Annotated in this window: 53 protein-coding genes and 1 tRNA gene (2 of these 54 only partly in view); 26 read left to right on the top strand and 28 right to left on the bottom strand. The window is 64.1% G+C overall.

Translation table 11 applies throughout. The annotated features are described in order from the left end of the window. The 3 genes in view from H587_RS0101460 to H587_RS0101450 are tightly spaced (at most 17 nt apart) and all read right to left on the bottom strand, a layout consistent with a single transcriptional unit that may run on beyond the window. A protein-coding gene (locus H587_RS0101460) for an aminopeptidase (protein WP_027174739.1) crosses the window boundary here: on the bottom strand, positions 1-455 show its 5' portion. It extends 928 nt beyond the left edge of the window; 455 of the gene's 1,383 nt are visible here — the first part of the coding sequence; it begins with the start codon at positions 453-455; its stop codon lies off the left edge, out of view. Positions 456-468: 13 nt separating this feature from the next. Continuing rightward, a complete protein-coding gene (gene selA, locus H587_RS0101455; RefSeq protein WP_027174738.1) occupies positions 469-1,869 on the bottom strand; it encodes an L-seryl-tRNA(Sec) selenium transferase in 1,401 nt (466 codons plus the stop codon). A gap of 17 nt (positions 1,870-1,886) precedes the next feature. Then, a complete protein-coding gene (locus H587_RS0101450) occupies positions 1,887-3,116 on the bottom strand; it encodes a bifunctional folylpolyglutamate synthase/dihydrofolate synthase (RefSeq protein WP_027174737.1) in 1,230 nt (409 codons plus the stop codon). A gap of 64 nt (positions 3,117-3,180) precedes the next feature. Here H587_RS0101450 and H587_RS0101445 point away from each other — a divergent pair. Continuing rightward, a tRNA-Arg gene (locus H587_RS0101445) sits at positions 3,181-3,257 on the top strand. Between the two features lie 107 nt (positions 3,258-3,364). Here H587_RS0101445 and H587_RS20455 read toward each other — a convergent pair. Continuing rightward, positions 3,365-4,306 carry a hypothetical protein gene (locus H587_RS20455; protein ID WP_156904416.1) on the bottom strand — a complete coding sequence of 314 codons (942 nt, stop codon included), beginning with the start codon at positions 4,304-4,306 and terminating at the stop codon, positions 3,365-3,367. Between the two features lie 130 nt (positions 4,307-4,436). On the opposite strand from H587_RS20455, the gene H587_RS21350 reads away from it, so the two are divergent. After that, the gene (locus H587_RS21350; RefSeq protein ID WP_156904415.1) at positions 4,437-4,688 is read left to right on the top strand and encodes a helix-turn-helix transcriptional regulator; all 252 of its coding nucleotides are present in this window, start codon (positions 4,437-4,439) and stop codon (positions 4,686-4,688) included. Positions 4,689-4,691: 3 nt separating this feature from the next. Further along, positions 4,692-5,600, top strand: coding sequence for a hypothetical protein (locus H587_RS0101435; protein WP_027174735.1), 909 nt, complete (start codon positions 4,692-4,694; stop codon positions 5,598-5,600). A 9-nt stretch (positions 5,601-5,609) separates the two neighbouring features. Here the strand turns inward: H587_RS0101435 and H587_RS0101430 are convergent, their stop codons facing one another. Continuing rightward, positions 5,610-6,026: a type II toxin-antitoxin system HicB family antitoxin gene (locus H587_RS0101430; RefSeq protein WP_027174734.1), complete on the bottom strand. Its 417-nt coding sequence runs from the start codon at positions 6,024-6,026 to the stop codon at positions 5,610-5,612. Between the two features lie 597 nt (positions 6,027-6,623). Here H587_RS0101430 and H587_RS0101420 point away from each other — a divergent pair. The 13 genes from H587_RS0101420 (at position 6,624) to H587_RS20445 (ending at position 20,435) form a co-directional block, all read left to right on the top strand. Beyond that, positions 6,624-6,962 (top strand): hypothetical protein, encoded by a 339-nt coding sequence (locus H587_RS0101420; protein ID WP_027174733.1) that lies wholly within the window; start codon positions 6,624-6,626, stop codon positions 6,960-6,962. After that, positions 6,955-9,033, top strand: coding sequence for a type IV secretion system DNA-binding domain-containing protein (locus tag H587_RS0101415; protein ID WP_027174732.1), 2,079 nt, complete (start codon positions 6,955-6,957; stop codon positions 9,031-9,033). Before H587_RS0101420 ends, H587_RS0101415 begins: the two co-directional genes overlap by 8 nt. Further along, the gene (locus tag H587_RS0101410) at positions 9,026-9,532 is read left to right on the top strand and encodes a hypothetical protein (protein ID WP_027174731.1); all 507 of its coding nucleotides are present in this window, start codon (positions 9,026-9,028) and stop codon (positions 9,530-9,532) included. Before H587_RS0101415 ends, H587_RS0101410 begins: the two co-directional genes overlap by 8 nt. A 3-nt stretch (positions 9,533-9,535) precedes the next feature. Continuing rightward, on the top strand, positions 9,536-12,190 hold the full coding sequence (gene mobF / locus H587_RS21345; RefSeq protein WP_051202359.1) for a MobF family relaxase: 2,655 nt from the start codon (positions 9,536-9,538) through the stop codon (positions 12,188-12,190). A gap of 230 nt (positions 12,191-12,420) precedes the next feature. Then, positions 12,421-14,607, top strand: a complete 2,187-nt coding sequence (locus tag H587_RS0101400) for a DotA/TraY family protein (RefSeq protein ID WP_425387174.1) — start codon at positions 12,421-12,423, stop codon at positions 14,605-14,607. Between the two features lie 36 nt (positions 14,608-14,643). Beyond that, the gene (locus H587_RS0101395) at positions 14,644-14,880 is read left to right on the top strand and encodes a hypothetical protein (RefSeq protein ID WP_027174729.1); all 237 of its coding nucleotides are present in this window, start codon (positions 14,644-14,646) and stop codon (positions 14,878-14,880) included. 46 nt (positions 14,881-14,926) lie between these two features. After that, a complete protein-coding gene (locus tag H587_RS0101390) occupies positions 14,927-15,424 on the top strand; it encodes a hypothetical protein (protein ID WP_027174728.1) in 498 nt (165 codons plus the stop codon). Between the two features lie 17 nt (positions 15,425-15,441). Beyond that, complete coding sequence (locus tag H587_RS0101385) at positions 15,442-16,533, top strand: hypothetical protein (protein ID WP_156904414.1); 1,092 nt, start codon at positions 15,442-15,444, stop codon at positions 16,531-16,533. Positions 16,534-17,511: 978 nt separating this feature from the next. Then, positions 17,512-18,252, top strand: a complete 741-nt coding sequence (locus tag H587_RS0101375; protein WP_027174726.1) for a hypothetical protein — start codon at positions 17,512-17,514, stop codon at positions 18,250-18,252. 52 nt (positions 18,253-18,304) lie between these two features. Then, on the top strand, positions 18,305-18,694 hold the full coding sequence (locus H587_RS0101370; RefSeq protein ID WP_027174725.1) for a hypothetical protein: 390 nt from the start codon (positions 18,305-18,307) through the stop codon (positions 18,692-18,694). 234 nt (positions 18,695-18,928) lie between these two features. Further along, positions 18,929-19,879 (top strand): hypothetical protein, encoded by a 951-nt coding sequence (locus H587_RS0101365; RefSeq protein WP_027174724.1) that lies wholly within the window; start codon positions 18,929-18,931, stop codon positions 19,877-19,879. Positions 19,880-19,899: 20 nt separating this feature from the next. After that, positions 19,900-20,175, top strand: coding sequence for a MerR family transcriptional regulator (locus H587_RS0101360; protein ID WP_156904413.1), 276 nt, complete (start codon positions 19,900-19,902; stop codon positions 20,173-20,175). Between the two features lie 104 nt (positions 20,176-20,279). Continuing rightward, a complete protein-coding gene (locus H587_RS20445; RefSeq protein WP_156904412.1) occupies positions 20,280-20,435 on the top strand; it encodes a hypothetical protein in 156 nt (51 codons plus the stop codon). 209 nt (positions 20,436-20,644) lie between these two features. Here H587_RS20445 and H587_RS0101350 read toward each other — a convergent pair whose 3' ends face one another. From H587_RS0101350 to H587_RS0101345, 3 genes are read right to left on the bottom strand one after another with little or no spacing between them, the layout of a single operon-like run. After that, a complete protein-coding gene (locus H587_RS0101350) occupies positions 20,645-21,001 on the bottom strand; it encodes a helix-turn-helix domain-containing protein (RefSeq protein ID WP_027174722.1) in 357 nt (118 codons plus the stop codon). After that, on the bottom strand, positions 20,970-21,251 hold the full coding sequence (locus H587_RS20095; RefSeq protein ID WP_084630315.1) for a cytotoxic translational repressor of toxin-antitoxin stability system: 282 nt from the start codon (positions 21,249-21,251) through the stop codon (positions 20,970-20,972). Before H587_RS20095 ends, H587_RS0101350 begins: the two co-directional genes overlap by 32 nt. Positions 21,252-21,290: 39 nt before the next feature. After that, on the bottom strand, positions 21,291-22,268 hold the full coding sequence (locus H587_RS0101345; protein WP_027174721.1) for an integrase: 978 nt from the start codon (positions 22,266-22,268) through the stop codon (positions 21,291-21,293). A 667-nt stretch (positions 22,269-22,935) separates the two neighbouring features. Between H587_RS0101345 and H587_RS0101340 the strand changes: the two genes are divergently transcribed. From H587_RS0101340 to H587_RS19465, 3 genes are read left to right on the top strand one after another with little or no spacing between them, the layout of a single operon-like run. Continuing rightward, a complete protein-coding gene (locus tag H587_RS0101340; protein ID WP_027174720.1) occupies positions 22,936-24,846 on the top strand; it encodes a PAS domain S-box protein in 1,911 nt (636 codons plus the stop codon). 9 nt (positions 24,847-24,855) lie between these two features. After that, positions 24,856-25,197, top strand: coding sequence for an STAS domain-containing protein (locus tag H587_RS0101335; RefSeq protein ID WP_027174719.1), 342 nt, complete (start codon positions 24,856-24,858; stop codon positions 25,195-25,197). Between the two features lie 3 nt (positions 25,198-25,200). Then, positions 25,201-25,647, top strand: a complete 447-nt coding sequence (locus tag H587_RS19465; protein WP_051202358.1) for an ATP-binding protein — start codon at positions 25,201-25,203, stop codon at positions 25,645-25,647. Here the strand turns inward: H587_RS19465 and H587_RS16855 are convergent. The 7 genes from H587_RS16855 to H587_RS0101295 form a co-directional block, all read right to left on the bottom strand. After that, complete coding sequence (locus H587_RS16855; RefSeq protein ID WP_051202357.1) at positions 25,601-26,425, bottom strand: PilZ domain-containing protein; 825 nt, start codon at positions 26,423-26,425, stop codon at positions 25,601-25,603. The genes H587_RS19465 and H587_RS16855 overlap by 47 nt on opposite strands. A 2-nt stretch (positions 26,426-26,427) precedes the next feature. Beyond that, positions 26,428-27,429, bottom strand: coding sequence for a glycoside hydrolase family 26 protein (locus H587_RS16850; RefSeq protein WP_034608389.1), 1,002 nt, complete (start codon positions 27,427-27,429; stop codon positions 26,428-26,430). Further along, positions 27,426-29,051 carry a glycosyltransferase family 2 protein gene (locus H587_RS0101315; protein ID WP_027174718.1) on the bottom strand — a complete coding sequence of 542 codons (1,626 nt, stop codon included), beginning with the start codon at positions 29,049-29,051 and terminating at the stop codon, positions 27,426-27,428. The genes H587_RS16850 and H587_RS0101315 overlap by 4 nt, the downstream gene beginning before the upstream one ends. Continuing rightward, a complete protein-coding gene (locus H587_RS0101310; protein ID WP_156904411.1) occupies positions 29,048-31,546 on the bottom strand; it encodes a tetratricopeptide repeat protein in 2,499 nt (832 codons plus the stop codon). The genes H587_RS0101315 and H587_RS0101310 overlap by 4 nt, the downstream gene beginning before the upstream one ends. Then, the gene (locus H587_RS0101305) at positions 31,509-32,117 is read right to left on the bottom strand and encodes a tetratricopeptide repeat protein (protein ID WP_027174716.1); all 609 of its coding nucleotides are present in this window, start codon (positions 32,115-32,117) and stop codon (positions 31,509-31,511) included. The genes H587_RS0101310 and H587_RS0101305 overlap by 38 nt, the downstream gene beginning before the upstream one ends. Continuing rightward, the gene (locus H587_RS0101300; RefSeq protein ID WP_169432736.1) at positions 32,114-32,587 is read right to left on the bottom strand and encodes a tetratricopeptide repeat protein; all 474 of its coding nucleotides are present in this window, start codon (positions 32,585-32,587) and stop codon (positions 32,114-32,116) included. The genes H587_RS0101305 and H587_RS0101300 overlap by 4 nt, the downstream gene beginning before the upstream one ends. A 248-nt stretch (positions 32,588-32,835) precedes the next feature. Beyond that, on the bottom strand, positions 32,836-33,825 hold the full coding sequence (locus H587_RS0101295; protein WP_027174714.1) for a metallophosphoesterase family protein: 990 nt from the start codon (positions 33,823-33,825) through the stop codon (positions 32,836-32,838). Between the two features lie 268 nt (positions 33,826-34,093). On the opposite strand from H587_RS0101295, the gene H587_RS0101290 reads away from it, so the two are divergent. The 3 genes from H587_RS0101290 to H587_RS0101280 all read left to right on the top strand — a co-directional run bounded on the left by H587_RS0101290 (position 34,094) and on the right by H587_RS0101280 (position 40,261). Next, positions 34,094-35,512 (top strand): ATP-binding protein, encoded by a 1,419-nt coding sequence (locus H587_RS0101290; RefSeq protein ID WP_027174713.1) that lies wholly within the window; start codon positions 34,094-34,096, stop codon positions 35,510-35,512. Positions 35,513-35,540: 28 nt separating this feature from the next. Next, a complete protein-coding gene (locus tag H587_RS0101285; RefSeq protein ID WP_027174712.1) occupies positions 35,541-37,790 on the top strand; it encodes an acetyl-CoA carboxylase in 2,250 nt (749 codons plus the stop codon). A gap of 173 nt (positions 37,791-37,963) precedes the next feature. Next, positions 37,964-40,261 (top strand): GGDEF domain-containing protein, encoded by a 2,298-nt coding sequence (locus tag H587_RS0101280; protein ID WP_084630311.1) that lies wholly within the window; start codon positions 37,964-37,966, stop codon positions 40,259-40,261. 50 nt (positions 40,262-40,311) lie between these two features. On the opposite strand, the gene H587_RS0101275 is transcribed toward H587_RS0101280, so the two are convergent. The 12 genes from H587_RS0101275 to H587_RS0101220 all read right to left on the bottom strand — a co-directional run bounded on the left by H587_RS0101275 (position 40,312) and on the right by H587_RS0101220 (position 52,304). Then, complete coding sequence (locus tag H587_RS0101275; protein ID WP_027174710.1) at positions 40,312-41,517, bottom strand: hypothetical protein; 1,206 nt, start codon at positions 41,515-41,517, stop codon at positions 40,312-40,314. A 124-nt stretch (positions 41,518-41,641) separates the two neighbouring features. Beyond that, positions 41,642-41,989: a hypothetical protein gene (locus H587_RS0101270; protein ID WP_027174709.1), complete on the bottom strand. Its 348-nt coding sequence runs from the start codon at positions 41,987-41,989 to the stop codon at positions 41,642-41,644. Positions 41,990-42,002: 13 nt separating this feature from the next. Further along, positions 42,003-42,854, bottom strand: a complete 852-nt coding sequence (locus H587_RS0101265; protein WP_027174708.1) for a 2-oxoacid:ferredoxin oxidoreductase subunit beta — start codon at positions 42,852-42,854, stop codon at positions 42,003-42,005. Between the two features lie 10 nt (positions 42,855-42,864). Then, positions 42,865-44,562, bottom strand: coding sequence for a 2-oxoacid:acceptor oxidoreductase subunit alpha (locus H587_RS0101260; protein WP_027174707.1), 1,698 nt, complete (start codon positions 44,560-44,562; stop codon positions 42,865-42,867). Positions 44,563-44,575: 13 nt separating this feature from the next. Next, the gene (locus H587_RS16845) at positions 44,576-45,097 is read right to left on the bottom strand and encodes a ferritin family protein (RefSeq protein WP_051202356.1); all 522 of its coding nucleotides are present in this window, start codon (positions 45,095-45,097) and stop codon (positions 44,576-44,578) included. A gap of 34 nt (positions 45,098-45,131) precedes the next feature. After that, a complete protein-coding gene (locus H587_RS0101250; RefSeq protein ID WP_027174706.1) occupies positions 45,132-45,638 on the bottom strand; it encodes a ferritin in 507 nt (168 codons plus the stop codon). Between the two features lie 88 nt (positions 45,639-45,726). After that, on the bottom strand, positions 45,727-47,922 hold the full coding sequence (recD2, locus tag H587_RS0101245) for an SF1B family DNA helicase RecD2 (RefSeq protein ID WP_027174705.1): 2,196 nt from the start codon (positions 47,920-47,922) through the stop codon (positions 45,727-45,729). Positions 47,923-47,989: 67 nt separating this feature from the next. Then, a complete protein-coding gene (locus H587_RS0101240; RefSeq protein WP_027174704.1) occupies positions 47,990-48,535 on the bottom strand; it encodes a pyruvate ferredoxin oxidoreductase subunit gamma in 546 nt (181 codons plus the stop codon). Positions 48,536-48,577: 42 nt separating this feature from the next. After that, a complete protein-coding gene (gene recR / locus H587_RS0101235) occupies positions 48,578-49,183 on the bottom strand; it encodes a recombination mediator RecR (protein ID WP_027174703.1) in 606 nt (201 codons plus the stop codon). A gap of 8 nt (positions 49,184-49,191) precedes the next feature. Then, the gene (locus tag H587_RS0101230) at positions 49,192-49,503 is read right to left on the bottom strand and encodes a YbaB/EbfC family nucleoid-associated protein (protein ID WP_027174702.1); all 312 of its coding nucleotides are present in this window, start codon (positions 49,501-49,503) and stop codon (positions 49,192-49,194) included. Positions 49,504-49,571: 68 nt separating this feature from the next. Further along, entirely contained in the window at positions 49,572-51,278 is a 1,707-nt protein-coding gene (gene dnaX / locus H587_RS0101225; protein WP_027174701.1) for a DNA polymerase III subunit gamma/tau, read from the bottom strand. A 102-nt stretch (positions 51,279-51,380) separates the two neighbouring features. After that, on the bottom strand, positions 51,381-52,304 hold the full coding sequence (locus H587_RS0101220) for a branched-chain amino acid transaminase (protein ID WP_027174700.1): 924 nt from the start codon (positions 52,302-52,304) through the stop codon (positions 51,381-51,383). A gap of 185 nt (positions 52,305-52,489) precedes the next feature. On the opposite strand from H587_RS0101220, the gene H587_RS0101215 reads away from it, so the two are divergent. Beyond that, positions 52,490-52,876, top strand: coding sequence for a PilZ domain-containing protein (locus H587_RS0101215; protein WP_027174699.1), 387 nt, complete (start codon positions 52,490-52,492; stop codon positions 52,874-52,876). Between the two features lie 28 nt (positions 52,877-52,904). On the opposite strand, the gene H587_RS0101210 is transcribed toward H587_RS0101215, so the two are convergent. Then, the gene (locus tag H587_RS0101210; RefSeq protein WP_027174698.1) at positions 52,905-53,357 is read right to left on the bottom strand and encodes a nucleoside deaminase; all 453 of its coding nucleotides are present in this window, start codon (positions 53,355-53,357) and stop codon (positions 52,905-52,907) included. A gap of 195 nt (positions 53,358-53,552) precedes the next feature. Between H587_RS0101210 and H587_RS0101205 the strand changes: the two genes are divergently transcribed. The 3 genes in view from H587_RS0101205 to H587_RS0101195 are tightly spaced (at most 13 nt apart) and all read left to right on the top strand, a layout consistent with a single transcriptional unit that may run on beyond the window. Further along, the gene (locus H587_RS0101205) at positions 53,553-54,731 is read left to right on the top strand and encodes an aminotransferase class I/II-fold pyridoxal phosphate-dependent enzyme (RefSeq protein ID WP_027174697.1); all 1,179 of its coding nucleotides are present in this window, start codon (positions 53,553-53,555) and stop codon (positions 54,729-54,731) included. A gap of 8 nt (positions 54,732-54,739) precedes the next feature. After that, positions 54,740-56,026 (top strand): homoserine dehydrogenase, encoded by a 1,287-nt coding sequence (locus tag H587_RS0101200; protein WP_027174696.1) that lies wholly within the window; start codon positions 54,740-54,742, stop codon positions 56,024-56,026. A gap of 13 nt (positions 56,027-56,039) precedes the next feature. Beyond that, positions 56,040-56,311 carry the 5' end (the start) of a cofactor-independent phosphoglycerate mutase gene (locus H587_RS0101195; RefSeq protein ID WP_027174695.1) on the top strand. The gene runs 916 nt beyond the window's last position, so only the first 272 of its 1,188 coding nucleotides appear in the window; the start codon lies at positions 56,040-56,042; the stop codon falls past the right edge of the window.

Genomic DNA, 56,311 nt, shown 5'->3' with positions numbered 1-56,311 from the left:
ACCCGACCGTCGGCCTTGACCACGACCCCGTGCAGGGCCAGGGGCCGGGCCAGCCACTGGTGCTTGCGGATGCCGCCATAGTAGTGGGTCTTGGCCAGACCCACCTGAACCTCTTCGTAGAGGGGGTGTTGCTTGAAGTCCAGACGCGGCGTGTCGCCGTGGGCCCCCACGAGCCGGAAACCAGCCGACAGCGGCCGCTTGCCCTTGCGGGCCAGGAACAGGCTCTTGCCGCGCATGATCCGGTACACGGCCTTGCCCTTGAACTCCTCGCGGAATCCGGCCTTGACGGCCCGGGCCACGGCGTAGTCCACGGTCTCGCGTTCGGTCTTGCACCGGGACAGAAAGTCCACGTAGCGTCCGGCCACCTCGTCCATCGCCTCCCGCTGGGCCTTGGAGGCGTAGACATCCCAGCAGCTTCGCGGCTTCAACTCCAGTTCCGGGGTCTTCTTGGTCATGATGCGCTCCTCGTCATGCCCCGAGCGCCTGGGCCAGGGCCCGGGCCGCCAGGGCGAACTCCTTGGTTTCCAACGTGCGCGGGTCCAGGCAGAAGGCGTCTCCCTCCACCCGGCCCACCAGCGGAGGGTCGGTGTGCAGCAGGGCCTCGCGCAAGGCCTCCACGCCGCGCCCGTCGCGGGGCGTCAGGGCCACCAGGACCGTGGGCAGATCCTGTTCCGGGAAGGCGCCTCCGCCCACGCGGGACACGCCCGCGCGCGTGGACACCTCCAGATGATGCGAAAGATCGGACTTGAGCAGCCGGGCCAGCCGTCCGGCCTGGGTCTTGAGCGTGGCCGGGGGCGTGGCCACCATGCGCAGGGTCGGCACCTCGCGCCGGGCCAGCTCCGGGTCCAGATAGAGCCGCAAGGTGGCCTCCAGGGCCGCCAGGGTCATCTTGTCGATGCGCAAGGCCCGATTCAATGGGTTGCGCTTGATGGCCTCCACAGCCTCGGTCCGGCCGACGATGACCCCCGCCTGGGGCCCGCCCAGGACCTTGTCCCCAGAAAAGGTGACCACGTCCACCCCGGCGGCCACCACCGCGCGCACCGTGGGCTCACCGGGCAGGCCGAACTCGGAGAAATCGAGCAGGCTGCCGCTGCCCAGATCCTCGATGAGCATCAAGCCGTAGCGGTCAGCCAGGATACGCAGATCCTCGCGGCCCACCTCGCTGGTGAAGCCCTGGATGCGGTAGTTGGAGGCGTGTACGCGCATGAGGGCGGCGGTCTGGGAGCCCACAGCCTGCTCATAGTCGCGGGGATGGGTGCGGTTGGTGGCCCCCACCTCGCGCAGGATCGCGCCGCTACGGGCCATGACTTCGGGGATGCGGAACGAACCCCCGATCTCCACCAGCTGGCCGCGCGAAACGACCACCTCACGGCCCTTGGCCAGGGTTTCCAGGACAAGGAGCACGGCTGCGGCGTTGTTGTTGACCACCAGGGCGGCCTCGGCCCCGGTAAGACGGCGGAGCATATCCTCCACATGAGAGTAGCGGCTGCCGCGACGCCCGGTGTCCAGGTCGAACTCCAGGTTGGAATAATGGCGGCAGGCCTCGGTCACTGCCTGAACCGCGCTTTCGGCCAACAGGGAACGCCCGAGGTTGGTGTGGGCCACCACGCCCGTGGCGTTGAGAACACGCCGGAAGCGCGACCGGGAATGGCTGCGGGCATAAGCCTCCAGACGCGGCAGGAGCGCGTCCAGTTTCAAGGCCTTGGCCTCGCTGAGCGCGCCGGAGCGGATTTCCTCGCGGCAAAGGTCCAGGAATCGGTTCACCAGTTCCTTGAGCAGGGGCCGGGGAAGGCCGGCGAACTCCTGGTCGCGATTCAGGGCCGCCAAGCAATGATCCACGGGGGGCAGATGCCGGTACAGACTGGCCACGGAAAACTCCTCGTATGTCAGGCGGCCTGGGGCCGCGTGAGGGACCAAGGGTTTTGTTTATAGAACTCGGCCAGCAAATACAAGGAACCACAGACCAGGACAGGGCCGGATGAACCCGTCAACGGGTTCAATGCGGCGCACAAATCCACGCATGGCCAGGCGCGCGGCCCCAGGCGCGCGGCAAGCTTATCGGGTGGCATGGCCCGCTCATTGCCCGGGATGCCCGGCACCAGAATTGGACCGTCACCCAAACTCAAGATCAACGGGATCATGGATTCCAGGTTCTTGTCCGTCAGGCAGGCGAAGATCGTCGTGGCCGGGCGAACCCCGCCCTCGCGCAGCGCGGCGGCCAGGGCGGCCAGGGCGTGGGCGTTGTGCGCTCCGTCCAGGATGAGCGGCGGGTCGTAGGCCACACTCTGCATCCGGCCGGGGATGAATGCTCGCGATAGTCCCTTGGCTTGTGCCGCTGCATCTCGTTTCCAGTCCTGCCCTTCCGCCAGCAACCGCCAGGCCGCCAGGGCCAGACGGGCGTTCTCGCGCTGGTGCGGACCGGCCAACCCCAGGCTTCCGGCGGGCGGCAGATCCTCCAGGTCGGCGGAGCGCAGCAGGGTCGCGCCCAGCTCCTCGGCCCGCCGACACAGGACGTCCATCACCAATGGCTCCTGCGGGCCGGTAATGGCCAGACCGCCGGGCCGCATGGCCCCGGCCTTGTCCCAGGCGATGCGCTCCAGACCCGGGCCAAGGATCGCCTCATGATCCAGACCGATGGGAGTGAAGAGCACGATGTCCGCGGGCAGGGCACGGGTGGCGTCCCAGGTTCCGCCCAGCCCCGCCTCCCAGATCACGGCTTGGACCTCGGCGCGCCGAAATCCGAGTACGGCCATGGCGGTCAGCATCTCGAAATAGGTCAGGTCCAGACCTTCGGAGCAAACGGCCGCCTCATTCGCCAACTCGACCCACTCGTTTTCGGAAAGCATGGCGTCATCCACGAGCAGGCGCTCACGCACGTTCACGAAATGCGGTGAGGTGTACACTCCGACACGCAGGCCGTGAGTCGAGAGCAGCGTCCCCAGGAACGTGGACGTGGAGCCCTTACCGTTGGTTCCCACCACCTGGACCGCTGGATAATCCGGATCGCTCGCGGCCCGCAAAAAGGCCGCCATGCGGCCCAATGTCAGGTCCATGCGGAACAGGCCGAGGGTGTCCAGATGCGCTTCGAATTCCGGGAAATCCTTGAATCGTCTCATGCCGCTCCATATCGACGGGCCTTGACCCGCGCCGTCCGCTTGATTAGAAATATCCTCCCCGCGCGCGCCCGTAGCTCAGGTGGATAGAGCAGGAGCCTTCTAAGCTCTTGGCCGGGGGTTCGAGTCCTCCCGGGCGCGCCAATTTTCCCAACAAATCCAATGGTTATATGAATCATAAATCTTTATTTGAAAGCCTATTTTCCCCTCTTTTTTTGTCCTGACTGTCCTAGAATTGTCCTGGAATTGTCCTACGACTTTCTTCCGCCGCCCTCCCGCTTTCCACTAGATTTGTCCCAGGAGGTTCCCTTCATCTTCTCAAAAGAGGCTGCAGCGAACTCCGCCTCCAATTCCTTAAAAAGAATTTCCATTTCCTCATCGGCGGCCGAGGGTGGCGGGGGAGGAGGGATGACAGCGAGGATTCTTTCAGCGGTCAAGCCGTAATGTTTAAGCTCCTCGTTTACGGAGGCCAACAATTCAACGGAGACGGTCTTTTTGAAAAGTATCATGGCGAAGAACGTCACGAGCGGGAATCCATAATTCAATCCTGTGACTGTATGTGGTCTAAATAGTTCATATAAATCATTTTTGTCATAAAACAAGATTTCCATTTGTGCTTTTTCTACCGAACATAAAGGAGGCAAAGAGCGTTTATCCTCGAGTATCTGCCGCGCGACGATATTCATGGCCCTTTCAATATGACCGTTCAGGTCTTTTTCAAAATCTTTTTTTGGGTATTTTTTTTCAAAAGAAGGCTTGCTGATGTGCTTCTCGGTGTATTCGTCCAAGATCGCCCAGAATGGAAGGATGAATTTTTTGTAAGGCGAGGATGGATCAGTCGTTACTGGAATACCTTTGTCGTAGATGGACCTGAAATCTGTTCCAAGACATTTATCAACGGCGTTTCGCCGACTCTCGCCAACGTTCGGCTTCCCGACGTTTAAGTACTTGTGCCACGCAGCTTTGTCTATAGCATGTTTGAAGTGTTTCTGGAGGAAGTAAGGCGACTCAATATTAATGTACTTGTCAGCATCATCCTTCCTTTCGGATCGCGACAGTTTTTTTTCTTTACGAACAGATGACACATACCGCGCAACACAATGCGCCCAGGCAGTCGTTCTCAAGTAATCTACGTCAGTATTTTTCTTCCTGCCGCGTTTTTCAACGTCTTTTGTGCCTTTTTCTTTTTCCATAACTTGATTACTAATATAAAATAATAGTGCTGTCAAGAATTACCTACCGGCCTACTCAAACTATGAAGAAGAAATAGCAGTGAAAAAAAGATGAAAAGGAGGTGACAGCAAAAAGACAAGGGGTTCTGTCATGGAAAAGATTTTTGATATCAGGGAGTTAGCCGCCTACCTACGAACTTCCGTCCGGGGAATTGAAATCCGCCGCTCGCGGGGGGCCGATCTGCCCCCCGCCAAACTGATAGGGGGGCGGCTGTTCTGGAGGGAAAAAGATGTGCAATCCTGGCTTGATAGACAGTTTGAGGGTGCCTCCTCCACTCCGCCCCCTCCCCCGCCCGGCGCCCGGCGCCGCGGGCGGCCCCGCAAGGCCGCCAAGGAGAGCTAGACCATGGACGGCTTCGCGGCCCAAGCCGCGCGCCGGGCGGCCCTGGCCCTTCCGGCCCATCTCCTCCATCTTCTCCTCCAGGCCGCGGCTGGCGAACCCCTGCGCCGCCCGGCCGAGACTTCCGAAAAGGCCTGGCGCGTGGCGCTTTCCAGGGCCGAGGACCAGGGATTCCTTGCCCTCCAACGCTCGCGCGGCCGCCTGCCCCTGGGAATCCTCACGGCCCAGGGCTTGGAGGTCCTGGCCGCCCTGGGCGTCCAGGCCAAGGGCGACCCCAGGGGCGACCTTCAGGGCGAGGGCCAGGGCGGCCGGCCTCATAATCTTAAATCCGGTTTTAAGATAAAGGCTTTAAATTCAAGAGAAAAACCGGCCGGTCTTTCTCTTGGTCTGGGGGAGAGGCAAGAGGGGGAGCCCGGCGCAAGGCCGGGCCCTGCAGGCGGCCCGGGAGAGGGGAAAGGCGAGGAATTCAAGCCCGGCGCGCATCCGCTCCTGGTCACCGCCCAGGAATTGGCCCAGGCCAAGGCTTCCATGCTCGAGGCGCTGGGGCCGACTTTGGCGGCCTCGGCCGCAAAATCCCGGGAGTTCGGCAGCCGCCTGGCCTTCTGGGCCAGGACCGGCCGCCTGCCTGAGGCCCTGGCCTTGGCGGCCGAGGCCGCCCGGCAGGCGGGGCGGGGGATCCCCCGGCCGCTGGCCTGGATCGATAGGGCCCTGGAGCGGGGGAGCGGCCCCAAGGCCCTGGCCGCCCAGGAATTAGCCCAGGCCAAGGCTTCCCAGGAGGCGACCCACCTGGAGGCCGCCCGCGAGGAGGAGCGCCAGGCGGCCGCCCGCCAGGCCCAAGCCCCGGGGCTCACCCCTCTAGGCCGGAGGGCCCTGGACCACATCCTCCGCAGACCCAGGGCCGAAAGGCTACATTGACCCGATGGGTCACGCCAGGCGGAACTCCAGGCGCTTGCCCACAGCCTTGAACGCCTTTTCCATCTGATCCAGGCGAGAGGCGTGGCGAAGGTCAAGCAAGCGGTCCACCTGCGGGGCGTGCGCGTCGAGCCTGCGCGCCAAATCCGCCTTGCGGAGACCCTCCGCGAGCATTTCCCGGTGGAGCATGATTTTGAGGCCGGCCTGAATGGGGAGGGCGACCGTAGTGCGTCCCTTCGCTTCGCTGGGCAGCGGAATATCCTCACGGCCGGCGATCCGTGCTGCTACGGCCTCTTCTATGGCGTCCAGCGCCCGCAAAGCCGCGTCCACCTCATCCTCACCAAAGGTGGTCACTTCCGGCAGATCCGGACATGTGACAAGGAACGTGCCGTTATCGTCGGCGATCAGTTCGATGGGGTATGCAAACATAGTCCCTCCGGGCTACTTGAGCCCAAGGTCTTTCAATATCTTTTCCACCAGCCCGGTTCCAAGCTCCTTGGCCGCGCCGTGCATCGGCAACTGAGTCTTTTTCCCGTTGAGCGTCACGTGCGTTCATGAACACAACATAAGTGTTGTCCACAAAAAAGCAACAGAAATGTTACTGAGGCATGGACGCACGAAACTCCCCAGCCTTCCTCCCCTTCGCCCCCCTTCGCCCCCCTCCAAAGGTCCAAAGGCAGAGGGTTTCCCTCACACCCGACGCACCCTTGGTGGGGATGGAAAGCATCGCAGCCTATCGCAGCCTATCGCTCCGGGCGGCCTGGATTCTTGTTTCACATACTACCGTAGACCACCAGGGCATATTGCGCTCAACACGCCAAAGACTATCGCAGCATGTCCTATACTATCTTCCTTTGTGCCCCGAAAAATTTTCAAAAATAAAGTAATTATAGTGATAAAAAGAAATATAACGAGATATTGCAACTATCGTTGAATATCATATTCTGTCGTCGCGCCTCAAATTTTATCAGGGTTACAACTATCTCAAGCTATCAGGCAACATCAAAGTCTGTCGGAGGTAAAAAAATGGAAAAGGAAAAAGGTGGGAGATGCATCACTGTTTGGCTGGCGCGTGCGGACCTGGAGAACCTTCAGCGGCTGGCAGGGGAGCGCGGCGACACGGTGAGCGGCCTCCTGCGCTCCGCCGCTCAGCGACTCGAAGTCGCCGGGGCCCAGGCCGCCCAGGTGGACCTGACCCCCATTCTCCAGGCCCAGGGCCAGGCCCTGGCCGCCCTGGAGGAGCGGCTTACCGCCCGATTGGACCAGGTGGCCGAGGTCGCTGGTCGTACGGCCCAGGCCGCGACCATCCAAGCCATGAAGCAGGTGCAGGCGGCGATTCAAGGGCAGGGACAAAGCCATGCTTAGACCCGTCCGTGATCCCGGTTCGACCCTGGCCCTCATGGGCCTGCTGGCTGCCCTGGGCCTGCTCCTCGGCCTCGGCTTGGGTTACGTGCTGGCCCAGGCCTTCGGCGCTTGGCCTTGGGGCGTGAAGCTCTGGGCCAAGGCGGCCTTGGCCGCCTGGACCGACCCCCTGCGGAATTGGGGGCCCCTGACCCCCAAAATGCTCACCCTGGGCCCGCTTTTTTGGATCCTGCCGGCGATTTTGGCCAGCCTCGGGGCGCTTTTTGGCTGGCGGCTCTCGGCCCCGGTAGACGAAGAAATCCATGAGGCAGGCCGTGAACTGCTCACGGGCAAGGAGGCGCTGCGTGAGGCGCAGGCGGAGGCCCTGGAGGAGGCCAAGGTCAGTGGAGAGGGAGTGCTCATCCATCCGCGAATCGCCCTCTCCCTGGATCGCGAGACTCGCCACCTGATGATCCTGGGATCGACCGGCGGGGGCAAAACAGTCGTCATGCTGCCCTTGATCCAGGAAGCCCAGGAACGTGGCGATAAGCTGCTGATTTACGACAATAAGGGCGACTTCACTTCCTCAATCGAAGGCCATCTGTTTGCCCCTTGGGACAGGAGGTGTCTCGCCTGGGATGTGGCTGCCGATTGCCTGAACCGCGCGGACGCGCGGCGCTTGGCCGAGCAGCTGATTCCCGACACCAAGGAGCCGATTTGGGCTGACGGCGCCAGGGCCATACTGGTGGCCCTGCTGGTGATGCTTCAACAGACCCAGGGGCAGGACTGGGACTTCAAGGATCTCCTGACCGCGGCGAGCGCGCCGTTCGAGGATCTGCAAAAGATCGTTTTCACCTATTATCCTGAAGGATTTCGGGCTGTTGAGCATCAAGGCAAGACGGTCCAGAGCTTCCTGATCAACATCAGCACTTCGCTGAGCCACATCTGCGACTTGGCCGACGCCTGGGCTGGACGGCCGAAGTGGAGCTTGCGCCGCTGGATCCTGGACCAGAAGAGCCCTGAGGCCCGTCACCCAGTTCAGACTCTCGTCCTGCAGGGCTCCGGCCGCTACAAACCCCTGCGCCGCGCCTACATTCAGGCGGTTGTCAGTACTCTGGCCAGCATCATCTGCGATCCGGGGTGCCCGGATTCGCGGGCCAGACGTATCTGGCTCTTTTTGGACGAGTTCAAGCAGCTTGGAAAACTCAATGATTTTGATGGATTCCTTGAGGTCGGGAGATCGAAGGGCCTGCGCTGCGTCTTGGGCTTCCAGGATGTTGCCCAGATCCGCGAGCTGTACAGCCGGGATGCGGCGGATGCCTGGTCCTCGATGGTCGGCAGTTTCGTGGTTTGCCGGACCCAGGGCGTGGAAACCCCCACCTGGCTTTCCAGGCTGATCGGCACGCGCCGAGTCCTGCGCTGGACGGCCACCCAGTCCGAGGGCGGCGGCCGGACCACGGCCTACCAGCCCGAGGAACTGCCTGTCGTCCGCCCAGACGAAATCACCACTCTCCTGGGCCCAGTGAAGAAAGGCGTCCAGGCCATCTGGTTCCCGGGTGGACCCTTCGCCTACCTCCTGACCTGGCCCTACCCCACAAAGTCAGAGTTCCGCCCCCAGCTCATTGAGAATCCGGCCCTGGCTGCGGGCGCGAGCCAGGCCGCCCTCCAGGCGGCCGTTCAGGAGGCGGCCGAGGTCGATTCGGCTTCCGAGACTCCTGATCTCGAGGATCTGCGGGCCGCGGCGCCTTCAGTCCAGGCTCGCCAGGAACGCAGCCGACAGCCTGAAGCGATGCAGGCTGCCGAGTTTGCCCCGGCGGCGGAACTCCTGGCGCCTGAGGAGGATGGACCTGAAGACCAGAAGGAGCCGGGCCCGACCGAGGAAGCCGGGGAGGAGATAATTCAAGAGCTGGCTCAAAACGCCCTGGATGTCGCTGTACCCGGCCTGGGGGCGGGGCTTGAGCTTCTCGATTTGGCCGCCAAGGCGGCCGAACTCGCCGCGCCGGCTCATGGCGGTCAGCACATTCAACAGATCAGCCAACCACGTGCCCCTCGGGAGATTGAACCCGAGGAGGAAGAGGAGGAACACCATGGGTAAGCTTCTTGACCTGACCAAGCGTCTTGGCCGTTCAGCCGCCCGGGGCCTGACCCCGGTTTCGGCCCTGAAACAGGGCTTGGCCATCGACCAGCACAAGGCTCTTTGGACACAGGTAGGCCGGGACTCGCGCGGCCTCTGGGCCTACCTGCGCAGGCTGCACGCTGGCCGCGACCCGCATGCCCCGGGAGCCCCGGACCTGAAGGATTTCAGCCAGGTCTTGGAACACTGGGGCCTGACGGAGGAGCAGCTTCCCCGTGTGCTCCGCGAGATGCGCTGGACCCTCGCGACCTGGTGGGCGGTCTGGGCCGTTTTCCTCGGGCTCATGGTCTGGAGCGGCCCGAGCAGCCCAACCCTGCGCGCAATGTATCTGGTGATCCTGTCCCTGGTTTGCGTCACGGGAATCGTCACCACCTATTACCGTTACGTGGTTCTGGCCAACCGCCGTTTCATGTTTTTCAGAGATTTCATCCTCGGACGTTGGGACCAGAAGAAGGAGTAGGCCATGCTGTCCATCGCCAAAATGTCCTCTGACGGTGACGCTGGAAGCTACGATGCTGGAAGCTACTGGCTCAACCTGGCGCGGGAAGACTACTACCTGGCGGGGGGCGAGCCCCCCGGCCGCTGGATCGGGCAAGGAGCGGAGGCCCTGGGCCTGACCATGGCCGGCGGCCAGGTCGTGGCCGAGGATCTGCGGGCCGTGCTTCAGGGGCTGGACCCGGACAGCCGGTCGGCCCTGGTCCAGGGCGCGGGCCCGGACCATCGGCCGGGCTGGGATTTTTGCTTCTCCGCGCCCAAGTCCGTGAGCGTGGTCTGGAGCCAAGCCCCGGAAGACCTGCGCCGGGCCCTGCAGGCGGCCCAGGCCAAGGCCGTGGCATCAGCTCTGGAGCACCTGGAACGCAACGCCGCCCTCTCTCGCCGAGGCCATGGCGGGCAGGAACAGGAGCGGCCCGCGGGGATCATCGCGGCGACGTTCGAACACGGGACCAGCAGGGAACAAGATCCCCAGCTGCACACGCATTGCTTGATCGCCAACCTGGCCCCTCGTCAGGATGGATCCTGGGGCAGCCTGGAACCCTGCGAGATGTACCGGCACAAAATGGCGGCGGGCGCCATCTACCGAGCCGAGCTTGCCACCCAGGTGCAGACCCTGGGCTTCCAGGTGGAACGGGATGGGGACTCTTTCGCCGTGGCCGGCGTGCCCGCCGAAATCTGCGCGGCCTTCAGCCAACGCCGGGAGCAGATCGAAGACGCCTTGGAGGAGGCAGGTCTGGGTTCCGCCCGCGCGGCCGAGGTGGCGGCCCTGGATACCCGCAGGGCCAAGGAGGCCCGGCCCCGTGCGGAACTCTTCGAGGAGTGGCAGACCCGGGCCCGGGATCTGGGCTGGACGCCGGAAATCTTGGAGGCCGCCCAAGCGGCCACGGCTGAGCCCCGCCAGATGCCCACCGCGGCCGAACTCCTGGCCGCCCTGACGGCCCAGGCCTCGACCGTCCGCGCGGCGGACGTCTACCGGCTCCTGGCCGTGGAGGGCCAGGGCATTCTGGACGCGGCCGGAATCCAGCAAGCCGTGGACGAATTTCTGCAACATCCCGACCTGATCCACCTGCAGGCCGCCAACGGGGAAACCCGCTACACCAGCCGCGAAATGTTGGACCTGGAACGTGGTCTGGCCGCAGACGCCCAAGCCCGGCGCGGCGAAGCTCGTCACCAGGTGACCCCGGCCGCCATGGCCGCGGCCCGGGCCGCCCGGACCCTGACCCGGGAACAGGACCGGGCCCTCACCCACATCATGGGCCCCGACGGCGTGACCTGCGTGCAGGGCATGGCCGGCGCGGGCAAATCCTACATGCTGGGCGCGGCCTGCGCGGCCTGGGAGGCGGGCGGCTACCACGTCCGTGGCGCGACCCTGGCGGGCAAGGCCGCCGCCGGGCTCGAGGAAGGCAGCGGCATCAAGTCCCAGACCATCCACTCCCTGCTCCAGGGCCTGGAGGCCCCGGCTTCCCCAGGGGCCGCACCGCTCCTGGACTCCCGGACCGTGCTCGTGGTGGACGAGGCCGGCATGGTCGGCTCGCGCCAGATGGCCACGCTCCTGGAGCGCGCCCGGGAGACAGGCGCGAAAGTCGTGCTGGTGGGCGATGCGAGACAGCTTCAGCCCATCGATGCGGGCGGCGCGTTTCGCGCACTCGCCGCGCGCCTGGGGGCGGTGGAGATGGATGAAATCCGGCGGCAACGCGAAGGCTGGGCCGTCCAGGCCGTGCGGGACTTTGCCGACGGCCGCGCGGCCGAGGGATTGGCCGCCTACGCCGAGCGGGGCTTGCTGCACATCGAGGAGAACCGCACGGCCGCGATCCAGTCCATGGCCGGGGCTTACTGCGAAGGCGTGACCCGGGACGGCTTTGAAAAACACATCATGCTGGCCGGCACCAGAGCCGAAGTGGCCGCCCTGAATCGGGCGGCCCGCGCGGAGCTGAAGGCGCAGGGCCGCCTTGGAGCGGTTGAGATCGAGGCCGAGACCACCAGCGGCAGGCTCCGGCTGGCCGAGGGAGAGCGGATCCTTTTCACCCGCAACAACCGCAAGTTCGCGGTCTCCAACGGCACCCTTGGGACCATCAAGACCATCACCGGCGCGCCCGGCGCGCATTCCCTCCTGGTGCGCCTGGACTCGGGCGCGGAAACCCGCGTGCCGTTGGCCGACTACCAGGCCCTGGCCCACGGCTACGCCGTGACCACGCACAAGGCCCAGGGCGTGACGGTTGATCACGCCCACGTCCTGGCGGGCGGAAGCATGGCCTCGCGCGAACTTTCCTACGTGCAGATGAGCCGCCATCGCAAGACGGCTCAAATCTATGTTGAACGGCAGGATGCCGAGAGAGAAGTCATTCAGTGTCTTGGAAAGGACAAAACGTTACATTCAAATATTCTTGATACTATCAAGCAAATGTCCGCACTTAGACAGAAAGACACGTCTTTGGATTATTGCATAAAAGAACAAACACCAAACAAAAATAAAAAAGTACATTGTGCAGATCAAAAATATATGGTACAAGAGTCACAAGTTTACAAATACGGTCCGCTTCTGGACGCGCCACAGCGGCCGGACGGCCGCCCGGTCCTGGGGCCCGAACAGGGGATGGACCAGGAGATGGAGATGACGCCCTGAGCGCTCCCTGCGTGCGGGGGTAGAAAGTTGGAGGCTTTTCCGCGCGCCAAGGAGACGACGTGAACCCCCTGCGTGCAGGGGTAGAAATTTTGTCTTTCGCGCGTCATCGTGAACCCCCTGCGTGCAGGGGTAGAAAATACACCATTTTGACCGGCTCTCCGCTCCCTTCGTGAACCCCCTGCGTGCAGGGGTAGAAAAGGTTCCAACGGGGCGGGCCGCTGGACTCCTTCGTGAATCCCCTGCGCGCAGGGGCAAAAAAGGAAATGGAGGTGGTGGATATGAGCCTGTCTGATGTGACGGTGCCGCGCCCGGACGACGCGTCAGTTCGACTTCTGGATACTCTCTTCGGGGCCGGTTGGGAGGCCCTGGTGCCGGGGGATGGGGCGGCCGCGGCGACCAACATCCTGTTCAACCTGCTCGGCTACTTCAACGCGATCGCCCTGGCCGCCGTCTCGATTTTGTTGCTTTGGATAATGACTCGGGGAATCGTCGGGACGGCCCACGATGGCCGCCCGCTGGGCCGAGCCTATCACACCTTCTGGACACCGCTCAGGCTTGCTTTTTCAACATCCCTGCTTGCCCCTGTCGGCCCGGGTGGCATCAGCCTCATGCAAATGGCCCTGCTGTGGACTTTGGGGCAGTCCATCGCCATGGCCAACACCGGCTGGGCCCTTGTGCTGGACAAACTCGTGGACTCGGGCGGCATGGTCGTGGCCGAGGCTCCGGCCAGCGTGGAGGAATCCACCCGGCAGGTGGCCGGCGGAATTCTGCGGGCCCGCACATGGGCACGCGCCAAGGCGCTTTCTGACCAGCACGAGGAGCGCGGCGAGCTGCTTTCCTATGAGTTTGTCCCCGGGGGAGAAGGCGGGGCCTACATTCTGACGTTCCTTCCCACCGGAGGCTACGACTCGGGCGAGTTCGGCCGGATCCACCTGCCCTGCCCGGGCGGCAAAAACGAGGTTTGCCAGACCCGGCTCACGGCCCTGACGCGCCTGGCCCAGGAAATGGACTCCCTGGCCGCACGGCTGGCGGACCCTGACCAGCAAGTGCCTTCCGCGAGTGACTTTCTGAGGGCGGTTGAGGCCCACGATGCGGCCGTGATCCCCCATCTGGGCGCCTGGCTGCAAGCCCAAAACTCCCAACTCGTTCAGGACCTGCGGCAGTTCGCCAATCAGGCCAAGATTGACGGTTGGGCTTCAGCAGGGAGCTATTACTGGACGATTTCCCGCCTGCACGAGCGGGCTCGCCGGGTGGTTCTCGCGACCCCGACCATGCAGGAACCGAACATCCCCGGGATTCTCCCTGGGCTTCCGGGGGAGCTTGTTTCAGGGGCGTTGGTACGCGCGGATTCCTACGCGAAGATGATCCAGGCGGCACGCATCGCGGCGGCACAGACTGGCGGCGGCGATGCCTGGAACGATCGGCTCTATCAATTCTTTGGCCGCGCCGTGACCTGGCAGGTGGATGCGGTCGCCCGGCGGATGGGTTCCGGAGATCCGGTCATCACCCTGGCCGACCTTGGTGGGACCATCATCAACGGCGGCTTGGTGGCCGGCACAGGCTACCTGGGAGCGGTGGCGCTTGCCGGCGCGGCCAAGGGCCATAGTGACAGCCTGGCCGGCAAAGCCGTAGGCCTGATCAGCTTTGGAGCCTCCAACGCCGCCGTCAGCGGCGCGGCCGCCGTGATCCGGGAGATCGGTGGGATCGTCCGGGCAGCTCTCATCAGCCTCATGGGTCTGGGGTTCTTCCTGGCCTACTACCTGCCTTCAATCCCTTATATCCTTTGGATCTGCGCCGTGGTCAGCTGGCTCGTCGTGGTCGTGGAATCCCTGGTGGCCGCGCCTCTTTGGGTGGCCGCCCATGCCCTGCCAGAGGGCGAGGGTTTGGCCGGCGAGCGGGCTCGGCAGGGCTACATGCTTTACTTGGGCATCCTGATCCGTCCCATGCTCATGGTGGCGGGACTGGTGGCAGCCCTGGCGCTCATCAAGACCGTGGGCGCGTTCGTTGGCGCCGGATTCTCGACCTTCGCGGCCGGGCTCAGTGTCGAGGATCCCCGCGGCCTCATCTCCACCGTGGCCCTGACCGTGATCCTGGGCGGCCTTTTCGTGGTCCTGAGCCACAAGATCTTCGGGCTTATCACCTGGCTGCCGGAACGCGTCATCTGCTGGATCGGCCAGCAGCGTCACGACCTGGGTGAGGCCTCGGATGAGGCGCGTACCTCACACACGTTTGCGGGCGTGATCGCGAAGTCCGAGCACGCCGCGGGCGTGGGCGGCCGGGCAGGCGTTGGGGCGGGGCAGGCGCCCTCGCGCGATAACGGCCAGAGCGGCGTCAAGGTCAGTGATGACGACCTTGCCATGACTTCAGTGGACGTTCCCGCAAGTCCACAACGCAAGAACAACGATTCCACAACGTGACCACAACGCCAACCACAACATTGGAGGAGAATGCATATGAGTGAGATGTGGTTTGAAAACTTGCTGCCCAGGCCCGCCGGGAGCGGGCAGCTGAATGCCGAGGAATTGGAGGACCGGCTGGACATGGCCGGCCTGGCCACCCTGGAGCCGGACCTGGAAGCATCGGGCCGGATCCTGGCCATGGCCGACGCCGAGGCCCGCCGGAGCCCGGAATTCGGGTTTTGGGTGGGTTACTGGCAGGCCCGGGCCGATGAACACCTCTACCGGACATAGGAGGACTGAGATGAAAGACGTTGCGGCACGTCAAACCGGGGGCGGTATGTTGAGAGTGAAGCGCATCGTGGTTTGGCTTTTCGGCATGGCCGTCCTGGTCGGCATCGCGCTTTGGGCCTGGGACATGGCCACTGTCGGTTTGGAGCCCGCCTCCAAAAGGCCCCTGGCCATTCTGACTCTGTTCTTCAGCCTGGCGACCCTGGCTGCGGAGCTTTGGGATAAGAGGCAGACATCCCGGGCCGCCGAGGCGAAGCCGAGGAAGAAGAAGGGAATGGGCCTGGCCGCGCTCCTGGTTCTGGCGGCCATGCTCCTGGGCCTGAGTTCGGGCCTGCCCGAGGATGAGCGGGCCCAGCTGAAGGCCATGGGCTTGCCTGAAATCGCGATGCAGAAAGAGCGCGGCCCTCAGGAATACTCCTGGCCCCTGGGCCTGAGCGGGGCCTTGTTCAGCGGCGCGGGCATGGCTGCGTTGGTCTGGCTCTGGCGACGGCGCAGCCGCGAGTTGCGGCCCGCCCGACCGCGCATCGACAAGGAAGAAAAGGCATGACCCAAGGGAGGGGAAAAATGAGCTGGAGAAAGGCGTGCATCGTGGTCCTGTCCATGGTGATCTCCACCGGACAGGCGTTCGGTGGAACGTATGTGACGGGCGATTGCGGCAGCGGCGAGATCGCCACAACTTCGGAACTCAACTGGATGGGCTCCTCCATCATCGAGGCCATCAGAGAGGTCGGCCGGGTGTTGGAACAGGAGGTCAAGCGGAACACCGAGGTCACCCACCAGGAGTTCCAAAGTCAGAACACGCTGCTCATCGAACTGTTCAAGGCGCAGGCCGCGGAGAGGCAGCTGAACCAGAACTACGCGAAATTCGGCAGCGCGTTGCGCAGCCGGCCCGATTCCGCCTGCGGTTCCCCGACCCTCGGGGCCGGAGTCACCCTAGGCAAGGAGACCGAGGCCGGCGTGGCCAAGGAATTGGCGAGCCGATCCGCCGGCAGAAACCGGGCCGCCTCCTGGCAGGACCAGAAACAGCGACTGGATGAAATGGATGAGCTGCCCCCCGAGTCCCTCAACGGATCGGTGGTGTTTCCGGAGAACGGCGTTCTCACGAGCGAGCAGCTTGGCCAGGGCTTCATCTTGAGCAATCTGGTCAGCAATCCGTTCCCGGACAGGCAGCTGTCCGGGACGGCGAAAAATTCGGATGAGGGCAGGGCCTATGAACGGCTGCTCAGGGTCAAGGAGGCCCGGCTCGCCGTCCCCCAGAAGGTTCAGGCCGACATCCTGGCGGCCAATGCACCGGCCTACACGACCCTGAAGACTTGGGCGCAGGAGGAGTGGCAGGCCATGGGGCGTGAAGGCGCCTGCCCCTATATCAATTCCGATGGCCTGTCGGCGATGTCGCTCATCAATCTATTGACCGACACCCGGTTCGCCAACGTGAACTGGTACACGGGACTCGTGCAGAAAGAAGAACGCGCCCTTTTGCAGGAACTCGCCATGATAATGGGGACATTGCTCGAGGTTTCGAAGCGGCAGTTGGTGCTGCAGCAGCAGGTCGCCTACATGATGGCGCAGGACCAGTCCGCGCGGGCCCATGAAGAGATGAACAGGAACATCGTGGACTGGAGGGACCGCGCCGAAGCGCAAAGGGTTTCCCATTAAAAAAAGGGGAGATGAAATCGTGAAGAACGCTGAAGGGAAGGCTTCGCGCAGAGAGGGAACTCGTCTCCGAGCCGTTGGCGGGTTTGTGGGCGGACGAAAGCGGCCACTCCCTGAAAGACATGCGGACAGGGAGCAGATGGAAGGCAGTACCTCGGAGCTCATCATGTGCGCCATGGCCTTGGATCGCTAGGACGAGGCTCCCGAGGGTTGGCGGAACGCCCCCTGGAAGGCCTGGAGCTTCCGCTTGAACGACTCGCAGCGGGAAGCCGTGCAGGCCTGGCACGACCGGGAGGAATAGCCATCCCGCCCCCCTCCAGAGCCCCCTTCGGGGGGCTTTTTTTGCGCCTTATGCGGGCTCCTAAGGACCGCTTTGAGGAGCCCGGTGCCTGGAAAGAGCCCGGCGCAGGGCCGGGCCTGAAGACCGCCAAGAACGGGTGAAGAGCCGCGCTCCGCTCCCGCACGCGCCTTCGGCGCGGAAGAGCCGCGCGGAAAGCATTCAAGACGGATGCAGCATGCCGACTATGCACGACACGAGCGATGCAGTACAGGGCCGCTTGCGGCTGACACAGGACCATATGGACGACGGGGACACATTTTGACCCATGCAACACAGCTCACAGTGCATTATCTAGACTTTGTCCCGACTCTTCACAGGTAGATTGATGAATCGCGCAGAATCGCGCATGTGCAGCATACTGCACTAAAATTACAGTTGTGGTGCAGAAATGATACATTGCGTGATTCTTGCGAGATTCTTGCGAGGTCTGCAGTGGAGGCTGCTTGAAAATGACCCCCTGGAAGGCCCGGAAATGGCCCGAGGATCGTAGATGCGAGATAGGGCATGCTAAAGCAAAAGTCCAGACCTCGACGCAACGCGGGGCAAATTTGGAGGCCGCTCCCTCCCCCGAAGGGGGTCCGGCCGCCTGGCCATACGTTAGCGCTCAATAGCTCCCAGAATGCGGCCGCCGCGACCCGCGCATGGACACGAGCCCGGTCCGGGCCCAGATCGAGGGAGAGCGGCAGGCCCGGGATCTGGCCCGCCGGAGGGACGCCCTGGTGGCCATGGGCCCTATGGTCGAACGCGGCCAGGACCTGATCTCCTCCCGGAAAGGGCTGGACGAACGCCTGGGCGAGCTGGGCGGCGCCATGAACGTGGTGCAGCTCGTGGCCGGCGAGTCCGGCTTGCCGGGGATCCCCCGGGCGGTCGCCACGGGCAACCCCAGGGTGGACAATCTCCTGCGCCACATGGTCGTGGACGCGGACAGGGGCGTGCTTTTGCGGGACCGGGGCCTTGCGGACCTGTTGGGGAAGCAGGCGAAGCATGTGAACCGCGATGCGGAGGAGAAGAAAGTTGACCACGCGGAACTAAATCAACCTATTGAAATTACTCTGGACCATGGTTCAAGCGCATCATCAACCCGTCCCCAGGGGGGAGGGCCAAGTAATAGGTTTTACGCTTCCGATCAGGTGGGAGCTTTCTTGGAAAAAAGCGCCGGGCCGGACGATCCGCAGCCCTACCTCCCCGCCCCTCGCGAGGAGCTGAAGGCGGCTGTGGCCGCCGCTTTCGAGCATTTCGAGACCCGGGTCGACACCAATCCCTTCCGCCAGCGCGCCCGCCGGCTGGGCAAGGCCCAGGCCGCGAACCAGGCCAAGGCCGAGGGGGCCCGGCTGCTGACGAGCTGGCCTGGACCGTATCGCGTTTTCACCTCAACACATTGAAAAAATTGTCCAAGTAAAACGCGCAAAATTCGTCAGAAGTCCCGGCGGACAGGTGCTCGACCTGCTGCGGCACATGGACATCAAGCAGGGCGAGGGGCCGGTGCTCCGGGCCGCAGGCATGGATGCGCTTCTGGGCTTTCCCAAAGACCGGACGGCCGACCTTGTTTCAAAACAAGGTCTGTCGAGCGAAAAACTAGGCCAACCGATTGAAAACATTGTGCTAAAGTCTCACGCAAAATTCGAAGCTGGCCCAATCGGCGGCCGCTATCTCACCGAAGACCAGGCCATGACATTCATTGAGGAGCTCTCGGCCGAAGTCCTCAAGGAGTCTGAGCGCGGGGCGGCCGCCAGGCGTGAAACGCTCCAGTCCAAGATCGGCATCGCCTTTGAGCACTTCAGGGCCAAGATGGATACCAGCCCGCAGAGCAGGGATCCCAAATGAATCCCACCTTCCTTCCCCGCCCGGGGGTCCAGGACGAGCCGGAGGCGAGGCCGGGACGTGCGGAGCGCCCCGGGCGCTTGGAGCCGGCAGACGGGCCGCCAGCGGCCGCAAACGCGAAAGGGGCCGGAGGATCGACCACCAGCCCCGGACCGCGCCCTCTCAAGGAAGGATTAGGCCGACTTGACAAAATATATGCGACGGCATACTATTATCTCTAACAAGAGGAGGAAAAACATGGCCAAGCTGATCGCGAGAAAGACAATAGTTTTTGGTGTGTTTGCATTGGAAGACGTTCTCCCTCAGACGGCCTCGGATTTTGTTGATGTTCGCGGGAAGGGCTGGGCCGGGAGGGACCTATTCGACTTTTCCAGCCTCGACCTCCACTCCCCCACACTCGAGGCCCTGGCGGCCCTGAAGGAAAACATCGTCCAGCGGGCCGACGAGATTGAAAAAGACATGTGTGAAAAAAAAGGTGGCTGGCTCCTGGTGAAGGTCGGCAAAAAAGAGAGCACAGGGGGCAAAAGCGTGCAGTGCTCGATCCCTTGTCTGCTTGAGAATGAGGAGGAGAGGCGAAAGGAACATGACGTGGAGCGCCAGGAGCACAACTGCACCTTTTGGGCGCCCAAGTCCCAACTGCACCAGGAGGGCCGCGAGCACTACTGCCCGGGCTGGCTCGTGAAAAAGGGTCTGGAGAGAACGAGCGAGAGGAGCAACAGGAGATTCGGGGCGCGGCGCCTCCCCGTCCCGTCCCAGGTCTGGCCTCGCGGCCTCAAGGAGGCCTGGATTGAGGCCCACCTGATCCAGCTCCCCACCGAGGAAGAGGTCGCCAGGCTGGCCCAGGAGAATGAGCGCCAGAGGAACGAGTCCAAGAAGAAGGCCGAACGCCAGGCCGAGGAAGCCCGCCTGGAGCAAGAGCACCGGGACGAAGAGGCCAAGAAGGAAGCCGCCCGGCTGCAAAAGAGGAAGGAGAAGCGCAGGGCGGGGATGGAGTGCAGGGAAAACGTGACCATCGTCTGGAATGAATGGAGCAGGCGGGGTGGAAAGTTCGTGGCCGAGGAATACGAGGCTGAGGGCGTGGACCTATATTTTTCAGGCGAACGCGTCTATGTCGTCTTCGAAGACGGGGAAGAAATTATCAAGAAAAAGAGCAGCATCCTCCAGGTGGTAGGGCGGGAAGAGCGATGAGTCTGTGGGCTGAGATTGTGATGAAGGCCAAAGCCGGGAATATCTCGCGCGAGAACGCGAGGCTTTTGCTGCGCGAGGGCCCGGGCCGGAAACTCCTCGCATCGGCGGAAGTAGCCAAAGAGCTGGGACTCAATCTCCTCGTGGTGCAGCGGGATCTCAAAAAAGGGAAGCTTCGCGCTGATCGGGTCGGAAAGACATACGTCATAGCCGCCGAAGCGACCCTGGACTACTACCTCAACAAGCAGTTTGGCGGTGGCCGACCCAAAGGCCACAAGATTTCAAAGAAACAGGGCTGACGAGCGAAAAAGTAAGCCAACCGATTGAAAATATTGTCCAAAAGTCTCACGCAAAATCCGAAGCGGGCCCAATTGGCGGCCGCTATCTCACCGAAGACCAGGCCATGACATTCATCGAGGAGCTCTCGGCCGAAGTCCTCAAGGAGTCTGAGCGAGGGGCCGCTGCCAGGCGTGAAACGCTCCAGTCCAAGATCGGCATCGCATTCGAGCACTTCAGGACCAAGATGGATACCAGCCCGCAGCGCCGGGATCCCAAATGAATCCCACCTTCCCTCTCCGCCCGGGGGTCCAGGGCGAGCCGAAGGCGAGGCCGGGACGTGCGGGAGCGCCCCGGGCGCTTGGAGCCGGCAGACGGGCCGCCAGAGGCCGCAGACGCGAAAGGGGCCGGTGGAACGACCACCAACCCCAGACCGCGCCCTCTCAAAGGTGATGTTTTCGGCCCGGCCCGGCTTCGGGCCAGGCTGTATTGCTAGAAAAGAAACGACTTGTACGGCATCGCCAAGGCCTTACCCAGACGCTTCGCCATCTCCTTGCCTATGGGCCGCACGTCGCGTTCCATCTCGGAGATATTGGACTTGGAGATGGCCAGGGCATCGGCAAGCTGCGCCTGGGTCATTTCGCGCAGGTTCCGGGCGCCGCGCAAGACCTTCCCGGGAGTCATGTCCGGCAAGACCTCGGCGGCCGGGACAGTCTTTCCGGAGACCTCGCCCACGAGGCGCAAAATGCCTTCGAGGGCGGCCGCAACGCCTTCCGCCTGTTCCTTGGGCACAGTGACGGTCAGGCAGACCGTTCCGTCAGTATGGGGCGTTTTCGTGAGTTCCAACATAGGTCAGCACCACCTGTTTTGCTTTTTTGAAGGCTTGCCAGACGGCCACGTAAGTAGGCTTCCCTTTCTTCAAGTGGCAGTGGTGAGTATCCGTCTGCCCTTTGATCTTCCCGTAGTTCGGCATGTTCGCTTGAACTGGCCCGGCAAGGCGAAGAGCCTGAACCAGAGCCATAAGCCTTTCCCGGATGCCTTGCGGAAGCGCTTTGGCTTGCTTGTCAGCCTTCGATGTGAATTGAACATCCCAGGTCATGGTTACTTGGTAGCCTAAAATTGGTTACACGTCAAGGCACTACAGCTTCGCCGCCAAATCCTCCGCCCGCAAATGCGTATACTTCTTCAGCATCGCCAGCGTTTTGTGTCCAGAGATCGCCGCGACCTCCATCGTGTTCAGCCCCTTCTCGAAAAGCCTGGAAACGGCTTCGTGCCGGAGATCATGAAACCGCAAATCCTCCAACTCGGCCTTCGCGCAGACCCGCTCAAAGGCTTGCGAGATGGAGTCCGGCCGCATCCTCCAGACCGGTCCCAGATCCCGTTTTCTGGCCTTGAGAATTTCCAGGGCCCGAGGGGAAAGCGGAGCCCGACGGATCTCCCCGTTTTTCGTCTCTGGGAAGGTCACTACTCGACTTTTCAGATCTACATGCTCCCAGCGCATGGAAGCGATCTCCGTGCGCCTGGCGGCCGTCTCCAGCGCAAAGGAGATAACATCCCCTATCTCCCCACCGTAGGCCTCCGCCGCCCTGAGAAGCTTCGCCTCCTCGCCGGACTTCAGACGCCTGTCTCGGGACCGGGGAACTTTCGGGAGCCTTACCAGGGCGGTGGGCAGCCCACGCGGAAGCGCGATGCCCCAGTCGATGACGGCCATCTTCAAGGCCCGGCTGAGCAAGCCGAGGTCATGCCGCACGGTCTGCGCGCTCACCAGGGTCAGAGCCTTGTCCCGATACGCGGAGATGTGTGAGGGATCGAGCGCGGACAGGGAGATTCCGCCGATTTCGGCCTTCATCCGGGCCATGTTCGCGTGAAAGTTCTTCCCCTCCCCGGCCAGTCTCGGGAACACCTCAAGGATGTAGCGATCCAGAATCGCGGCGACGCTTGTGCGTTCGGCCGCGTCCGTGGGCAGGAAGGCCCCGCGATCCATCTCCCGCTCCTGGGCCCTGGCCCAGGCTTCGGCATCCGCTTTGGTCGCAAAGGTTTTGGAGCGCAATGGAAAGCCGACTTTTCTGACCTTCGCCTGCCACCTGCCAGAAGTCTGCCTTGAGATGGAAGCCATGCCCCCTCCCCTTGATTGCACTGTCCTGAAATTGTCCTATGAGGTCGACGAATTATTTTTTATAATAGAAATATTGGCAGGTTGAGTCAATATAAATTGACCCTTCTAAGCTCTTGGTCGGGGGTTCGAGTCCTCCCGGGCGCGCCAATTTTCCCGTAATATCAATAAAATATTCCTCTCTTTATTTTTCTCGCCGCTTCATTTCTTCCTCTATTTTCGACCCACGATGACCTGAGAAAGGCCGACAAACGCTGCCGCGCAGGACCAGATGCACGAGGATAAAGCCCTCAGGCGGCTCTGGGCATACGAATTGGAAAACTCCAAAAGCACCCGGTCGATGCCATGGCCCAGGGTTCATCGCTCCTATCCACGGGAAGCGAGCCGGGAACGGATCCACGCCCGAGCGGCCGACCGACGAAAGCTACTCCAAACGCGGCCCCCCACGCAAGGAGGCCAGTCCTGAACGAACAACAGGACATGCCGGGCAGAAGGGCGGGCGAAGACAGCCGCCCACACCACGAGCATGCGCACGATCTCATTGGCTTGGAGAGCGCGGCGTTCAAACACGGGCCGAAAAGAACGCGCAGCCGAGACATGGTGCGCCTACAGGGTCTTGGGCATTCCCATGACGGCGGCAAACTGATAAACCTTCTACAAGGATTGAGACGTGAGGCACCCTCCATACACTTCCAAATTCTTGAACCGCGTACTGGCGCACGGCCTGGTATATCTGGCCCTCATGCTCGGAGCCTCGGCTCTGGCATACTTCCTGGCCGGCGTGAGTCCCAGGCCCGTATCCTTTCTGGTGGTCGGCACGGGTTCCCTTGGCGCGGCGATCTTGCTGGCTGTGGTGCTCCAACGCCTGAAAGAGACGGAACGTTCCCTGGCGCGCAGGACTGTGGCCTTGGAAGGCGCCGTCAAACATCTTCAAGACGAACTGGATGAGCATGATCGGGACAGGGCGGAACTGGCCGTTCGGAACGCCGAACTTCACGGCGTACTGGACGCCGCCTCCCAGGTTTCCATCATCGCCACGGACCAGCGGGGTACGATCACCGTATTCAACAGCGGGGCCGAAAACCTGCTCGGCTTCACCGCCGAGGAGATGATCGGCAAGGCGACGCCAGAGACGTTCCATCTCGCGGCTGAAATCCGAGCGCATGAGGATGTCTTGCGCCAGGAACATGGAATCGAAGCCCAGGGATTCGAGGTCTTGGTGGCCCTGGCCCGCACGGGACGCCACGACACCCGGGAATGGACCTACGTCCGCAAGGACGGGCGGAATCTCCAAGTGGAGCTGTCCGTCACCGCGCGACGCGACGTTGACGGCCGACTCATTGGATTTCTTGGTATCGCCGTTGACATCACGGATCGAATAACCGCCCAAGAAGCTCTACTCCACAGCGAGGCCAAGCTGGAAGCCATCCTGGACACGGCGGTGGATGGCATCTTCACGGTGGACGTCCTGGGAATCATCCGCTCCGCGAATCTGGCCGCGGCCCGCATCTTCGGCTACGCCCCCGAAGAATTGGAAGGCCGTCCGCTCACTGACCTCATGCCCGAACCCCATCGCACCCTGCACCCCCAGTACATGGCCAATTACCTGACCCTGGGCGTGACCCGGGTCATAGGCAAGGGAGGCCGGGAGGTTCCTGGCCGACGCAGGGACGGCTCCCTAGTGGATCTGGAACTCGCCGTGAGCGTGCTGCGCAGTGGGGGCGAGGTGCTCTTCACCGGCATCCTGCGCGACATTTCCCAACGCAAGGCCGACCGCGAGGCCTTGGAAACAGCCCACCGCAAGCTGGCTTCCCGGCAGGCCGAGGTGGACCGCGACCTGTCCATGGCCGCCGCCATCCAACAAACCATGCTGCCGCAAGGCGACGTCTGCTTCGCCGGTCTGGATGCGGCCTGGTCCTACCATCCCAGCCGCATCGTCGGCGGTGATTGGTTCTCCCTCTTCGCCTTGGACGGAGATCACGCGGCCGCCTGCCTCGTGGATGTGAGCGGCCACGGCGTGGCCCCGGCCCTGGTGTCCACCTCCCTGGCGCACGCTCTACGGCCTGGGTCGGCGCTTTGGGATTCCGCGATTCCAGAGGAGGCGTTCGCTGCACCGGAGGAGATATTGGCCCGCCTGGAGCGCGAATATCCCCTGGAGCGCTTCAACATGTTCTTCACCATGATCTGCCTCATCCTGCACATCCCTTCGGGGCGGCTGCGCTATGCCAACGCCGGGCACCCTCCCCCGCTGCTTCTGTGCGGCGACGGCCGGATGGAACATCTGGACGCCGGCGGGCCGATGATCGGCCTGGGCTTGCCGCAACAGGGCGGAGTTCTCACCCTGTGCGAAGGAGACTCGTTGCTCTTGTACACGGATGGTTGCATCGAACATCAGGACGAAGACGGCGTCCAGTTCGGCACTGAGGGGATGAAACAAGTGATGACTGCCCCCGGTGGCAAGGAAGCCAAGGACGTGATCAAAAGGCTGGAAGAGGCCTTGCGAGCCCACGGGGCGTCCTGGGATCCGGAGGACGACCTGAGCATGATCTGCCTGCGTTACACGCCCATAACTCGCTGCTGAGGAGGAAACATGACCCTGCGTTCACGAATGGAGGGGGATATTCTCGTGGTCCGCGTGGAGGGGCCTCGTCTGGATGCCGCGTCCGCCGGGGTTTTCAAGAGTGCCATGGTGGACTTCATTCACTCCGGAAAACTCCGCATGGCGCTTGATTTTTCGGACGTGGACTTCATGGACTCCACGGGGTTGGCCGCTCTGCTCTCGACCATGAAAACCCTGGGAGGCTCGGGCGAAATCGTTCTTGCCGGGCTTTCCGAAAAAGTCAGCAAGCTGTTCGCCATCACTAGGCTGGACCGGGGTGTTTTCCGCATCTTCAATAATGTCGAAGAGATGGTGAACGCCCTGCGAGGCTGACTCATGGAAAAGGACGACCGGCCGCTGTTGCGCCTGCGCATCTCCAGCCATCTGGAACAGGTGGCCGGGGCGGGCCGGGCCGTGGCCGAATTCGCCCGAAGCGTCGGCCTGCCATCGGAGGCGTCCGACGAGCTGGAATTGGCCGTCTGCGAGGCGGTGAACAACGCCATCCGCCACGCTTACGAGGGTGCCCCCGGACGAACGGTGGAAATCTTGGCCAGTCCGGTGGCCGACGGAATCGATGTCGTCGTGCGGGACACGGGACGCGCCCTGACCAAGCCCCTCCCCACGCGAGGCGGTTTCCCGATGCCCGGCGGCCCGTCCCGGCTTGCCAGGGGCGGCATGGGTCTCCAGATCATGGTCGAAACGATGGACGAAGTGCGCTACTCCTCCCGGGACGGCGTCAATGAGCTGACATTGCGCAAGAGGAGGCTCCCCCCAACGCGCTGATATAGAGCATGACGATGGCGTTGTAGGCCGAATAGGTCTTTTTCTCGAGTTCCTTCATGGCCGCCATGTACAGCCGGGTGGTCTGGGAACCCAGGGCGAACCGGAAGATGTCCAGATAGATCTCCGGCTCCATGACCGCCCGCAGTTCCTCCAGGTCCAGACCGCCGACGCCCAGCCCTCCGCGCACCCGCTCCAGCAGGCCGTCCAGCCAGACGGCATTGCGTCGGACCTTGGCCCGCACATCCTCCAGTATCTGCTCCTGGAACTCCCCGTACTCCTCGGCGGACAGCCCTCCCACCCGGGAAAAAAACGCTTCCAAATGCCCGAGATAGATCAGCAGCCCCCGTTTGAGGAACGCGGCGTCCTTGACCACTTTGACCAACATATCGTCGGCGCTTCGGAAGTCCGTGAGGTTCAGGGTCACGTCCCGCGTTTCCACCTCAAGATGCACGGGATAGAAGGCCGGAGCCCTGCGGGTCAACGACGCGCCGAGGATCTGGGCCTCGTATTCCGCGTCCCAACGCTGCCAACTCACCGTCCCGATGGAGAGGATGTGCGCGCCCATGCGGAAGGGCACGTGAAAATCGATGGCATCCCCGATCTTCAGGCATTCCCGGCTCGCAACCCAACGAGGGAGGGCGATGCGGATGCCGCCGGGACTCACGTCCTGCAAAAGATACTGAAACGGCTGGTGATCCTCCACGCGTGTGCCCAGAAAGGGCAGGACCACCGAGCAGACGTCCACGCGCGGTTCTTGTCTTTTGTCCTCAGCGCCCATCTTCAGCCTCCCCGTCGCTCGATCGCTAGCGAGTGGAGCCAGACCCGCCAAGTCCGGGGCGCGGCCAGGCGGTCGCGCAGCCTTTCCGGCACCCCACCCTCCGGCAGTCGCCAGTCCGCTTCCTTCTCGGCCTGGAACCAGACCAGACCGGCCAGTCCCCAGTCTCCGGCAGTCTTCACGGCCGAGGCAAGCCATTCGGCTTTGCCCGCCGCATCGGCCGAGGAGGTTTCAAACACGAGCAACGGGGCGCCCGGGTCCAAGGGCAGCAGAGCCTTGCGGGCAGTCTTGAACACGCTCACAAAACTTCTCGGCGAACTGTCCCAGCCATGTTCCGCGTGGGTGCGCGTCCGGCCCCAATCATAGCCGTCCATCCCCAGCACATCCACCTCGTCGGCCCCGGGAAACCAAGCTTCCAAGGTATTCCACGGGGCGGCGGGGATGGACTCGGCATTGGGACAGAAGGCGAAGAGCACGTTGCCCGCGCCCTGGGCCCGGAACCGTTGGCGCACATGCCGGAACATGCGCTTATAGAGATCCGGGCTGGCCGGGCCGTATTCCTCGGCCGAGGTGCCCCAGTGGTAGCGCGCCAGGTTCATCTCGTGGGCGAAACGCAGGATGAGCGGCCGTCCAAAGTCCCGCGCCGCGCGGGCGAAATGATCGATGTAGGGATCGTATTCGCCGGAAAGGATGCGCCCGGCCGGAACGGCGTTCTCCACGTCCCCCGCCACGCTCATGGGTTCCCAGGTGACGCAGGCTACGGCCCCTGCACGTTCCGCCGTCTCAAGACATGCCGCGGGGAATCCTTCGGCACGGGGTTCGCCAGGCCACTGTACATAGAAGATCACCAGCGAGGGCGTGACTCCGGCCAGGGCGGCGGCCCGCTCCATCGCCTCGGCCGTGACCGCGCCGTGCAGCGCCACTCCGAAAGCCAGGGGCGGTTTCTCCGAGGAACAGGCGGTGAGCAGGCAGAGGATCACCAGGAGCAGACCGGGACGACGCCTCATGGTCGGGGCTCCTCGGGATGGTTGAAATAAAGGGCCGTGGATAGGAGCCCCAGGTGGTAGAAAGTCCAGAATCCGTTGGCCAGCAAGGCCGAAACGGGCCCGTCGCCGTTGAGCAGGCGCATGCCCCCGAAGGCCAGGGCGAAAGCGCAGGCCGCGGCCATGCCCACCTGAATCCAGAGAGCATACAGAGGCAAAGCCTTGGAACTGCCCTTGGGCGTGGTCTTGAACGTGCCTCGATATCCGAGAATGCCCAGCAGGGATGCCTTCATGTACACCGGAAAGGTCAGCGCCTGGAGAATGATGCCCACGGCCAGCTCCTTGAAACGGTAGCGGCGCTGGGTCATGGTGTAGACGAAGAGAACCAGGGTCAGAACCACGTAGGGCAGGAAGAAAAGAAGGTACAGTTCCGGCCGGGCGAAGAAGCTCGGGACTCCGGTGATGAGATAGAGCACCGGGCAGAGCATCATGATGAACAGCACCCACCCCACGAAATAATGCGAACCGGAGAGAAAATACTCCCACCATTTGGCCGCCGGAAGACGTCCGGGGCCGCGCAGAAAGGTTCCGAGAATCGTGCGCAGCAGGCCCACGGTACCCAGGGCCCAGCGGAACTGTTGCCGGAAGTAGCCGCCCAGATCCTCCGGGCCGAGGCCGAAGGCGCAAACCTTGTTCAGATAGGCCGAGCTCCAGCCCGTGATGTGGAACTTGAGCGAGGTGGCGAAATCCTCGGTCACGGAGGACTCGTCGAACCCGCCGACGCTCTCCAAGGCCTCACGCCGGAAAATGACGTTGGTGCCGCAGCAGAACATGGCGTCCTGGATGCTCTTGCCCTCGCAGATGTATTCGTAGAACACGGCCTGTTGGAGCCCGGCGGCGCGGGCCACGCGATTGGTCAAGAAATTGGAATAGTATTGAGGGGTTTGGATGAAGGCCAAGCGGGGATTGGCCTCCATGAAGGCCACCAACGGCTCCACGAAGTCCGGCAACGGGTTCATGTCCGCGTCGAAGAGAATGACGTACTTTTCGGTCTCGCGACGCGGAATGTCCTCGAACGGGGTGAACTCGAAGCCCGCCTTGGGTCTTCCGGCCAGGAAGTCAAGAAAGTCGTTGACCATTCCCGCCTTGGCCCCGCGCCATTTGCGCCGGAAGAGGTTCACGCCGATGCGGCGGCAGAGGTCGTCCACCGAGTGGCGGTAGGAGGCCATGAGCTGGGGATCCTGCCCAGGCAGATCGTAGCGCGTGTCGTCCAAGAAATAGATATGCTTGTTGGGATACGTCAGGTTGTAGAAACAGGTCAGCGTGGCCTCGATGACCTCCAGAGGTTCCTTGAAGGAAGAAACGATGATGGCCACCGGTGGATAGGTCGTCAGCTCGGGCACGTTGTCCATGGAGAAACGCGGCCGGTCCGGAGCGGCTATCACATGGCGGATGTTCAGGAAGTAGCCCAGGGCGTGGACCATGGTGAATGCTTCGGCCAGGAGCAGAAACGCCGCCAGGCTCTTTTCGTACCAGAGCACGGGGGCCAGAAAGAAAAGCACGGTGCGGGCCATGAGATAGAGCAGGATTGAGGCGATGCCCGCGGCGACAGTCAGGGAGAGAATGATTTTCCCCAGGCGGCTCATGGACGTTCCTCCGAGGTGAAGGCGTAGCCGAGCCACAGGGATATGGCGTCGGCGTCCCACTGCGGGGAGCGGTGCATCTGGCCGCGAGCCTCCAGATTCCAGCGTTCCAGGAACTCATAGCGCCAGCGGCCCGAGACGCGCACCGCCGGGTTGTCGTCCGTGTCCGTGCCGCCGCCCAGGGCCAACCCGTAGACGTTCTTCGCCGAGCCGCAGTAGAATTCACGCGACAGGTCGTGCTCCCACTGCAACTCAGCCCAGCCGGCGTAGTAGTCCTGGGGCGTCCAGTAGGGATGCACGATATCCACGAGGGTGGGGCCGGAATACAGGGACAGGCTTTTGTCCTTGGTGTCCCGACGCTCTCCGGACAAAAGCAGGCGCAGAGTGCGGGGGTGGTCGGTGAAGGCGTACCCCACGGCCAGCCGTTGGGAATCGCCGGAATTGCCATCGCGATAATTCCTGCCGCGCACCTCGGCGCTCACGTCCAGCCGTCGGGTCAGGTTGGCGGACGCATCGAGGAAGACATTGTCCGAATACATGCCCTTTCGCAGGGCGTAGCCGTTGGCCAACTCCTCCATGCGCTCGGCGCCCAGCCCCAGGCGAGCCGCGTCGTTCAGATTGAACTCCAGGCGGACCCGTCCCGTATCGAGATTGTCCAGGCCTCTGTTCCCGTATCGCTTGTTCGTCCAGGAGGCGTCCAGCCGAAGGTGTTCGTTGACGGCTCCGCCGAATCCGAGGGTTTGCCCCACGGCGTCGTAGGTCGTGGATTCACGTTCCGGGCTGTCCAGCCAAAGGTGCTGGACAAGTCGCATGCGGAAACGTTCGCCCAACGGGGCGGAGAGGCCGGCGTCGAAACGTACGCGCTCGATGCGGGACAGGTCGCCATGCCCGTCTTCGCGCCAGTACTCGCCTCCGACCAGGGCGGCGGGAGCTTCGCGCACATCCAGTCGCCGCAGGGCCTGCCCGGCCTGTCCGTGCAGGGGGTCCAGGTCCAACAGGCGAGAATAGGACTCCCTTTCACGATCTCGGAGCCCCAAAACGCAGGCCGACTGTCCTCGGTCGAAAAGGGCCTCCTGGTTGGCCGGCTCTTCGTCGACCAAGGCGTCATACTCGGCCTGGGCCCGGGCGAACCTACCGTCGTGCAGCAAGGCCTTGGCCCTTCCCTCGCGGGCGGCCTCGGGCAGAAGCTCCCCGGCTGAGGCGTAAAGGTCCGCGCCCCGTTCCGGCATCTTGCCCCAGTAGGCCACGCGGGCGGCCTCGCGCTGGGGTACGGGATCGGAAGGGTTCAGGTCGCGCAGACGGGCATATGTGGTCAGGGCCTCCTCGTAACGGCGATCCCAACTGAGAACCCGCGCCAGCGCCAGAAGCACCTTGAAATTATCGGGATGCTCCAGTTCCAGGACTTTGAGTTCGTGGATGGATGCCTCCCGTCGTCCGGACCATGCCAGGGTTTCGGCGCGGGCCTCGCGGGCCGGAAAGGACTTCGGCTCCCGGGCCAGGGCCGCGTCGATGCAGCGCAGGGCTGGCTCGTGCGCGCCGTCGCGGGAGTAAAGGGTGGCCCAACGTAACAGGGCATTGGCCCGTTTTTCCCGGGCGACCAGGGCGGTCGTGAAGGCGTCGCCAGTACGCTCATCGGGTGCGGCCGCCTCGTAGGCCGCCTCGGGATCGTCCGGAGCCAGGCGGGCGGCCTCGGCGAACGCGGTCCGGGCTTCGGCATCGCGATCCAGGTTGCGCAAAATGCGCCCCCGTTCAATGTCGATCCCGGAAGAGACGGGAACCCGCGCCAGAACAACCAGGGCCGCGTCCGGCCGCCCAAGGCGACGTTCGGCAAGGGCGCGCGACAACGCGGCCCCGGCGTCGTCCGGCTGCAATGGGGCCAAGGCCTCAAGCGCCTCGGCCGGACGTTCCTCGTTCAGGCGCACCCGCGCCAGGGCCAGACGGGCGTCGCGATCCCCGGGATCGCGGCGCAGCAGATCCTCCAGTATCCACGCGGACTCCGTCCGACGCTGTCCCGCGTCGAGAATCTCGGCCAGCAGCAAGGTGGCCGCGCGGTCCCCCTGGACGGAACGGGGACGCAGCAGACGTTCCGCGCCGTAAAAATCGCCCTGGTAGAAGAGCTCCCGGGCCTGTTCCATATCCGGGTCCGACGGCGGGGCCGAAAGCCGGGACGCAAGCGGGGACGACGGGGCAGCGACGGCAGCCAGACGGGCCAAACGGGCGCGAACGCCCTCCAGCTCGCTCCTCACCGTCCGGTCTCCAGGTCTGGACCGCTGCAGGATGTGATACTGGGCCTCGGCGCGCTTGAGATCGACGTCCTTCAGGGCCAGCAGCCGGGCCATGGCCAGACGGGCCTGGTAATCCGAAATGCGTGCGGACTCGGGAACCAGGCTTGCGGCGCGCGCCTCGCCCTCCCAGGCCGCCAGCAGGAATACGGCCAGTAGCGCGGGCAGCAACGCCCAGCTAGTCCGCGAGACTTTTCTGGTATTCCCTGATGGCATCGTCCCGCCTGCCCGCCCATTCCAGGACCTGGGCATATTTCCTGCGGATCTGCCTGTCGCCGGGCGCCGCAGCCAGAAGGCTTTCGTATTCCTTGATGGAGTCCTTGAACCTGCCGTCCCAGGAGAGCACTTCGGCCAACCGGAAGCGCACCGCCTGGTCCCCGGGATGATCGACCAGATAGGCCCGATAGAGCCGCCCGGCTCCAGCCCAATCCTTCCGGGTCACCGCCAGATCCGCCCAGAGCAGGCGCTCCTCGGCGGTCAAGCCGTTCTCGTCCAGACCTTTGATCGCCTCGGAAGCCTCGACGTTGCGCCCCGTCCAAAAGAGTACCTGGGCCATGCCAATGCGGGCCTCGCGGGAGTCCGGCTGTTCGACAAGCACCTTGCGATATTCGCCCAAGGCCTCATCATACCGCTTGGAATAGCCCAGCAACCGGGCCATTTCCAACCGGGCCCGCCAGTCCTGGACCTCCTGCCCCACAGCTGGAGCCACCCGGCCCGGATCCTGGGCCGACGCAGGACAGGGCATGGCCAGCAGCGCGACGAGCAAGAGCAGAAAAATTCTGATCACGGCGATTCCCCCAACAAAGCACGATACTGGACGATGGATTCCTCCAGGCGGCCGTCCCAGGACAAAACGCGAGCCAGGAGCAGGCGCGCACGCCGATCGGACGGATCGCGCGTGAGCATCTCCCTACAAAGGTCCGCAGCCTCCAGAAACCGTCCTGTCCAGGCCAAGGTCTCGGCCAGACGAAAACGGGCCTCCCCATCCACCCGAGTGCCCAGAAGCCTCCGGTACAGGGGTTCAGCTTCGGCGTAATCGCCCGCGTCACGCAACGCGGCGGCGACCCTCAACCGCTCTTCAAGAGACAAACCGCGGGCCTGCCCGGCCTCCCGGAGAAGGGGCAAGACCGCTGAAGATCCTCCACTCGCCAGCAGACGTTCCGCCCGATGCAGCGCCACCGGTCCTGGACGAAGCCGAGGATAGACCCAGATCGCCGAACTCGCTGCCACCAGGAGCAGCAGGGCATATATGGCCATTTGTCGGGCCTTCGGATTCATAGCTACACTTATTACACGACTCTAGAGAATTTTGTCAAAGATGATCAGATGTTCAAGGTGGCCGATGGCCGGGAATCCTGAAAGGCCCGGCAAAAGACGAGACGACGGACGTCTCGACGAAACGTCCGCCCCACGTTCATGGGGCCATTCCCCGTGTTCGACTTGAATGGAGGCTGTGCCTGGGCGGCGCAGCCAATCCAGGAGCATGTCGACTTTTCGCGAACGCATCAATACGACTTGATGTCGAATCCGTCGATCTGCTCCCAGCCGTGGGCGCCGCGCCCCCAGGCCGTGACCGTGATCGTATCGCCGACCACGTCCACCAATACAAAGCCGTGGCCGCTCCAGAGATGCCAGGAGTCGTCCAACATCAGCTTGTCGAGCTTGGTGGGCTTGCCTCCGGCCGTGGGCGTGATGACCTGCAACATGCCGGACTCGGCGGACGGGTGGGTGCCGGCTTCGACGACCTTGCGGGAATAGAGATGGTCATGGCCGCAAAAATAGACGCGAACGCCACCCCGACTCATGATCTGCCACAGGTCGCACCAGTTTCCGGCGCAGGTCTGCTGGGGATCCAGCGGCGAAAACACCGGGTTGTGGCCGAAGACGAAGCGGTGCTTGGCCTTGGTTTCGACCAGCTTCTCGTCCAGCCAGTTCAGCTGCTCGTCGCGCAGATGCCCACGCCGGGTGTAAACGATGGAATCCATGCTCTTGGGGATATGGTAGGTATCCAGCATGGCGAAGAACGAACCGGAGTCGTGATCTTCAAACGAATAGGCCAGCCCCTCGTAATCTTCGGGACCATTCCGGGGCACATCCGGAAAGGATGAGACGAAGGCGTCCTGCAACCAACGATGCTGCATGCCGAACACACCGTTGACGTAAAGGTCGTGGTTGCCGACCAGCGGCCAGACCGCGATCCCGGCCTCGGCCAAGGGACGCATGGTCCGGATCCACTCGGCGAAATGCGTTCTGCCGTCAGGCTCCCCGGCCACGATGGCCAGATCACCGGTGACCACCACGAAGGACGGTTTGGGGGAAAGCTCCAGGATGCGGCTCTGGACTTCCCGCAGCACCTTCCCGTTGATCACCTGTTCCGTGGACAGGCCCTGAGTGTCGGATATGACCACGAAACGCAGTGCCAAAGACGGGGTCGCCGTCAGGAACAGGAGCAGCAGGAACGCGAACAGCGATCGGAACAGGGCGGCCGGGCGCATGGTCTCCCCCTTGGATGCGGTTGCCGATATCACCCCTTACCACCGTCCTGATCGGAGGCCAAGGGTTTCAGCCAGGCCGAGACTACCTTCAGGAAGCTTTGCCGCAAAAGGCTTCAGGGACGAAATCAAGGAATCCCAATATTCCCGGGACGCTTTTTCAACACCTCTAATTTATTACATTTTCATTACGAAAGAGGCTATTGCCATTCCGGTCAAGAACGGCTATCCCTGGGGCGCTGGAAATTTTTGATCGGAGATCTTCATCGACGTGAGCCGAACCACGCATAAAATTCTCATCGCCAACCGAGGCGAGATCGCCATCCGTATCATGGAAGCCTGCCGCACGCTGGGGCACGAGTTCGTCTGCGTGTATACGCGCGAAGACTCCGACTCCGGCCATGTGGCCCTGGCCCGCCGATGGGGAGGCGACAAGGCGGCCTACCGCATCCACAACTACATCGACGCCGGGGACATCCTGGCCGTGTGCGACGAGGCCGAGTGCACCGCCGTACATCCCGGCTACGGATTCTTCTCGGAGAACTTCCGCTTCGCCCGACGCGTCACGGAGCGGACCCGCTCGATGCTCTTCATCGGACCATCCTGGTGGGTCATCCGCGACCTGGGCGACAAGATCAACACCAAGCGCTTGGCGCGCGGCCTCGGCGTGCCGACCATCCCGGGCTCCGACCGGGCCATCTATGACGAGATGGAGGCCGAGGACATCGCCCGCCAACTCTTCGACTTCCAGGAGCGCCAGGGCGTGGGCCGTCCCACTGTGCTCGTCAAGGCCTCGGCGGGCGGCGGCGGCATGGGCATCGACGAGGTCCATGACATGGACCGTTTCCGCCAGACCTACCGCCGCATCCGCAATTACGCCGCGCGCACCTTCAATGACGAGGGCGTGCTCATCGAACAGCGCATCTTCAACTTCAACCACCTGGAAGTGCAGGTGGTCTCGGACCGCTCGGGCCGCACCCCCGTGCACTTCGGCACCCGCAACTGCTCGGTGCAGAGCCCGGGATTGCAGAAACGCATCGAGGTGGCGCCCGGCTTCTTCCCCCAGGGCATCCAGTATTCCTTCGACGCCGAGAAGGTACTGGACGACATCACCTCCCACTCCCTGCGCATGGCCCGTGAGATCCGCTACGACAACGTGGGCACCTGGGAATGGATCGTGACCCCCAAAGGCGAACCCTTCCTGATGGAAGTGAATACTCGCATCCAGGTGGAGAACGGCGTCTCGGCGGCCATCTCCCGCGTCCGCGGGCAGGCAGGGGTGAACCTCATCCAGGAGCAGATCCGCATCGGCCTGGGCGACCCCTTGGGCTACAGCCAGGAGGACATCACCTTCGAGGGGGTGTCCATCGAGTACCGGATCATCGCCGAGGACACGCAGAACCGCTTCACCCCCTGGGCCGGCCGCATCGAGCGCATGGACTGGAACGCCAAGCCGTGGCTTTCGGTGCATACCCATGTGCCGCGCGGCGAAGTCTATCAGATCCCCACGGAGTATGACCCCAACCTGGCCCTGGCCATTCTCTGGGGCGAGGATCTGGAGCAGGCCAAGACCCGTGGCCTGGAGATCCTGGAATCCTTCCGGCTGGAGGGAACGGACGGCACGGGCTCGACCATGAAATCGAACCTCGACTTCCTCAAGACCAAGACCGGGCGACTGCTCGAATTCTAAGGATCCGCAGACCATGGCATCAGTCTTCATGGACACCGACAAACGCCTGCAGGAACTGACCGAGCGGGTGCGCTACGCCCAAGACATCCTGGGCGACAAACAGAACAAGAAGCTCATGGCCTTCGCCCAGCATCTGGACGAGGTCATGGCCCGCGCGGCCTCGATTTCGGCCGAGGAGCTCCGCGACCAGGCTTCCGCGCTGGAGCAACGGCTTTCCGCCTTGGAGGAGAGCCTCGACCAGCAAATCACGCCCATGGACAAGGTGCGCATCGTCCGCCATCCCCAGCACATCTGCCTCAAGGACATCCTGGAGAACGTCTACGACAACTACACCGAGATCGGCGGCAAGGGCGAGGTGAACATCGACCCGGGCATGTGCATCGCCCGAGCCTACATCACCCGCCGCGTCGGCGACCGGGTCACCAACCACCCGGTCATGGTGGTGGGCCAGGAGAAAGGCCACGGCGAGGAGTTCCGCAACGGCGGCTCCATCAAGCCCTGGGGCAATTCCAAGGCTCTCAAGTACATGAAGGTCGCTGCCCGGGAGAACATCCCCATCCATGCCTACGTCTTCACCCCCGGTTCCTACCCCATCGAGGACTTCCCCGGCGCGGCCCAGCAGATCGCGGAGAACATCTACGAGATGGGCGGGCTGCCCGTGCCCATCGTTTCGGTCATCTGCGAGGGCGGCTCCGGCGGGGCCGAGGCCATCGGCATGGCCGACAGACGTCTCATGCTCTCCCACGGCTACTACTCGGTGATCTCGCCGGAGGGCGCGGCGGCCATCGAAGGGCGCCTGCGCGGCGGTCAGCGCGCCTCGGCGGAACTCATCGAACGCTGCGCCGCGTCCCAGCAGATCACGGCCGAGGACAATCTGCGCAACGGCTACATCGACGGCATCGTGCAGGAACCGCCCCTGGGCGCGCGGCCCGAACACTTCGAATTCTTCAAGCGCCTGCGCGCCGAGGTCATCCGCGCCACCGACGAGGTGGCACTCTCCGTGCGCGGCATGCGCATCTTCCGCCTCGCGGCCATGCGCGCCGGGCGCAACGGCTCCAGCGTGGAAAACATCATCGTGCGCTGGGAGCTTTCCCCCCGGGCCAAGGAGCGGCTCATCTGGCGGCGCTACCGCAAGTATCGCCGCATGGCCCAGCGAGCCTTCGCCGACAACCGCAGCCTGCTGGAGAAGATGGCCTCCGCGCGCATCGGCTTCCTGGCCTCCGCGCACTCGGCCATCCGCTACGACCTGTTCCGCAAGTTCAGGAAGAAAGTCGGCGAATGGACCGAAGACGTGATCGACGACGTCCAAGTGGTCACGGACAAGTTCCGCCGTTTCCGCAAGTCCACCATGGAGAAGCTCGGCGTGGCCGGCGGCCACGGCGGAGCGGACGCCCTGACCAGCCTGTCAGAACCCTCGGCCTGCGCCACGGGCGTGGAGAACTGCGTCAGCTACCTCTCGCCCAAGGCCAAGGAGGATCGGGAAATCAGCTGCCCGCACGCGGACAAACGCGGCTGTCTGGACATCTGGGCCCGCGATCTCTACGGCGAGTTCGGCGGGGCCTGCCCCAACTGCGGGCACCACTTCCCCATGGAATACCAGTGGTACCTGGCCAACGTCTTCGACCCGGACTCCATCCACGAATTCAACAAGAACATCGCCGCGGGCAACCCCACCGGTTTCCCCGGCTTCGAGCAGCGCATAAAGGAGGCCAAGGAGAAGAACGGCATGCAGAGCGCCTGCATGACCTTCTCGGCGGCCATCCACGGCATCCAGCTCACCTGCGCCATGCTCGTGGCAAATTTTCGGGGGGGCTCCGTGGGCGCGGCCGAGGGCGAAAAGTTCATCCGCGCCCTGTCCCTGGCCCGCAAGCGGCACCAACCCTTCCTGGCCTACGTCCACGGCACGGCCGGAATCCGCATCCAGGAAGGCCTCAACGGCCTGATCCAAATGCCCCGCTGCACGCTGGCCGTGCGCCGCTACATCGAGGCGGGCGGCCTGTACATCGTGCTCTACGACACCAATTCCTACGCCGGTCCCGTGGCCAGCTTCCTGGGATGTTCGCCCTATCAGTTCGCAGTGCGCTCGGCGCGCATCGGCTTCGCCGGTCCCGGGGTCATCAAGGAGACCACGGGATTGGACATTCCGCCCAACTACCACAGTGCGCACAGCGCCCTGTCACGGGGGCACATCCAGGACATCTGGGACCGCCGCGAAATCCGCAAAAATCTCCAGCAGGCCTTCCTGACCATGGGCGGCCGCAACCTTTACTACCGCTAAGGCCGCGTCCCGCCGGAAATCCCCGGCGGGACGCCTTCAAAGCGGCACCGAAAAACCTCCGTTCCGTCACCAGCCCGTCACATCCTCCCGCCGAAGCGGCGTTAGGAGGGATGCGATCGCCACACGGGCTTTTCCCGCGTCGGCGTCACATTCCCCAGGACAACGAGGCGGACATGCCCCAGACCATCTTCCATTCCGGGCGACTCTCCCTGCGCGGCAGACAGACCAAGGACGACCGGCGAGACACGCCCCATCCCCCGCTGACCGGCAATCTCCGTCACTCCCCGTCCACCAGCCTGGTTCTTTTCGCGATCCAGGACCACTATCTCTACAGCGAACTGTTCGGAGAGGATCTGGTGCGCCGCATCGAGGACCAGCTCCGGCTGTCGCTTCTGAGCTGCGGCGCGGACTTGGCCCGCGAGGAGGACATCCACTGCCTGACTTCCGAGTCGGGGGAGTATCTCCTGATCTGGCCATCGGCCAAAGATGAAAACCTCGCCGACTTGTCCTACGCCATGAAGATCAAGGCCCAGAACGAGCTGAAGCGGACCATGCTCAAATGGACCGGCCGCGAGGTGGAGCTGGGCATCGGCTTCGCCCGTTTTGAAGCGGGCGGCGCTGGGGATTGGGAGAAACGCTTTTTACAGGCCGTGACCGAGGCCCGGCGCTCGGCCCGCTCGCGCCTGGACCTCTCCAGGCTGGAAATCGCCTCCCGCTTCAACGAACTCCTGCGCTCAAAGGCCGTGAGCGCCTTCTACCAGCCCATCATGGACTTCTCCACGGGCACGATCATGGGCTGGGAGGCCCTGGCCCGCGGCCCGGCGGGCTCCTCCTTCCAGTCGCCGATCATGCTCTTCGAGCTGGCCGAGCAGCTGGAGCGGCTCTTCGCCCTGGAGGAAATCTGCCGGGAAAAGGCCATCATGAATCTGGGCGACATCACCCCGGACCAGAAACTCTTCCTGAACATCCATCCGCGCACCATGGTCGACCCCGAATTCACCCCGGGGAAGACGCTCCAGCTCCTCGAGTTGGCGGGCATGAAGCCTGGCAACATCGTCTTCGAGATCACGGAACGCCACAGACTCCAGGATTTCGGACTCTTTCACCGGACCCTGGAACACTACCGCAGCCAGGGTTTCCAGGTGGCCGTGGACGATGTGGGCGCGGGCTACTCGGGACTCTCCTCCATCGCCGAGATCCAGCCGGACTTCATGAAGATCGACATGTCCCTGGTGACCAACGTGGATCGCGATCCGGTGAAACGAGCCCTGTTGGAGACCATCACCACCTTCGCGGAAAAGATCGGGGCCAAAATCATCGCCGAGGGCATCGAAAACCGGGCGCAGGCCATCTGTCTCCTGGACATCGGCGTACACTACGGTCAGGGCTACTTCCTGGCACGGCCCGCCTTTCCCCGCCCCTGTCTGGCCGTGGAGGCAGACGAACTCAGGCTGGTAGGCGACCTGTCCCAGAAATCGTTCAGCTGCTCCATGCCCGTTGGCAAGCTGGCCGAGGCTCCGCACGCGGTATCGCTGGAATTCCTCGTCTCCGAGGCCCAGCACTTCTTCGAGAAAAACCGTGCGTTTTCCAGCCTGGTGGTGACGAGCGGCGACACGCCCAAGGGCTTGATCATGGAGTACCACCTCAACCGCCAGCTCTCCTCGCAGTACGGCGTGGCCCTGTTCTTCAAGCGGCCGGTGGACTCGGTCATGGACGAGAACCCGCTCGTGGTGGACGAGACCGCGCCCGTGGAGCAGGTGGCCAAGCAGGCCATGCAGCGTGAGCACCTCAAGGCCTACGACGACGTCATCGTGACCAAGAAGGGCAAGCTGTTCGGCGTGGTCACGGTGCAGAGGATCATGAACACCCTGGCCCAAGTCCAGGTAGAGATGGCCAAGGGCACCAACCCACTCACCGGCCTGCCAGGCAACGTGCTCATGGAGCAAGAGATCGAGGCCCGCATCGCCCGCAACAAGGCCTTCAGTCTGATCTACGCCGACCTGGACCACTTCAAGGTCTACAACGACACCTACGGCTTCAAGAACGGCGATCGGATCATCAAACTCGCGGCCGACATCCTCGCCTGGGCGGTGAAGAAGTATGGCCCGGGCGACGCTCGACTCTGCCACATCGGCGGCGACGACTTCGTCATCCTCACCGGAAACGACTCGGCCGAGCCCATCTGCCGGGCCGCGATCCGCTGCTTCAAACGTCTGGTCCGCAACTGCTACTGCCTGGCCGACCGCCAAAAGGGCTGGATCCAGGCCGTGGGCCGCGACGGCATGGAGCGCCAGTTCCCCCTGGTGTCCATCTCCCTGGGCATCATGGAGATCGGCGGCAAGTGCACCCTGCTGGAGATCGGTGAGCGCGCGGCGCACATCAAGAAATACGCCAAGTCCTTTCCGGGCAACTCGTTCGCCCGCGATCGCCGCCCTCCCCTGGGCAGCGAGGAGGCTGCGGCCTGCGCATGAAAAAAGGCGGCCCGAAGGCCGCCCTCCATGACAAGACGTCATGCGCCTTGTCAGACCAGAATATCCACCGAGGCCACGCCCGTCTCCGCAATCGAGGCGGTCGTCTGGGCGTCCAGGGCCTCCTGTTCGGAGGCCTTGCGCTCAGCCTGATCCTTGGCCACGATGGCCCGTAGCGCGTCGAGAATCTTGGCTGCGGTCTCGGTCTGATCGTCCATGTCCGCAACGGCCGACACCGTGGTCAGATAGCCCTTCTTCGGCTTGAAGTTCTCCACGGCCTCCTTGACGTTCTCGTCCATGCTCTCCTTGAGTCCCTTCACCCCGGCGTCGCCGCTCAGGCGGTCGAGCAGGGACTCCAGGCCGGAGCCCAGGGCCTCGGCCATGTCCGGGTCGCCGCCGTGCCGCTCCATGAAGAACGAGCCCAAGGCTTGGTCCATAAAGCCCTGATCCAAGTTTTCGGCCAGATCATCGGGGTTGCCGAAGAAGTCGTCCAGCGTCTCGCTGAAAGACAATTGAATGGACTCAAAGAGATTTTTGAGCGTGGGTTCGTTCTGCGACTCGTAGAGTACGCCCTCCCCCGCCGCATACTTGTTCAATTTTGAAGATTCGGGAATGAAGTCATACTCCTTCAGCAGGGATGCGGCGGTCTCGGCGTCCACATCGGGGTTCTCGCCCAGGCCGAGGAGGTCGTAGCCGATGCTCTTGCCCGTCGGGTCGATGATCCGCAGAGAACGGAAGGACATGGTCAGGGACTGGGTGAAATACTGCCGGGTGTCGTCCAGCACCCCTTCCAATTCGGGCTTCAACGCCTCGGCCAGCTTTCCGCTCTGCTCCCGAAGCAGAGCCAGGGCTCGCGCCCCGTCGTCCTGATTCTGGGCCTCCTGCATCTTTTGGGCGAGGGCCTGCATCTCCTTGGCCAGCCCGCCCTTGAAGCTACCGTCGTTCAATCGGCCTATCAGATCGTCCAAACGGCCTTGGAGATAGTCCGTGGTCTTGCTCACGGCCTCCTGCACGATCCACACGGGTGACTTGGCGTTTTCGCCATCCTGACGCAACTTATCCAACCACCAGTCGGAATTCTGAACAATGCCGGTGTCCTGTCCCTTGCCATAGGCCATCTGGAGTCGGATTTCGCGACTCAGCGTCAACGTATCGTCAGGCAGGGTCAGGGTAGCGCCTGACGTGGGCAGGGACGGCTCGGAGACGGAGGAGGAAGTCGGCAGTTGCGTGACCAGACTCCCGAGCCAATTGATTTCCATGGGCTGCCTCTCGGGTTTCCCATTCCATCGGTAACGGGATGGTTCTTCTTAAGATCAATACAGAAAATAAAGAAACAAAAAGACGGCCCAAAGGCCGCCTTTTCCCCCGCAAGCGGGACACAGTTCAAAAGGTCAGAATGGTCCGGCCCTCGGCCAGATAACGCCCCAAGGCGGGATGGCCGTTCATCTCATCCAGCAGCGGCAGGCCCTCGGCCTGGACAGCCTCCAGGGCCCCCAACTTGGCCGAGCAGGCCCGGCAGGCGCCCTCGATGAGCCCGGCGGCCTTGGCCTTGGCGTAGAGCGTGTGGAAATCCCCCTGGGGGTCGGCCAAGGGGGCCACCAGAGTCACGGACGCGCCCTCAAAGAGAATACGCGCGTCGACACCACGTTCCTTCAGGTTCAAGGCATTCAGAAGCACATGCACGAAACAGAGCAGGTCGCCGCGAAAAGCGACCAGCAAGACCTTACTCATGAGGTTCTCCTTCTCAGGCATAGGACTCCACGATCCGACGCAGCTCGTCACGGTTCAGGCTCCGGGCGGCCAGCGGCCCACGGGTCAGCCCGGGCACGCCCGTCTCGAACGGGGGTCGATCGTTGCGCGCGATCACGCCGATGGGGATGCGCTCCCCGAATTCCAGGGCCTTGTTCATGGCCTGTGAGAAATCCGTGGGATCGTGCTCCGGACCGAGCCTGTAAACTCGTTCCTTGTACCAGGAGAAGGTGTTCAGCTTGTTGAACGAGACGCAGGGCTGGAGAATGTCCACCAGGGCGAAACCCGGATGCCGCACGGCCTCCTGGATGAGCCCGGCCAGGTGATCGATCTCCCCGGAGAACCCCCGGGCCACGAAACCAGCGCGCATGGTCACGGCCACGGCCAGGGGACTGAAGGCCATCGAGGGCTGACCGAAGGGTTGGGCTTTGGTCTTCATGCCCTGCATGGTCGTCGGGCTGGCCTGCCCCTTGGTCAGACCGTAGACTTGGTTGTCGTGGGCCAAAAGCGTCAAGTTCACGTTGCGCCGCAGGGCCGCCAGGAAATGGTTGCCGCCCTCGCCGTAGCTGCACCCGTCGCCGCTCTCCACGATGACGGTCAGTTCCGGGTTGGCGAGACGCGCACCGGTGGCCGCGGGCAGAGCCCGACCGTGCAGGCCGGTGAACATGTTGCAGTTCATATACAACGGAGCCTTGGCCGCCTGGCCGATGCCCGTGACCATGAGCACTTCGTGGGGCGCGAGCCCCAAACCGGCCAGGGCCTTCTTCACGGCCTTGAGAATGGCGTGATTGCCGCACCCCGGGCACCAAGCCGTCTCGTACTGTCCATACTCTTCCACGCTGACCATGGCGGCCTCCTCAGACGTCGAGCTTGCCCAGACCGGCCAGAATGAAGGCGGCGGTGAAGGGCAGGCCGTCGTAGCGCAGGATCAGGTTGTCGATGAGAAAGCCGGTTTCCTGGCGGATGAGGGCCGCCAGCTGGCCCGTGGAGTTGCCCTCCACCATGACCACGCGCCCGGCCTCTTCCAGGAAGGGCAGGAACTGTCTCCCATTGAGCGGCCAGACCTGCCGGAAATGCAGGACCGCCGCGCGCATCTCCCTTCCCTCCAGGTGTCGCATGGCCTCCAAGGCCGCGCCCAGGGTCGAACCCCAGCAGACCAGCAGGAGGGCGGGCCGATCCGGGCCGTAGTAATCCGGCGGCACGGTCTCCTCGATGAGCCCGTAACCCTTGCGCAGGCGCTTGTCCTGCATGGCCGTACGCACGGATAGATCCTCGGTGAGCTTGCCGTCCTCGGTGTGCTCGTCGGAGTCGGAGACCACCAGGGCCTCGGAGAACCCGGGAATGGCCCGGGGCGACACCCCGTCCTCGGTGATCCGATAGCGTTTGTAGGCTCGGCCCTCCTCCGGCCGGAGCAGGTGTTCCGGCGGCGCGGGCAGGGCGTCCAGGTCGAAGGGGGCCACGGAGCGGTGGGAATCAGCCAGGAACTGGTCCGTGAGCACGAAGGCCGGGGACTGGTAGCGCTCGGCCAGATCGAAGGCCCGATGCGTCAGGTAGAAGCAGTCCTCCACCCCGCCGGGGGCGAACACGGCCCGGGGAAACTCGCCATGCCCGGCGTAGAGCACGAGGTTCAGGTCGGCCTGCTCGGTGCGGGTCGGCAGTCCCGTGGCCGGGCCGGGCCGCTGGGCCACTACGATGACGACGGACAGCTCAAGCATGCCAGCCAGGCTCACTCCCTCGCACATGAGCGCGAAGCCGCCGCCCGAAGTGGAGACGATGGCCCGGGCTCCGGCATAGGCCGCGCCCAGGGCCATGTTCACGGCCGCGATCTCGTCCTCGGCCTGCTCGGCCACCAGCCCGGTCGCGCGGCCCTTGTCGATGAGGGTCAGGGCCACGGAGGTGCCCGGGGTCATGGGATAGAAGGACAGGAAGTCGCAGCCTCCGGCCAGCGCGCCCAGGGCGATGGCCTCGTTGCCGTTGAGCATGATCCGGGGGCCGGCGTCGGCCGGCGCGGGCGGCATGCAGGCGAAGGAGGGCTCCTGCTGCCTGACCCAGGCGTAGGCCGCCCGGAGCACGGACAGGTTGGCTTCGACCACCTCCGGGCCCTTCTTCCCGAAGGCCTCGGACACGAGCCTTTCCAGGATGCTCAGATCGTTGCAGATCGCCGAGCCGAGCACGCCCAGGGCCGCCACGTTGTCATAGAGCGGCTTGGGAGCCAGGCGACGATAGGGCACCCGCAGGCAGGGCGCGTCAGGCAACCGGAGGTCGTCTCCGGCCACGATGAGCCCTCGGGCCGTGAGCTGCCCGGCGTGCAGGTCCACGCTCTCTTGGTCCAGGGCCACCAGGATGTCGATGTCCATGGTGGGGGCCAGAACCGGGTCCGGCCCGGTGCGGATGGCGAAGGTGTTGTGGCCGCCCCGTATGCGCGACATGTAGTCCTGGGTGACGATGATCTCGTACCCGGCGCGAGTCAGGGCCCGGGACAGGGTGTCGCCGACCGTCACCAGACCCTGTCCGGCTTCACCGCCGATGACGATATTGATGCCCGGTCCGCTCATGACGCCTCCCGGCCTAGACCCCGTCCAGGGAACCGCCGCCCTGGTCCAGGGCCCAGCCCTCGGGATCCTCGTAGTAGTATTGGAGATCAGAGAGCATGATGTAGTGGCCGCGCTGCTCTTGGACCATGCGCTCGACGAACTCGCGCTCGGTCTCGTCCTCGGCCTCCTCGAGCCATTCCTCGTAGAAGGTCACCAGGGCCAGCTTGAGGTCCAGGGCCATGTTCAGCGCCTCCACCTCGGTGGAGCAGGAATCGTCTGTCTCGTACTGCGCCGCGATGCCCCGGAACACGGACAGGGCGTCCTCCTCGTCGGCCTCGTCCAGCACACAGGCGGCCCCCCAGGCCGCGCCTCCGATCACGGCGTCATGAATCTCCTTCACCCGGTCCAAGTGATCGCGCTCGGCCTCGCGGACCATCTCGAACACTTCCCGCCCCAGGCCGTCGGGGCAGGCGTCGATGTTGCCCTCATAGAACTCCGCGCTCTTTTCGGCCAATTCGAGGGCCTTGCAGAGCATGCGTTGGGATTGGTCGCTCATGGCTTCCTCCCTGTTCCGCGTCCGAACCGCGGCGCTAGGCTCCGACCGGCGGTGTGAACACGCGTGTCGCCAGATCCTTGTCCAGCATGAACAGCGCGCCGCCGTCACCCACCAACCTGAGCTTGGAGATGATGTCGGAGACGTTGGCCTCCTCCTCCACCTGCTCGGACACGAACCACTGCAGGAAGTTGTTCGTGGCGTGGTCCTTCTCCTTTTGGGCCAGATCCACAAGCGCGTTGATCCGGGCGGTCACGCCCTGCTCGTGGGCCAGGGCGTCCTGGAAGGCGTCCAGGGGCTTCTTCCAGGCGGCCTTGGGCTTGGCGATGGCGCCCAACTCCACCTTGGCGCCGGACTCCAGGACGTAGCGGAACATCTTGGTGGCGTGGAAGACCTCCTCCTGGTTCTGGACTTCCATCCAGTTGGCGAAGCCGGGCAGGCCCTGCGCCTGGAACCAGGCGGACATGGAGAGATAGATGTAGCCGGAATAGAATTCCCAGGTGATCTGGTCGTTGAGGGCTTTTTCCATCTTCTTGCCGAGCATATGGGTCTTCTCCTTGTATGGGTGCGTTGGCCCCATAGTAGCAAAATGCCCCGGCTTGGGAAGAAGAAATCGGCCCGCGCCGCGAACGTCAGGCCAGAAGGCTGTTGGCGAAGACCTCGCGCAAGCGGTGGCGCAGATAAGTCTGACGACGACCGGCGGTGACGTTGTTCAGGCCGATGCGCAGGGCCCGCTCGCTGCCTACCAGCACGGCCAGCCGCCGCGCCCGGGTCAGACCGGTGTAGAGCAGGTTGCGCTGCAGCAGAAGGTAGTGCTGGGTGACCACGGGCATGACCACGGCCGGGTATTCGCTGCCCTGGGATTTGTGCACGCTCACGGCGTAGGCCAGGGCCAGGTCGTCCAGCTCCGAGGGCTCGTAGGGCACGGCGTCGCCCTCGAAGTCCACCACCAGGGAGCCCTCCTCCGGATCCAGGTCCAGGATCCAGCCCAGGTCGCCGTTGAACACGTCCTTGTCGTAGTTGTTGCGCAGCTGCAGAACCCGGTCGCCGACCCGGAAGCGGCAGTTGCCGCGCTTGATCTCCGGGCCCAGGCGGGGGTTCAGGCGATCCTGGAGCACCTCGTTCAGGGCCTGGGTGCCGACCTCGCCCTTGTGCATGGGCGTGAGCACCTGGACCTCGCGCAGGGGGTCCAGGCCGTAGCGTTCGGGGATGCGCTGGCAGACGGTTTCCACGATGATGGACTGGACCCGTTGCGGGTCTTCCTGCACGACCCAGAAGAAGTCGGCTTCCGGCGCCGGACGAGGGTCGAGCACCGGAAACTGCCCGGCATTGATGCGGTGGGCGTTGCGGATGATGCAGCTCTCCAGGGCCTGGCGGAAGATGTGCGTGAGCACGGCCGAGGGCACGGCTCCGCTTTCCAGCAGGTCGCCCAACACATTGCCCGGGCCTACGGAGGGCAACTGGTTCACGTCGCCCACCAGAACGAGGCGGCAGGTCAGAGGCAGGGCCCGCAACACGGAAAGGAAAAGCTGGGCGTCGAGCATGGAGGCTTCGTCCACCACGAGCACGTCGGCCTTGAGCTTCTGCTCCTCGCAGTAGTGGAACGAGCCGTCGGGCTGGTACTGAAGCATGCGGTGCACGGTCTGGGCCGGAAAGCCCGTGGCCTCGGTCATGCGCTTGGCGGCGCGGCCCGTGGGCGCGGCCAGCTTGATCTTCAGGCCCAGATCCTGAAGCGTGCGGACCACGGCCCGGGTGATGGTGGTCTTGCCGGTGCCCGGGCCGCCGGTGATGATGAAGGACTTGTTCACACAGGCCCCGAACACGGCCTCGCGCTGCTCCGGGGTCAGCTCGATGCCCACCACCTTCTCCACCTTGGGCAGGGTCGCCTCCACCTTGGCCCGGCTCACGGGCGTGGGGTGGGCGGCCAAGCCGAAGAGTCGCTGGGCGGTTTCACGCTCCCACTTCCAGAAATGCTGGAGGTAGACGGCGTCGTCGATCTCCAGCTCGGGCAGGGGCTCCACCCGGACCCGCTTCTTCTCCTCCAGGACGGCCAGGGCGTCGTCCAGGGCCTGGGGGTCCAGGCCGCCGCCGAGCATGCGCGAGACCTCCTCGAAGAGCTTGTCCTTGGGGCAGAAGAGGTGCCCGGCCCGCTCGCTCAGGGAGAACAGGGCATAGACCACGGCGGCCTCCAGGCGCGCGGGCGCGTCCGGGGCGAAGCCCAGCTTGAGGGCCATGTTGTCGGCGGTCTTGAAGCCCACGCCCCTGATCTCGTAGGCCAGCTCGTAGGGATTCTCGCGCAGCTTGGCCACGGCCTGCGCGCCCCAGAGCTGGAAGATGCGCGGGGCGAAGGTGGGCGGGACCTCGTGGCTGTGCAGAAAGACGATGAGGTTCTTGATCTCCCGCTGGCGGCTCCAGGAATCCACGATGTCCACCAGCTTCTTCTTGGAGATGCCGCGCACCTCCAGGAGCTTCTCCGGCTCGTCGTCGAGGATGTCCAGAACCTCCATGCCGAACTTGCTCACCATGCGCTCGGCCAGCTTGGGGCCCACGTTTTTGATCGCCGCCGAGGCCAGGAAGCGGATCACGCCGTTCTCCGTGGCCGGGCGGCCCTGCTCGAAGGTCTGGACCTCGAACTGGCGGCCGAAGCGCGGATGGAACTTCCACTCTCCGGTGAGGATCAGGGACTCGCCCGGGGAGGGGCGGCCCAAGCAGCCGACGATGGTGGTCAGGCCGGGCTCGTCCTTGCAGCGGCCCCGGGCCACGGTGTAGCCGTTGTCCGGGTTGGAGAAGACGACAGTGTGGATTTCGACGGTGATGGTTTCGGGCACGAAGTTCCTCGGGAAATGAAAAAGGGCCGGTCGACCGGCCCTTTGTAGCAATCATCGCCGCGTTTGGCTAGGCGACGGCGGTCTCCCGGAAGGCGCGCTCCAGGGCCTTGTAGTTCTTGGGCCCCAGCTTGGGGCCGAAGCGCTCGTCAATGACCTCGCGCATGCCGTCCACGTCCAGGAGCCCGGAGGCCTTGAGCAGAGCCCCGAGCATGGTCGTGTTGGTGATCGGCACCCCCAGTTCCTCCAGGGCCACCTTGCCGGCGTCCACGCAGGCGGCCTTGGGCCAGCCGTACTTGCGTTTCAATTCCTCGGCGGGCTGGGCCGAGTTGACCACGACCATGCCACCTTCCTTGAGGCCCTCGGCCACATCCACGATGTCCAGCAGCGTGGGGTCCAGGACCAGGACCAAGTCCGGCTCGTAAATCTTTTCGCGCAGGCGGATCTTCTTGCCGTCCACGCGCACGAAGGCCTGCACCGGCGCGCCGCGCCGCTCGGGCCCGAAGCTCGGGAAGGCCTGGGCGAACCGCCCGTCGGCGATGGCCGCCCGGGCCAGAAGCTCCGCCGAGGTCACGCCGCCCTGCCCGCCCCTGCCGTGAATGCGAATCTCGATCATGGTCGTCCCCGCTCCGTGGTTGGGCCGGGACTCCCCCGGCCGTTAGACCTTCTGACGGTACAGGAGAGACTGCCTGAGCGTCTCCCTGTCCATGTACTTGACCTCCCCGCCCATGGGGATGCCCTGGGCTAGGCGGCTCACGGCCACCTCCGGGAAATCCGCCTCCACCAGGTTCTTGACGTAGGACGCCGTGGTCTCGGACTCCAGCGTCGCCCCGAGGGCCAGGACGATCTCGCGCACCTCGCCCCGGGCCAGACGGCGACGCAGGCGCTCGAACTCCAGGTTCCCCGGCCCGATCCCGTCCAAGGGCGAGAGCAGTCCGCCCAGGACGAGATAGCGCCCCTTGTACAGCCCCATCTCCTCCATGTTCAGGAGCGAGTCCCAGTCGGCCACCAGACAAAGCTGATCCGGCAGCCGCGCGGGATCCGAACACAGGGGGCACGGGCTGGTCTCGGCCAGACTGGCGCACTCTTCGCAGAGGCAGAGCCGTTCCCGCAGCTCGATGATGCCGCGGCCGAAGTCCTGGGCCGATTCCCGGGGCAGCTTGAGCAGGTGCAGGCCGATGCGCAGGGCCGACTTGGGCCCGATGCCCGGCAGCCGCGTGAGCCGCTCCACCACGTCCTTGAGGGGACCGGGAAGCTTGTCCACGCCGCCCCCTAGAGCAGACCCGGGATGCGCATGCCGCCCGTGACCTGCCCCATCTCCTGCTCCATGATCTCCTTGGCCTTCTTGAGGGCCTCGTTGACGGCGGCCAGGACCAGATCCTGCAGCATCTCGACGTCACCCGAAGCGACCACGGAGGGGTCGATGGTCACGGAAATGATCTCCTGGCTTCCGTTGGCCTGGACCATGACCATGCCGCCTCCGCTGGCGGCCTCCACTACCTTGGACTTCAAGCCTTCCTGGGCGGCGAGCAGCTTTTTCTGCATGATCTGCGCCTGCCGCAGCATCTCGTTCATGCCCTTCATCAATGAACCTCCAGCGAGCTAACGGATTGGGATCGCGGATGTCGCGATTTTTTCGGTGAACGGTCGGTTCAGCCCGGGCGACGGGGCTCCACGTTCAACACCTTGGCCTGAAAGGACTCCAGAACCCGGCGCACCCCCTGGTCCTCCATGGCCTCGGTCCTGAGTTCATCCAGGCTGCGGCGCTGCTGCGCCTCGGGCGCGCGGTCCAGGCGGACGCTCATGTCCGGGCCGAAATACTCCCGCGTGAAACGCGTCAGGGCCTTCAGACACTCTGGAGCGCTCAGGCGGTTGGCCAGATAGGACGTGGGGCAATGCACCACCAGGGTGCGCCCCTCCAGCGCGCCGGAAAGCTGGCGCAACCCGGGAATCTTGGACTCGGCCTGGCCGTTCTTGCGCACCAGGAACTCCACGAAGCCCCCCCAGTCCGGTTGGGCGGCGGGGTCCGGCCCGGTGACTTCCGGCGCGGCGGGGTCCGGTTCAGCGTCGTCCCCGGGCTCGGTCTCGGGCTCGGCCTCGGCGCGCGACTCGGCGCGGAACGAGGGGGCCGGAGCCGGGCGCGACGCCGCCGGAGAAGTCGGGGACGGCACGGGGGCCGGACGCGGCGCGGGCCGGGGCGGAGTGGCTGCCGAGGGCGTTCGGGGCGCGGAGGACGCGGCCGGGGCCAAGGTCTCCATATCCACCAAGTCCGGCAGGCTGGCAAGGTTGAGCAGCAGCAGCTCCAAGGCCTGCGCGGGCTCCATGCTGGTGAGGATGCGGCGCTGGCTCTCCAGGGTCATCTGCCAGCAGGCGTGGATGTGCCCGGGCTGAAAACGTACGGCCCACTCGCCCCAGGCGCGGGCCTCCTCGGCCGAAAGGTCCAGAGCGGACAGGGCCGCGTCGCCCGCCTGGCGCAGGAGGAACATGTTCCGCCAACAGCCGGACAGCTCACGCAGGAAGAACCCCAAATCCAGGCCCTGGTCCAGGATGCGGCGCAGAAGCAGAACCACGCCCGGCAGGTCGCGGGCCTGAAGCACCTCCATGAGGGCGAAGAACACATCCTGCCCGGCCAGCCCGAGGAAGCCGCGCACCTCGGACTCCGCCAGCCGCGTACCGCCGAAGGCCAGGGCCTGGCCCAACAAGGACATGCCGTCGCGCACGCTGCCCGAGGCCCGGCGGGCGATGATCTGCACCGCTCCGGTCTCGAAGTCCACGTTCTCCAGGCGGAGAATCTTCTCCAGATGGGCGGCGATCTCGGCCTGGGGCAGCATCTTGAAGGCGTAATGCTGACAGCGTGAGAGGATGGTGGCCGGGAACTTGTGCGCCTCGGTGGTGGCCAGGATGAAGGTCACCCGGGCCGGAGGCTCCTCCAGAGTCTTCAGCAGAGCGTTGAAGGCCTCCCGGGTGAGCATGTGCGCTTCGTCGATGATGAATATCTTGTAGCGGCATTCGATTGGCGCGTAGCCGATGTCCTCCTTGAGGCGGCGGGCGTCGTCGATGCCGCGGTTGGACGCGCCGTCGATCTCGATGACGTCCGGAGCCACGCCCGCGGTGATCTGGCGGCAGTGCGCGCACTCGTTGCAGGGTTCGGCGGTGGGGGCCTTCTCGCAGTTGAGGGCCTTGGCGAAGATGCGCGCGATGGTGGTCTTCCCCACCCCGCGCGTGCCGCTGAAGAGATAGGCGGGGGCCACCCGGCCGGTTTCGGCGGCCCGGGAAAGGATGGCCTTGACCGCGTCCTGTCCGGCCACCTCGGCGAAGGTCCGGGGCCGGTATTTGGCGGTGAGGTTGGCTGCGCTCATGGATTCTGGGTGTACACGCTCGGGGCCCGCTTGAAAAGGTCCGTCGGCCCCTCATGAAAAAGGAAGGGGGGCCGAGGCCCCCCCGTTCTCGCCCGAAAACAACTAGACCGTATACGGATGCAGCCAGTGGGCGTAGTCCTGGTTCTCGCCCTTGACGACCTTGAAGAACTCGCGCTGGAGGAGCTTGGCCACCGGTCCGGCGTGCCCCTCGCCGATGACCCGGCGGTCCACTTCGCGGATGGGAGTGATCTCGGCGGCCGTGCCGCTGAAAAAGGCCTCATCGGCGATGTACAGCTCGTCGCGGGTGAATATCTGCTCGACCACTTCGTAGCCCAGCTCACGGGCCAGGGTGATGATGCTGTCGCGGGTGATGCCCGGGAGCACCGAGGTGAGCGGCGTGGTCTTGATCTGATCATCGCGGACGATGAAAATGTTCTCGCCGCTGGCCTCGGAGACGAAGCCCATGGTGTCGAGCATGAGGGCTTCGTCGTAGCCGTCGGCCACGGCCTCGGTCTTGGCCAGCACGGAGTTCACATAGTTGCCGCAGACCTTGGCCTTGGTCATCATGACGTTGACGTGATGCCGGGCGAAGGTGGAGGTCTTCACGCGGATGCCCTTGTCCAGGGCCTCCTCGCCCAGGTACGCGCCCCAGGGCCAAGTGGCGATGGCCACCCGGATGGGGTTCTTGCCGGGATGCACACCCATGACGCCGTCGCCGATGAAGACCAGGGGGCGGAGATAGCCCGCCTTGAGCTTGTTGGCCTTGAGCGTCTCGACGCAGGCGTCCACAAGCTCATCCACATCGAAGGGGATGGTCATGTTCAGGATATGGGCCGAATCATGCAAGCGGACGATGTGCTCCTGCAGGCGAAAGACGGCCGATGTGCCGTCGGCGCATTCGTAGGCCCGAATGCCTTCGAATACGCCCGCTCCGTAATGCAGGGTATGGGTCAGCACATGGACGTTGGCCTCGCCCCAGGGAACCAGCTTGCCGTCGAACCAGATCTTCTCGGATTTCTGAACCATTGCCCGCTCACTCCTTGTGAGGAAAAATTGCGCCGTCCGCGACGCCGTCGCCCGGACACGCTCCGGGCAAGTGTTGGAAGCTAAAGAATTCGCCTTTCGAGGTCAAGACGAAGACTCGCAAAACCACTTGCCATCAGCGCAAGGCCCGGGTATGAGACGCCTTTCCCTGTATACGCGAGGCTGTCATGGATTTGTGTCTGAACCGCCGCAACCACTCGCGCGTCTCCCTGGCCGACGTGCTGGACGTCCTGCGTCAGTGCGACCTTTCCATCACTGCGGGGGGACGCGATTGCGACGCGCTCATCGAGGACATCTCCCCGGCGGGAGCCTGTCTGCTGATGAACGGCGGGACGCCGGCCCTCGGCGATTCCGTCTTCTTCCGGGGCTGCATCTTCAACGGTCTGATCGGCTTCCTCTCCAGCATGCGCGGGGAAATCCGCTGGACACGCGGCGACCGTTGCGGCGTGGTCTTCGACGAGCCTCTGGAACTGGACTGCATGACCCTCTCGCGCATGGTCCGCACCGAGGCCTGCCCCGGAGCCCTGCCCGGCTCTCTTTCCGAAAAGATCTGAAAAGACGCGCCGCACGGAGCGCCCGTTTCTATTCCCCGATGTCCTCGTTCCATATCTCGGGATGAGCCTTGATGAACCGGCCGAGCAACTCCTCGCATTCCGCGTTCTTCATGTCCACGACCTTCACTCCCTGACGCCGCAGCCAGTCTATCCCGCCCTTGAAGGTTCTGGACTCGCCCAGGACCACGGTGCCGATCTTGAACTGCTTGACCAGCCCGCAGCAGTACCAGCACGGGGCCAGGGTGGTGACCATGACCATGTCCCGATAGGACTTCTGGCGCCCCGCGTTGCGGAAGGCGTTGGTTTCGGCATGCATGGACGGATCGTCGTCCTGGACGCGGCGGTTCCGGCCTCGGCCCACCAGCCGGCCGGAGGCGTCGAAAAGGGCCGCGCCGATGGGGATGCCGCCCTCGGCCAGCCCGAGCCGAGCCTCCACCAATGCTTCCTGAAGCATGGCCGCGTAATCCGGATTGTTGGGCATGAACGCTCCTCGGTCTCGCCTGGCGAAACCCTGTTTGCCCCTCATAACACGGCCCGGAAGGCCCTTCAATGCGCGGTTCGTGAAAAAAACACACGTTTCCGGCGGCACAATTGGCTTTGACAGGGCACGGGCGGCGCGGCTAATAGATACCTCTCCATCTCAACATATCCGCCACGAGCGCGAGGAGTCACGGCCATGCAACAGCATCAGTTCGCCAGGGTTCACCGCCTTCCGCCCTACGTCTTCGCCACGGTCAACGAACTCAAAATGAAGCTCCGCCACGATGGCGCGGACATCGTGGACCTGGGCATGGGCAACCCCGACCTGCCTTCACCCAAGCATGTGGTGGACAAGCTCGTGGAGGCGGCGCAGAAGCCCATCAACCATCGCTACAGCGCCTCCAAGGGCATCAACGGCCTGCGCATGGCCATGGCGAACTGGTACCGCAACCGTTTCAACGTGGAACTGGACCACAATCAGGAAGTGGTCGTGACCATGGGCGCCAAGGAAGGACTGGCCCACCTGGCCCTGGTCATGCTGGCTCCCGGCGACGTGGTCCTGACCCCGGACCCGGCCTACCCCATCCATCCCTACGCCGCGATCATCGCCGGAGCGGACGTGCGGCGCATCCCCATCGGCCCCGGCCGAGATTTCCTTGAGGACATGAAGCTGGCCGTGCGCCATTGCTGGCCCCGGCCCAAGCTTCTGGTCATCAATTTCCCGCACAACCCGACCACCGAGGTCTGCGACTTGGCCTTCTTCCAGCGCATTGTTGATTTCGCCAAGGAAAACGGGCTGATGGTGATCCACGACTTTGCTTACTGCGACTTCACCTTCGATGGCTACAAGGCCCCCAGCTTCCTGCAGGCCGAGGGCGCCAAGGACGTCGGCGTGGAGTTCTTCTCCCTGACCAAGAGCTACTCAATGGCGGGCTGGCGCGTGGGCTTCTGCTGCGGCAACCGCGACATGGTCCAGGCCCTGACCCGGATCAAGAGTTACCTGGACTACGGCATCTTCCAGCCGATCCAGATCGCGGCCTGCCATGCCCTGAACGGACCGCAGGAGTGCGTGCGCGAAATCATGGATGAGCATCAGGACCGCCGCGACGCCCTCTGCGAGGGTCTGGCCCGCGCGGGCTGGGATGTGCCCAAGCCCAAGGCCACCATGTTCGTCTGGGCGCCCATCCCCGAGGAGTTCAAGAAGCTCGGCAGCGTGGAGTTCTCCAAGCTGCTGCTCAAGGAAGCCAGCGTGGCCGTGTCCCCGGGCCTGGGCTTCGGCGAGTACGGCGACGGGCACGTGCGCTTCGCCCTGGTGGAGAACCGCCAGCGCATCAATCAGGCAGTGCGCGGCATCAAGAAGTTCTTCGGCAAATAGAGGTGCTCATGGAAGCGGTACGCATCGGCCTGGCCGGTTTCGGCACGGTGGGCTCGGGCCTGGCCCGGGTCCTGGAAGAGAACGGGGACTGGATCGAACGCCGCATCGGACGGCGCATCGCCATCAAGACCGTGCTCGTGCGCGACCTGACCAAGCGGCGGAGCTTCCTGCCCGGACCGGGCGTCGCCCTCACCGACGATCCGGCCGCGCTCACGGACGACCCGGAGATTGCCATCGTGGTCGAACTCATGGGCGGCGTGGGCGCGGCCAAGACGCTCATCGAACGCTCCCTGCGGGCGGGCAAACACGTGGTCACGGCCAACAAGCACCTGCTGGCTGAACACGGCCCGGAGCTTTTCGCCCTGGCCGAGGAGAAAGGCGTCGGCCTGCTCTACGAGGCCAGCGTGGCCGGGGGAATCCCCATCGTCCAGACACTCAAGGACTCGCTATCCGGCAACCGCATCGAAAAACTGGTGGGCATCCTCAACGGCACGGCCAACTACATCCTCTCGGAGATGACCACCAACGGCCTGGAGTTCGAAACCGCCCTGACCCAGGCCCAGGCCCTGGGGTACGCCGAGGCCGACCCGACCTTCGACATCGAGGGAATGGACACGGCCCACAAGCTCGTGGTCCTCATCAGGCTTGCCTACGGCCGCGACTATCCGCTGAAAACCCTGCCCGTGCGCGGAATCACCAGCGTGACCCAGCAGGACATCGAGATCGCCCGCGAATTCGGCTACCGCATCAAGCTGCTGGCCCAGGTGCGCGACGTGGACGGTCGTCTGGAGGCGGGCGTGTTCCCCGCCTTGGTCAAACATACCTTCCTCCTGGCCCGGGTGGGCGGCAACTACAACGCCGTGCGCCTGGAGGGCAACGCCGTGGGCCCGATCATGCTCCACGGACAGGGAGCCGGGGCTCTGCCCACGGGAAGCGCCGTGCTGGCCGACCTCATGAGCCTCTGCCGCCCGGGATTCCGGCCCGACAACACCGGCTTCGGCTCAGCTCCGGTGGCTCCTGCGGACATCCTGCCGCCCGAACTGGCCGTGTCCTGCTACTACTTCCGCTTCACCGTGGCCGACCGGCCGGGCGTCATGGCCGCAATCGCCCAGACCATGGCCAACCACGGCATCTCCATCGCCCAGGCCGTGCAGAAGGGCGACGAGTCGGCCACGGACGTGCCCATCGTCTTTCTGACCCACGCGGCCCAGGCCAAGGCCGCCGACGCCGTGGCCGCGGAGATCGACGCCATGAGCTTCACCCGCAAGCCGACTGTTCTCTTCCGAATCCTTTAACCTGGCGCAGCGCATGAAACTCCTTTTCCTCATCGCCGACGGCATGGGCGACTGGCCCCTGGAGTCCTTGGGCGGCAAGACCCCGCTCCAGGCCGCGCAGACCCCGAACATGGACGCGATGGCAGCCCAGGCCCTTATGGGCCGCTGCCGCACCGTTCCCGAAGGCATGGCCCCGGGATCGGACGTGGCCAACATGGCCTTGCTGGGCTTCGACCCGGCGCAGCACCACACCGGACGTGGTCCCATCGAGGCCGCGGCCCAGGGATTGGAGCTGGACCCCGAGGA

It is taken from the genome of Desulfovibrio aminophilus DSM 12254 (assembly GCF_000422565.1).
GTDB lineage: Bacteria > Desulfobacterota > Desulfovibrionia > Desulfovibrionales > Desulfovibrionaceae > Aminidesulfovibrio > Aminidesulfovibrio aminophilus.
Note: the sequence above shows the minus strand (reverse complement) of the source record. Positions and strands in the feature narration are given on the sequence as shown.

Excerpts from the sequence above, each read along its gene's own strand:
- H587_RS0101450 (WP_027174737.1), bottom strand. The coding sequence starts at position 3,116 with ATGAGACGATTCAAGGATTTCCCGGAATTCGAAGCGCATCTGGACACC.
- H587_RS20455 (WP_156904416.1), bottom strand. The coding sequence starts at position 4,306 with ATGGAAAAAGAAAAAGGCACAAAAGACGTTGAAAAACGCGGCAGGAAG.
- H587_RS21350 (WP_156904415.1), top strand. The coding sequence starts at position 4,437 with ATGGAAAAGATTTTTGATATCAGGGAGTTAGCCGCCTACCTACGAACT.
- H587_RS0101435 (WP_027174735.1), top strand. The coding sequence starts at position 4,692 with ATGGACGGCTTCGCGGCCCAAGCCGCGCGCCGGGCGGCCCTGGCCCTT.
- H587_RS0101430 (WP_027174734.1), bottom strand. The coding sequence starts at position 6,026 with ATGTTTGCATACCCCATCGAACTGATCGCCGACGATAACGGCACGTTC.
- H587_RS0101420 (WP_027174733.1), top strand. The coding sequence starts at position 6,624 with ATGGAAAAGGAAAAAGGTGGGAGATGCATCACTGTTTGGCTGGCGCGT.
- H587_RS0101415 (WP_027174732.1), top strand. The coding sequence starts at position 6,955 with ATGCTTAGACCCGTCCGTGATCCCGGTTCGACCCTGGCCCTCATGGGC.
- H587_RS0101410 (WP_027174731.1), top strand. The coding sequence starts at position 9,026 with ATGGGTAAGCTTCTTGACCTGACCAAGCGTCTTGGCCGTTCAGCCGCC.
- mobF (WP_051202359.1), top strand. The coding sequence starts at position 9,536 with ATGCTGTCCATCGCCAAAATGTCCTCTGACGGTGACGCTGGAAGCTAC.
- H587_RS0101395 (WP_027174729.1), top strand. The coding sequence starts at position 14,644 with ATGAGTGAGATGTGGTTTGAAAACTTGCTGCCCAGGCCCGCCGGGAGC.
- H587_RS0101390 (WP_027174728.1), top strand. The coding sequence starts at position 14,927 with ATGTTGAGAGTGAAGCGCATCGTGGTTTGGCTTTTCGGCATGGCCGTC.
- H587_RS0101385 (WP_156904414.1), top strand. The coding sequence starts at position 15,442 with ATGAGCTGGAGAAAGGCGTGCATCGTGGTCCTGTCCATGGTGATCTCC.
- H587_RS0101375 (WP_027174726.1), top strand. The coding sequence starts at position 17,512 with ATGGACACGAGCCCGGTCCGGGCCCAGATCGAGGGAGAGCGGCAGGCC.
- H587_RS0101365 (WP_027174724.1), top strand. The coding sequence starts at position 18,929 with ATGGCCAAGCTGATCGCGAGAAAGACAATAGTTTTTGGTGTGTTTGCA.
- H587_RS0101360 (WP_156904413.1), top strand. The coding sequence starts at position 19,900 with ATGAAGGCCAAAGCCGGGAATATCTCGCGCGAGAACGCGAGGCTTTTG.
- H587_RS20445 (WP_156904412.1), top strand. The coding sequence starts at position 20,280 with ATGACATTCATCGAGGAGCTCTCGGCCGAAGTCCTCAAGGAGTCTGAG.
- H587_RS0101350 (WP_027174722.1), bottom strand. The coding sequence starts at position 21,001 with ATGTTGGAACTCACGAAAACGCCCCATACTGACGGAACGGTCTGCCTG.
- H587_RS20095 (WP_084630315.1), bottom strand. The coding sequence starts at position 21,251 with ATGACCTGGGATGTTCAATTCACATCGAAGGCTGACAAGCAAGCCAAA.
- H587_RS0101345 (WP_027174721.1), bottom strand. The coding sequence starts at position 22,268 with ATGGCTTCCATCTCAAGGCAGACTTCTGGCAGGTGGCAGGCGAAGGTC.
- H587_RS0101335 (WP_027174719.1), top strand. The coding sequence starts at position 24,856 with ATGACCCTGCGTTCACGAATGGAGGGGGATATTCTCGTGGTCCGCGTG.
- H587_RS19465 (WP_051202358.1), top strand. The coding sequence starts at position 25,201 with ATGGAAAAGGACGACCGGCCGCTGTTGCGCCTGCGCATCTCCAGCCAT.
- H587_RS16855 (WP_051202357.1), bottom strand. The coding sequence starts at position 26,425 with ATGGGCGCTGAGGACAAAAGACAAGAACCGCGCGTGGACGTCTGCTCG.
- H587_RS16850 (WP_034608389.1), bottom strand. The coding sequence starts at position 27,429 with ATGAGGCGTCGTCCCGGTCTGCTCCTGGTGATCCTCTGCCTGCTCACC.
- H587_RS0101315 (WP_027174718.1), bottom strand. The coding sequence starts at position 29,051 with ATGAGCCGCCTGGGGAAAATCATTCTCTCCCTGACTGTCGCCGCGGGC.
- H587_RS0101310 (WP_156904411.1), bottom strand. The coding sequence starts at position 31,546 with ATGCCATCAGGGAATACCAGAAAAGTCTCGCGGACTAGCTGGGCGTTG.
- H587_RS0101300 (WP_169432736.1), bottom strand. The coding sequence starts at position 32,587 with ATGGCCATATATGCCCTGCTGCTCCTGGTGGCAGCGAGTTCGGCGATC.
- H587_RS0101295 (WP_027174714.1), bottom strand. The coding sequence starts at position 33,825 with ATGCGCCCGGCCGCCCTGTTCCGATCGCTGTTCGCGTTCCTGCTGCTC.
- H587_RS0101285 (WP_027174712.1), top strand. The coding sequence starts at position 35,541 with ATGGACACCGACAAACGCCTGCAGGAACTGACCGAGCGGGTGCGCTAC.
- H587_RS0101280 (WP_084630311.1), top strand. The coding sequence starts at position 37,964 with ATGCCCCAGACCATCTTCCATTCCGGGCGACTCTCCCTGCGCGGCAGA.
- H587_RS0101275 (WP_027174710.1), bottom strand. The coding sequence starts at position 41,517 with ATGGAAATCAATTGGCTCGGGAGTCTGGTCACGCAACTGCCGACTTCC.
- H587_RS0101270 (WP_027174709.1), bottom strand. The coding sequence starts at position 41,989 with ATGAGTAAGGTCTTGCTGGTCGCTTTTCGCGGCGACCTGCTCTGTTTC.
- H587_RS0101265 (WP_027174708.1), bottom strand. The coding sequence starts at position 42,854 with ATGGTCAGCGTGGAAGAGTATGGACAGTACGAGACGGCTTGGTGCCCG.
- H587_RS0101260 (WP_027174707.1), bottom strand. The coding sequence starts at position 44,562 with ATGAGCGGACCGGGCATCAATATCGTCATCGGCGGTGAAGCCGGACAG.
- H587_RS16845 (WP_051202356.1), bottom strand. The coding sequence starts at position 45,097 with ATGAGCGACCAATCCCAACGCATGCTCTGCAAGGCCCTCGAATTGGCC.
- H587_RS0101250 (WP_027174706.1), bottom strand. The coding sequence starts at position 45,638 with ATGCTCGGCAAGAAGATGGAAAAAGCCCTCAACGACCAGATCACCTGG.
- H587_RS0101240 (WP_027174704.1), bottom strand. The coding sequence starts at position 48,535 with ATGATCGAGATTCGCATTCACGGCAGGGGCGGGCAGGGCGGCGTGACC.
- H587_RS0101230 (WP_027174702.1), bottom strand. The coding sequence starts at position 49,503 with ATGAAGGGCATGAACGAGATGCTGCGGCAGGCGCAGATCATGCAGAAA.
- dnaX (WP_027174701.1), bottom strand. The coding sequence starts at position 51,278 with ATGAGCGCAGCCAACCTCACCGCCAAATACCGGCCCCGGACCTTCGCC.
- H587_RS0101220 (WP_027174700.1), bottom strand. The coding sequence starts at position 52,304 with ATGGTTCAGAAATCCGAGAAGATCTGGTTCGACGGCAAGCTGGTTCCC.
- H587_RS0101215 (WP_027174699.1), top strand. The coding sequence starts at position 52,490 with ATGGATTTGTGTCTGAACCGCCGCAACCACTCGCGCGTCTCCCTGGCC.
- H587_RS0101210 (WP_027174698.1), bottom strand. The coding sequence starts at position 53,357 with ATGCCCAACAATCCGGATTACGCGGCCATGCTTCAGGAAGCATTGGTG.
- H587_RS0101205 (WP_027174697.1), top strand. The coding sequence starts at position 53,553 with ATGCAACAGCATCAGTTCGCCAGGGTTCACCGCCTTCCGCCCTACGTC.
- H587_RS0101200 (WP_027174696.1), top strand. The coding sequence starts at position 54,740 with ATGGAAGCGGTACGCATCGGCCTGGCCGGTTTCGGCACGGTGGGCTCG.